54 protein-coding genes and 2 other annotated features (1 of these 56 running past the window's edge) are annotated in these 57,671 nt (G+C 33.1%); of the genes, 44 read left to right on the top strand and 10 right to left on the bottom strand.

The annotated features are described in order from the left end of the window. The first annotated feature begins 454 nt into the window (after nt 1-454). The 6 genes from ACFCYN_RS14000 (at nt 455) to tlp (ending at nt 5,829) form a co-directional block, all read left to right on the top strand. On the top strand, nt 455-772 hold the full coding sequence (locus ACFCYN_RS14000; protein WP_375949926.1) for a hypothetical protein: 318 nt from the start codon (nt 455-457) through the stop codon (nt 770-772). A 389-nt stretch (nt 773-1,161) separates the two neighbouring features. Next, nucleotides 1,162-3,888: an aconitate hydratase AcnA gene (gene acnA, locus ACFCYN_RS14005; protein ID WP_375949928.1), complete on the top strand. Its 2,727-nt coding sequence runs from the start codon at nt 1,162-1,164 to the stop codon at nt 3,886-3,888. Between the two features lie 664 nt (nt 3,889-4,552). Continuing rightward, nucleotides 4,553-5,104 carry a TlpA family protein disulfide reductase gene (locus tag ACFCYN_RS14010; protein WP_098119747.1) on the top strand — a complete coding sequence of 184 codons (552 nt, stop codon included), beginning with the start codon at nt 4,553-4,555 and terminating at the stop codon, nt 5,102-5,104. A 71-nt stretch (nt 5,105-5,175) separates the two neighbouring features. Next, on the top strand, nt 5,176-5,313 hold the full coding sequence (locus ACFCYN_RS14015; protein ID WP_172444878.1) for an FbpB family small basic protein: 138 nt from the start codon (nt 5,176-5,178) through the stop codon (nt 5,311-5,313). 104 nt (nt 5,314-5,417) lie between these two features. Then, entirely contained in the window at nt 5,418-5,558 is a 141-nt protein-coding gene (locus tag ACFCYN_RS14020; RefSeq protein ID WP_069032371.1) for an acid-soluble spore protein N, read from the top strand. Nucleotides 5,559-5,601: 43 nt separating this feature from the next. Then, nucleotides 5,602-5,829, top strand: a complete 228-nt coding sequence (gene tlp, locus ACFCYN_RS14025) for a small acid-soluble spore protein Tlp (protein ID WP_375949931.1) — start codon at nt 5,602-5,604, stop codon at nt 5,827-5,829. Nucleotides 5,830-5,882: 53 nt separating this feature from the next. Here the strand turns inward: tlp and ACFCYN_RS14030 are convergent, their stop codons facing one another. The 3 genes from ACFCYN_RS14030 to ACFCYN_RS14040 all read right to left on the bottom strand — a co-directional run bounded on the left by ACFCYN_RS14030 (nt 5,883) and on the right by ACFCYN_RS14040 (nt 8,354). Next, the gene (locus tag ACFCYN_RS14030; RefSeq protein ID WP_172444876.1) at nt 5,883-7,166 is read right to left on the bottom strand and encodes a glycosyl hydrolase family 18 protein; all 1,284 of its coding nucleotides are present in this window, start codon (nt 7,164-7,166) and stop codon (nt 5,883-5,885) included. Nucleotides 7,167-7,321: 155 nt separating this feature from the next. After that, nucleotides 7,322-8,212 (bottom strand): prohibitin family protein, encoded by an 891-nt coding sequence (locus ACFCYN_RS14035; RefSeq protein ID WP_375949934.1) that lies wholly within the window; start codon nt 8,210-8,212, stop codon nt 7,322-7,324. Next, the gene (locus ACFCYN_RS14040) at nt 8,193-8,354 is read right to left on the bottom strand and encodes a hypothetical protein (RefSeq protein WP_172444874.1); all 162 of its coding nucleotides are present in this window, start codon (nt 8,352-8,354) and stop codon (nt 8,193-8,195) included. Before ACFCYN_RS14040 ends, ACFCYN_RS14035 begins: the two co-directional genes overlap by 20 nt. 141 nt (nt 8,355-8,495) lie before the next feature. On the opposite strand from ACFCYN_RS14040, the gene ACFCYN_RS14045 reads away from it, so the two are divergent. Beyond that, complete coding sequence (locus ACFCYN_RS14045) at nt 8,496-8,912, top strand: acyl-CoA thioesterase (protein WP_098119752.1); 417 nt, start codon at nt 8,496-8,498, stop codon at nt 8,910-8,912. 188 nt (nt 8,913-9,100) lie between these two features. Here ACFCYN_RS14045 and plsY read toward each other — a convergent pair whose 3' ends face one another. Then, complete coding sequence (plsY, locus tag ACFCYN_RS14050; protein ID WP_172444872.1) at nt 9,101-9,694, bottom strand: glycerol-3-phosphate 1-O-acyltransferase PlsY; 594 nt, start codon at nt 9,692-9,694, stop codon at nt 9,101-9,103. Nucleotides 9,695-9,935: 241 nt separating this feature from the next. Between plsY and ACFCYN_RS14055 the strand changes: the two genes are divergently transcribed. From ACFCYN_RS14055 to ACFCYN_RS14105, 11 genes are all read left to right on the top strand, one after another. After that, complete coding sequence (locus ACFCYN_RS14055; RefSeq protein ID WP_172444871.1) at nt 9,936-10,610, top strand: response regulator transcription factor; 675 nt, start codon at nt 9,936-9,938, stop codon at nt 10,608-10,610. A 3-nt stretch (nt 10,611-10,613) separates the two neighbouring features. After that, a complete protein-coding gene (locus ACFCYN_RS14060; RefSeq protein ID WP_375949937.1) occupies nt 10,614-12,416 on the top strand; it encodes a sensor histidine kinase in 1,803 nt (600 codons plus the stop codon). Nucleotides 12,417-12,491: 75 nt separating this feature from the next. Beyond that, the gene (locus ACFCYN_RS14065; protein ID WP_172444869.1) at nt 12,492-13,691 is read left to right on the top strand and encodes a S1C family serine protease; all 1,200 of its coding nucleotides are present in this window, start codon (nt 12,492-12,494) and stop codon (nt 13,689-13,691) included. Nucleotides 13,692-13,798: 107 nt separating this feature from the next. Further along, nucleotides 13,799-14,209, top strand: coding sequence for a CoA-binding protein (locus tag ACFCYN_RS14070; protein ID WP_098119757.1), 411 nt, complete (start codon nt 13,799-13,801; stop codon nt 14,207-14,209). 256 nt (nt 14,210-14,465) lie between these two features. Next, nucleotides 14,466-16,439: a DNA topoisomerase IV subunit B gene (gene parE / locus ACFCYN_RS14075; protein WP_375949940.1), complete on the top strand. Its 1,974-nt coding sequence runs from the start codon at nt 14,466-14,468 to the stop codon at nt 16,437-16,439. Next, nucleotides 16,439-18,871: a DNA topoisomerase IV subunit A gene (gene parC / locus ACFCYN_RS14080; protein WP_172444867.1), complete on the top strand. Its 2,433-nt coding sequence runs from the start codon at nt 16,439-16,441 to the stop codon at nt 18,869-18,871. The genes parE and parC overlap by 1 nt, the downstream gene beginning before the upstream one ends. Nucleotides 18,872-19,710: 839 nt before the next feature. Next, nucleotides 19,711-20,889 (top strand): branched-chain amino acid ABC transporter substrate-binding protein, encoded by a 1,179-nt coding sequence (locus ACFCYN_RS14085; protein ID WP_172444866.1) that lies wholly within the window; start codon nt 19,711-19,713, stop codon nt 20,887-20,889. Nucleotides 20,890-21,056: 167 nt separating this feature from the next. Continuing rightward, on the top strand, nt 21,057-22,040 hold the full coding sequence (locus ACFCYN_RS14090) for a branched-chain amino acid ABC transporter permease (protein ID WP_098119761.1): 984 nt from the start codon (nt 21,057-21,059) through the stop codon (nt 22,038-22,040). Between the two features lie 9 nt (nt 22,041-22,049). After that, entirely contained in the window at nt 22,050-23,324 is a 1,275-nt protein-coding gene (locus ACFCYN_RS14095; RefSeq protein ID WP_375949943.1) for a branched-chain amino acid ABC transporter permease, read from the top strand. Nucleotides 23,325-23,339: 15 nt separating this feature from the next. Beyond that, nucleotides 23,340-24,110 (top strand): ABC transporter ATP-binding protein, encoded by a 771-nt coding sequence (locus ACFCYN_RS14100; RefSeq protein ID WP_172444864.1) that lies wholly within the window; start codon nt 23,340-23,342, stop codon nt 24,108-24,110. Nucleotides 24,111-24,130: 20 nt separating this feature from the next. After that, nucleotides 24,131-24,838, top strand: a complete 708-nt coding sequence (locus tag ACFCYN_RS14105) for an ABC transporter ATP-binding protein (RefSeq protein WP_375949945.1) — start codon at nt 24,131-24,133, stop codon at nt 24,836-24,838. A 258-nt stretch (nt 24,839-25,096) separates the two neighbouring features. On the opposite strand, the gene ACFCYN_RS14110 is transcribed toward ACFCYN_RS14105, so the two are convergent. Next, a complete protein-coding gene (locus ACFCYN_RS14110) occupies nt 25,097-25,525 on the bottom strand; it encodes a hypothetical protein (protein WP_375949947.1) in 429 nt (142 codons plus the stop codon). A gap of 211 nt (nt 25,526-25,736) precedes the next feature. Next, nucleotides 25,737-25,916, top strand: a binding site (T-box leader). Between the two features lie 81 nt (nt 25,917-25,997). Between ACFCYN_RS14110 and ACFCYN_RS14115 the strand changes: the two genes are divergently transcribed. The 20 genes from ACFCYN_RS14115 (at nt 25,998) to ACFCYN_RS14210 (ending at nt 44,511) form a co-directional block, all read left to right on the top strand. Next, the gene (locus ACFCYN_RS14115) at nt 25,998-27,383 is read left to right on the top strand and encodes a glycine--tRNA ligase (protein WP_375949949.1); all 1,386 of its coding nucleotides are present in this window, start codon (nt 25,998-26,000) and stop codon (nt 27,381-27,383) included. A gap of 127 nt (nt 27,384-27,510) precedes the next feature. Further along, nucleotides 27,511-28,233, top strand: coding sequence for a Bax inhibitor-1/YccA family protein (locus ACFCYN_RS14120; RefSeq protein ID WP_098119767.1), 723 nt, complete (start codon nt 27,511-27,513; stop codon nt 28,231-28,233). A 95-nt stretch (nt 28,234-28,328) separates the two neighbouring features. Continuing rightward, nucleotides 28,329-28,523 carry an NETI motif-containing protein gene (locus ACFCYN_RS14125; protein ID WP_098119768.1) on the top strand — a complete coding sequence of 65 codons (195 nt, stop codon included), beginning with the start codon at nt 28,329-28,331 and terminating at the stop codon, nt 28,521-28,523. Nucleotides 28,524-28,588: 65 nt separating this feature from the next. Continuing rightward, complete coding sequence (locus ACFCYN_RS14130) at nt 28,589-28,831, top strand: DNA alkylation repair protein (RefSeq protein WP_098119769.1); 243 nt, start codon at nt 28,589-28,591, stop codon at nt 28,829-28,831. A gap of 307 nt (nt 28,832-29,138) precedes the next feature. After that, a complete protein-coding gene (locus ACFCYN_RS14135; RefSeq protein ID WP_375949952.1) occupies nt 29,139-29,621 on the top strand; it encodes a hypothetical protein in 483 nt (160 codons plus the stop codon). Between the two features lie 474 nt (nt 29,622-30,095). Continuing rightward, nucleotides 30,096-30,935, top strand: coding sequence for a TnsA endonuclease N-terminal domain-containing protein (locus ACFCYN_RS14140; RefSeq protein ID WP_375949954.1), 840 nt, complete (start codon nt 30,096-30,098; stop codon nt 30,933-30,935). After that, nucleotides 30,910-33,045: a DNA-binding protein gene (locus tag ACFCYN_RS14145; protein ID WP_375949956.1), complete on the top strand. Its 2,136-nt coding sequence runs from the start codon at nt 30,910-30,912 to the stop codon at nt 33,043-33,045. Before ACFCYN_RS14140 ends, ACFCYN_RS14145 begins: the two co-directional genes overlap by 26 nt. Further along, a complete protein-coding gene (locus ACFCYN_RS14150; RefSeq protein WP_375949958.1) occupies nt 33,035-34,672 on the top strand; it encodes an ATP-binding protein in 1,638 nt (545 codons plus the stop codon). The genes ACFCYN_RS14145 and ACFCYN_RS14150 overlap by 11 nt, the downstream gene beginning before the upstream one ends. 10 nt (nt 34,673-34,682) lie before the next feature. Beyond that, entirely contained in the window at nt 34,683-36,338 is a 1,656-nt protein-coding gene (locus ACFCYN_RS14155) for a TnsD family Tn7-like transposition protein (RefSeq protein ID WP_375949960.1), read from the top strand. A gap of 139 nt (nt 36,339-36,477) precedes the next feature. Beyond that, nucleotides 36,478-36,654 carry a hypothetical protein gene (locus tag ACFCYN_RS14160; protein WP_375949961.1) on the top strand — a complete coding sequence of 59 codons (177 nt, stop codon included), beginning with the start codon at nt 36,478-36,480 and terminating at the stop codon, nt 36,652-36,654. 201 nt (nt 36,655-36,855) lie between these two features. After that, entirely contained in the window at nt 36,856-37,236 is a 381-nt protein-coding gene (locus ACFCYN_RS14165; RefSeq protein WP_375949963.1) for a hypothetical protein, read from the top strand. A 934-nt stretch (nt 37,237-38,170) separates the two neighbouring features. After that, on the top strand, nt 38,171-38,689 hold the full coding sequence (locus ACFCYN_RS14170) for a hypothetical protein (protein ID WP_375949965.1): 519 nt from the start codon (nt 38,171-38,173) through the stop codon (nt 38,687-38,689). Between the two features lie 719 nt (nt 38,690-39,408). Further along, a complete protein-coding gene (locus ACFCYN_RS14175) occupies nt 39,409-40,734 on the top strand; it encodes a TnsD family Tn7-like transposition protein (protein ID WP_375949967.1) in 1,326 nt (441 codons plus the stop codon). Nucleotides 40,735-40,865: 131 nt separating this feature from the next. Next, nucleotides 40,866-41,099, top strand: a complete 234-nt coding sequence (locus ACFCYN_RS14180) for a hypothetical protein (RefSeq protein ID WP_375949968.1) — start codon at nt 40,866-40,868, stop codon at nt 41,097-41,099. 577 nt (nt 41,100-41,676) lie between these two features. Beyond that, nucleotides 41,677-41,913 carry a DUF4083 family protein gene (locus tag ACFCYN_RS14185; protein WP_375949969.1) on the top strand — a complete coding sequence of 79 codons (237 nt, stop codon included), beginning with the start codon at nt 41,677-41,679 and terminating at the stop codon, nt 41,911-41,913. Nucleotides 41,914-41,962: 49 nt separating this feature from the next. After that, nucleotides 41,963-42,157 (top strand): hypothetical protein, encoded by a 195-nt coding sequence (locus ACFCYN_RS14190; RefSeq protein WP_375949971.1) that lies wholly within the window; start codon nt 41,963-41,965, stop codon nt 42,155-42,157. A gap of 194 nt (nt 42,158-42,351) precedes the next feature. After that, a complete protein-coding gene (locus ACFCYN_RS14195) occupies nt 42,352-42,516 on the top strand; it encodes a hypothetical protein (protein WP_375949973.1) in 165 nt (54 codons plus the stop codon). Between the two features lie 45 nt (nt 42,517-42,561). Further along, nucleotides 42,562-43,053 carry a hypothetical protein gene (locus ACFCYN_RS14200; RefSeq protein ID WP_375949975.1) on the top strand — a complete coding sequence of 164 codons (492 nt, stop codon included), beginning with the start codon at nt 42,562-42,564 and terminating at the stop codon, nt 43,051-43,053. A gap of 552 nt (nt 43,054-43,605) precedes the next feature. Continuing rightward, complete coding sequence (locus ACFCYN_RS14205; protein WP_375949976.1) at nt 43,606-43,803, top strand: hypothetical protein; 198 nt, start codon at nt 43,606-43,608, stop codon at nt 43,801-43,803. 258 nt (nt 43,804-44,061) lie between these two features. Then, nucleotides 44,062-44,511, top strand: coding sequence for a hypothetical protein (locus ACFCYN_RS14210; RefSeq protein ID WP_375949978.1), 450 nt, complete (start codon nt 44,062-44,064; stop codon nt 44,509-44,511). Between the two features lie 172 nt (nt 44,512-44,683). Here the strand turns inward: ACFCYN_RS14210 and ACFCYN_RS14215 are convergent, their stop codons facing one another. After that, nucleotides 44,684-44,899 carry a hypothetical protein gene (locus ACFCYN_RS14215; RefSeq protein ID WP_375949980.1) on the bottom strand — a complete coding sequence of 72 codons (216 nt, stop codon included), beginning with the start codon at nt 44,897-44,899 and terminating at the stop codon, nt 44,684-44,686. 359 nt (nt 44,900-45,258) lie between these two features. Between ACFCYN_RS14215 and ACFCYN_RS14220 the strand changes: the two genes are divergently transcribed. The 3 genes from ACFCYN_RS14220 (at nt 45,259) to ACFCYN_RS14230 (ending at nt 47,095) form a co-directional block, all read left to right on the top strand. Beyond that, complete coding sequence (locus ACFCYN_RS14220; protein ID WP_375949982.1) at nt 45,259-45,951, top strand: hypothetical protein; 693 nt, start codon at nt 45,259-45,261, stop codon at nt 45,949-45,951. Between the two features lie 286 nt (nt 45,952-46,237). Beyond that, nucleotides 46,238-46,558 carry a hypothetical protein gene (locus tag ACFCYN_RS14225; RefSeq protein WP_375949984.1) on the top strand — a complete coding sequence of 107 codons (321 nt, stop codon included), beginning with the start codon at nt 46,238-46,240 and terminating at the stop codon, nt 46,556-46,558. Nucleotides 46,559-46,906: 348 nt separating this feature from the next. Then, complete coding sequence (locus tag ACFCYN_RS14230; RefSeq protein ID WP_375949986.1) at nt 46,907-47,095, top strand: hypothetical protein; 189 nt, start codon at nt 46,907-46,909, stop codon at nt 47,093-47,095. Nucleotides 47,096-47,725: 630 nt separating this feature from the next. Here ACFCYN_RS14230 and ACFCYN_RS14235 read toward each other — a convergent pair. The 3 genes from ACFCYN_RS14235 to corA all read right to left on the bottom strand — a co-directional run bounded on the left by ACFCYN_RS14235 (nt 47,726) and on the right by corA (nt 51,047). After that, nucleotides 47,726-48,889, bottom strand: coding sequence for a hypothetical protein (locus tag ACFCYN_RS14235; RefSeq protein ID WP_375949988.1), 1,164 nt, complete (start codon nt 48,887-48,889; stop codon nt 47,726-47,728). A gap of 707 nt (nt 48,890-49,596) precedes the next feature. After that, on the bottom strand, nt 49,597-49,803 hold the full coding sequence (locus ACFCYN_RS14240; RefSeq protein ID WP_172444858.1) for an HU family DNA-binding protein: 207 nt from the start codon (nt 49,801-49,803) through the stop codon (nt 49,597-49,599). Nucleotides 49,804-50,105: 302 nt separating this feature from the next. Then, entirely contained in the window at nt 50,106-51,047 is a 942-nt protein-coding gene (corA, locus tag ACFCYN_RS14245; RefSeq protein WP_375949990.1) for a magnesium/cobalt transporter CorA, read from the bottom strand. 334 nt (nt 51,048-51,381) lie between these two features. Further along, nucleotides 51,382-51,624 (top strand) — a binding site (T-box leader). Nucleotides 51,625-51,678: 54 nt separating this feature from the next. Here corA and ileS point away from each other — a divergent pair. Next, the gene (gene ileS, locus ACFCYN_RS14250; RefSeq protein ID WP_375949992.1) at nt 51,679-54,759 is read left to right on the top strand and encodes an isoleucine--tRNA ligase; all 3,081 of its coding nucleotides are present in this window, start codon (nt 51,679-51,681) and stop codon (nt 54,757-54,759) included. 367 nt (nt 54,760-55,126) lie between these two features. On the opposite strand, the gene ACFCYN_RS14255 is transcribed toward ileS, so the two are convergent. Continuing rightward, entirely contained in the window at nt 55,127-56,332 is a 1,206-nt protein-coding gene (locus tag ACFCYN_RS14255; protein WP_375949994.1) for a cytochrome P450, read from the bottom strand. A gap of 246 nt (nt 56,333-56,578) precedes the next feature. On the opposite strand from ACFCYN_RS14255, the gene ACFCYN_RS14260 reads away from it, so the two are divergent. Together ACFCYN_RS14260 and ACFCYN_RS14265 are read left to right on the top strand one after the other, a co-directional pair. Next, complete coding sequence (locus tag ACFCYN_RS14260; protein ID WP_375949996.1) at nt 56,579-57,130, top strand: GNAT family N-acetyltransferase; 552 nt, start codon at nt 56,579-56,581, stop codon at nt 57,128-57,130. A gap of 66 nt (nt 57,131-57,196) precedes the next feature. Next, nucleotides 57,197-57,671: the 5' portion of an HAD family hydrolase gene (locus ACFCYN_RS14265; RefSeq protein ID WP_375949998.1), read on the top strand. The gene runs 182 nt beyond the window's last position; only the first 475 of its 657 coding nucleotides appear in the window; the start codon lies at nt 57,197-57,199; the stop codon falls past the right edge of the window.

Below are 57,671 nucleotides of genomic sequence, written 5' to 3' on the forward strand. Positions count from 1 at the left end.
GTAAAATAGGTGCACACCCAAGTGAGCACCTATGAATGCATTTGTCGTATTAAATCATTTCCATCTATTTATGAAAAAGAAATCTTCAATTGGGTTAACAGATGTTAAAACGCCATTCTGAGATTAAGATATTGCAATGAAGATTTTAGATCCATTAAGGTTAGAAAAAATCAATGAAGCAACCACAGGACCTATTGAAGTAAAGCAACCAAACAAGAAAGCATTAAGGAAAAGTAAAGAGAAAAAGTCTATTGTTTGGGGTGTCTTAAAATGAATAAGTGTTGTAATTCAGTATTTAAGAAGGTTAAGAAATTGCGGACATATTAAACAATCAAAGAAACAAAATCCTGCAATATACTTCTCAAAAGAAAATCCAATCAATGAAACTTCCCCAAAGATCCCACATTATCTGGAAATATTCAATGTATTTAACACTTTAAAGAATTATATTAACGTGTATGATGTAGAAGTGAAATTAGGTTCTAAAAGTACAGTTGAACCAGATGCATTTATGATCTTTAACAATACTCCATTTTTTGTTGAAGTCCAGCTCACACATTACAGTAAATCAATTATGAATGAAAAATTAAAACGATATGAAGCTTATTTTCATTCATACGAATGGGTTTCGTTACAATGGCAACCCGAACAACCATTTTTTCCATATATAGTCATTTTTTCAGAACATCATTATGAAATCGATACTTTTCTTCAAGTAATTTTATTTAAATCTGCTAACGATTTAATGATAAATAGTGCATTAGGAGGATAAAAAATTCTTTTTAATTTATTGGGAGTATTTAGAGTGAAATATCGAGATGTTGTTATAATAAATATATAAATATAAAGACTCCTATAGAGATTTAGGAGTCTTTATATTGGTTCACACATTTCGAAGTCTCACACCAACAGAAACCACATTTTGTTCACGAACTTTTAAAAACTCAATTAAAATCTATGAATTAAATGATGATACAATTGAGTAAAAGATTATTAAATGAACTATTTGATTTATAGGGTCATAAGTAATACTTATTACAAATGATAAGTTACTTCTTATTTACTTATGATATACATTGTAATAATATATTATTGTAAGGTATTGAAAAGTTTGGATATAAAATATATTCAGACATTTTTTGCTTAATAGGGGGAAGAACAATGGGGAAAAATGACGTTTTCCAATCTCGTTCGACATTTACTGCGAACGATAAAACTTATCATTATTATCGCTTAAAAGCAATTGAGGAAGCTGGAGTAGCTAAAATCGGTAAATTACCTTATTCGATTAAAGTGTTACTAGAGTCAGTTCTTCGTCAAGTAGATGGAAGAGTAATTACAAAAGATCATGTTGAAAATTTAGCAAAATGGGGAACAAGCGAGCTACAAGATGTAGATGTTCCATTTAAACCTTCTCGTGTTATTTTACAAGACTTCACTGGTGTTCCAGCTGTAGTTGACTTAGCTTCATTACGTAAGGCAATGGCAGATATGGGGGGAGACCCTGAAGTAATCAATCCTGAAATTCCTGTAGATTTAGTAATTGACCACTCAGTAATGGTTGATAAAGCTGGTACTATAGATGCATTAGATTTCAATATGGATTTAGAATTTTCTCGTAACGAAGAGCGTTACCAATTTTTAAGTTGGGCTCAAAAAGCATTTAATAACTATCGTGCAGTACCACCAGCAACTGGTATCGTACACCAAGTTAACTTAGAATACTTAGCTAACGTAGTTCAAGCAGTTGCTAATGCAGATGGTGAAGTAATAGCATTCCCAGATACTTTAGTAGGTACTGACTCACATACTACAATGATCAATGGTATCGGTGTATTAGGTTGGGGTGTAGGTGGTATTGAGGCTGAAGCAGGAATGCTTGGTCAACCATCATATTTCCCAGTTCCAGAAGTAATCGGTGTTAAATTAACTGGATCTTTACCAAGTGGAACTACTGCAACTGACGTAGCGTTAAAAGTTACTGAAGTTTTACGTAAAAAAGGTGTAGTAAATAAATTCGTTGAGTTCTTTGGACCAGGTTTACAAAGCATGCCTCTAGCAGACCGTGCAACAATCGCAAACATGGCTCCTGAGTACGGTGCAACGTGTGGATTCTTCCCAGTTGATGCTGAAGCACTTAACTACTTACGTTTAACAGGTCGTAGCGAAGAGCAAATTCAATTAGTAGAAGCATACTGCAAAGCTAATGATTTATTCTATACTGCAGATCTAGAAGATCCTACATTCACTGATTTAGTTGAAATCAATCTTTCAGAAATTGAATCAAATCTTTCTGGTCCAAAACGCCCACAAGATTTAATTCCATTATCAGAAATGAAAAATGCATTCCAAGCAGCAGTTTCTGCTCCAATGGGTAATGCAGGTTTCGGTTTAACTGATGAAGCATTAAATAAAGAAGTAAATGTTAAATTCGAAAACGGTACTGAAACAACTTTTAAAACTGGTGCAGTAGCAATTGCAGCAATTACAAGTTGTACAAATACTTCAAACCCATACGTAATGTTAGGTGCTGGTTTAGTAGCTAAAAAAGCTGTTGAAAAAGGTTTAACTGTGCCTGCTTATGTAAAAACTTCATTAGCTCCTGGTTCTAAAGTTGTTAGTGGATATTTACAAGAAGCTGGTTTAATTCCTTTCTTAAACCAATTAGGATTTAACATTGTTGGTTACGGATGTACTACATGTATCGGTAACTCTGGTCCATTAGCACCTGAAATGGAAGAAGCAATTGCTGAAAATGATATGTTAGTAACATCTGTACTTTCTGGTAACCGTAACTTTGAAGGACGTATTCATCCTCAAGTTAAAGGTAACTACTTAGCATCACCACCATTAGTAGTTGCTTACGCGTTAGCTGGTAATGTAAATATCGACTTCTCTGTTGAACCAATCGGTCAAGACAAAGATGGAAACGATGTATTCTTAAAAGACATTTGGCCAACATCTGCTGAAGTACAAGAAGTTGTTGCTGCTACAGTTACTCCTGAATTATTCAAGAAAGAATATGAAAGAGTATTTGAAGATAATAAACGTTGGAACGAAATTCAAACTACTGATGATTCATTATATAAATGGGATAGCGAATCAACTTATATCGCTAATCCGCCATTCTTTGAAGGTTTATCAAAAGAGCCAGGCGTAGTTAAACCATTAGCTGGTTTAAAAATCGTTGGTAAATTCGGAGATTCAGTAACAACTGACCACATTTCACCAGCTGGTTCAATTGGTAAAACAACTCCTGCAGGACTTTACTTACAAAGTAAAGATGTTAAACCTGTAGACTTTAACTCATATGGTTCTCGTCGTGGTAACCATGATGTAATGATGCGTGGTACATTCGCTAACATCCGTATCCGTAACCAAATCGCACCAGGTACAGAAGGTGGATACACTACTTACTGGCCAACTGGCGAAGTTATGTCAATTTATGATGCAGCAATGCGTTATAAAGAAGACGGTACTGGATTAATGATTTTAGCTGGAAATGACTACGGTATGGGAAGTTCTCGTGACTGGGCTGCTAAAGGAACAAATCTTTTAGGCATCAAAACAGTTCTTGCTGAAAGCTTCGAACGTATTCACAGAAGTAACCTAGTATTAATGGGAGTATTACCACTTCAATTTAAAGCTGGTGAAAATGCTGAAACATTTGGATTAACAGGTAAAGAAATCTTTGCTGTTACTGTAGATGAAAATGTTAAACCACGTGATCTTGTAAAAGTAACTGCAACTAAAGAAGACGGAACAACTGTTGAATTTGATGTAGTTGCTCGTTTTGACAGCGAAGTTGAAATTGACTACTACCGTCACGGTGGTATCTTACAAATGGTATTACGTGATAAATTAAATAACTCTAAAGTAACTCATTAATTTGATAAAAAAAAACACGGTCCTTATTGGATCGTGTTTTTTTGTTGCTTGAAAATATTATGGGATCGCTTTTAAAGTTGGGCATCGCAGTTAAAATCCGGGAGTCGCAAATAAAAATGGTGAATCGCAATTAAAAAGGGCAGTCGCAAATAAAAATGGATAAACGCAATTAAAAAGGGGCAATCGCAAATAAAAATGAAGAATCCCAAATATACTAACCCGATTTTATGATTTTTAAGAGAAATCTGAAAGAAATTAGATGAATTTCATCAAATTTCATTGAAAAGTGGTGTTCATTCTTCTTGTTTTATAAAAAAATATCGCTTTTTCACCATTAATTTAAGAATCGTAATTAAAATTCGGGAATGTATTTGCTATTACAATCCTAATATAGCTGCAAATCAATGGAATCGCGGTCGCACTATTATCATTACAAATTCCTCTAAATAATTAATAAAAATTACGAATTAATAAACCATTCATGTAAAAAATATAAAATGAGATAAAAAGTGGGATTTATTTCGAAATAATTTTTGAAAAAAAGTATTAAAATTAAAAGTCATTCTGTAGTACGTAAAAAAAACGCTTTGAAGATATTCGGGCTTGTTCCACTTTTGTATTTATTATGGTTAAATAGAGATAGTTAATTAAAAGGGTGATTTGTATGAGAAAAGTAATTCCTTTGTTAGTGCTTTTAGTTGCGTTAGGCTATTCATTTTTTCAATTATACGAGAAAAAAGAAGCAGAGAGTAAGGTTACTAGTAATAATGATGCGTATATTGCTTCGATTCAAAAATTGGGTGTTCAAGTTGGTCAGCAAGCACCTGATATTCAATTGATGACGTTGGATGAGAAGAAGGTTAATTTATCTTCGTTCAAAGGTAAAAAAGTTATCTTGAATTTCTGGGCTACTTGGTGTCCTCCTTGCCAAGATGAAATTCCGGCATTAGAGAAGTTTCATCAAGCACATAAAGATATTGAAATGATTGGTGTTGCAGATTATATTGGTGAGAAAAAGGATTTGAATTTTATTAAGAATTTTGTTAGTAAAAATAGTATGAATTATAATATCTTAATTGATGAAAATGGAGATAATTTTCGGAAATATGGTGTGATTTCAATTCCTACTACATATTTTATTAATGCGAATGGCGAGATTGTTTTTAAGCAAATTGGACCAGTTACTGAGAAACAATTAAATACATTTTTAAAATAAGAAAAAATTTACTAAAATGTAAGAAAACTCTTTTTTTTGTCAATACTAACAAAAAAGATGAGGTGATTGTAATGAGAAAGAAGAGACATAAATCGTTTCAAGAATTAATTAATGAAAATAAAAATTCTCTATTAAATGATGAAGAAGCTTTAAATAAAATATATGATCGCTTAGAAGAACGTTTAGAAAGAAAAGCTAAAGCAGAATAGACAAGAGTAAGAAGGAATTTATCCTTCTTTTTTGTTTTTTAAAATCGATTTTTTTTACATATTTAAAGTAACAAAACTCATACTATCGCTAGGGGGGCGATAAAATGGGAAATCCTAAAAAACATCCTAAAGATTTTGTACCAAATCATGTTGGTACTCAAAACAAAGCAGCTGGCGGAAATAAGGGTAAACAAATGCAATATAAAGATCCTACTGGCAAACAACCAATCGTTGATAACGGGTAATATTCAAAGCCCAAACCACAATTTTGAATTGGAGTGATTAATGATGGAATACAAATCAAAGCCAGATAATCGCAGTGATAATGCTGATAAAATTCAAGATATGATTAATAATACGAAGGAAAACATTAAAGAAGCAGAGACTTCAATGCAGATTGGAAATGAACAGCAAAAACAAAATGCATTAGAAAAAAATCAACGTCGTGAGGAATCGCTTTCAGCGTTAGAAAGTGAACTAAGGGACGAGCAGTCATTTAATAATACGAATGACTGAATAAAAAAGAAGCTAGGTATTCTGAGATTGACTCATAAATACCTAGCTTTCTTTTATGCTCTTTTTACGACATTAAAGTTAGCTTCTAGAAGCTCCCAATTTTGGATAAACGGTAAACCTAACTTCCAATAGGAAATACCGCGGATATTTTCTTCTTTTATTAAGTTGAATTTCGCCTGAATCGATCTCGCATCTTCAAACCAGACTTCATGTTTTTGCCCGTTGGATTCTGTGTAACGGAAATATGGTGCTTTTGCTTTATTATCAAAAAGAATTTCGTTTGTCATTTGAATTGCTAAATTTGTAGCTGCTTCTGCGCTTAAGGCTTTTGCCATTGTACCTTGTTTAAAAGGAACTTTCCAGTCAAAGCCGTATAAGTTTTGCCCCATCATAATTTTAGGTACTGGGATAACAGTTTTTGCGTAATTGATTACTTTACGAACTTGGTCGATAGGAGATACGGCCATTGGTGGACCACCTTGCCAACCCCAGTCATAAGTCATGATAACGACAAAGTCTACAACTTTCCCAATATTTGCATAATCATGTGCTTCGTAAAATCTTCCTTTTTGATTTGAGCTTGTTTTAGGTATTAATGTAGCACTTAATATGAATCCTTGAGGGAGTCTAGATTTTAATTTATTTAAAAAGTTAATATAAGGAACTCGATCTTTAGAAGCAACGTCTTCAAAGTCTACATTTACCTCTCTAAAGCCGTATTTATTTGCTGTGCTAATGATTGTGTTAATTAAACGATCTTGAACGGCTGTACTTTGTAAAATATCAGTTGCAAGTGATGTGGAGAATTGGCCATTTTCAAGATTTGATACAACCATCATATAGATATTACGGTTTTCCTTAGCGATTTGCGGAATATTTCCTAGTGGTGGCTCTGTTAAAGAACCATCCCTTTTTGCATCAAAGCTAAAATGTGCTAAATAGGTTAAAAACTTTCCTTCCCTGCGTGCAGCATCTTCTAGGGCAGGCTTAATAGGGTTTGAAGTAGGTTGTAAGTAGCCAATTGATTCGACGTTTCTTTTTTTTCGTGCTGGCAAATGTAGCTTTTGACCAACATTTAAAGATGCATATGGACTAATCCCACTATAGGTAGCAATTTGACTCGCTGAAACTCCATACGTTAAACCAAGATCATATAAATTATCTCCAGGTTGAACAATATATTCGTTTCCTGTAGTTGGTACAACAAGCGCTTGACCTTTTATTATTTTATAAGGAGCTACTAGAGCATTTGCATTTATGAGAGATTGTCTTTCAACTCCATAAAAATCTGCAATACTCATGACTGTTTCTCCGCTTTTAACTACATGAATTTGCATTTTTTGTCTATCTCCTTTCATCAAACGTAGATATTCGTCTCTATTAAATATATGCCAAAGAGTTTGGATTAGAAGAGAATAGGTGGAAAAGCAAATCAATTTCATTTTAAAAAGAAATAAACCTAGCCATTGACTAGGTTTTGAAAATATAATCATTATTTTGATTCGTTATTACTATTTGGATCAATAGGGAATTGAATGATATTAGCATCGCTTCCTGAAACAGTAGGTAGTTTACCATCCCATTTTTCTGCTTTTTTATATTCAATTAATTCTTTCGTTAATGAGTGCTGAATGACTTGGTTTGCTTTTGCTTGACCTTGAGCACGAATTAGTTGTGAATCAGCGTCAGCCTGAGCTTCTACTTTCTTCTTCTCAGCTTCAATTCGAGATGTTTCAAGTTCAATTTTTTTACGATCATTTTCTTGGGCTGCTTGGACTCTTGCATCAATTGCATCTTGTGTTTTTACATCAGGTTTTGGTGTTCCTAAAGTTAAATTTTCAACAAAAAATCCAAGTACTTTTACATCATCTTTATAAATTGTCTCAATATCTGCAGAGGCGTTACTAGATTTCTCTCCATATAATTGTAAAACTGTGTATTTCGAAACTGCAATTCGGGCTGCATCTTGTAATCGTTTCTTTAAATATGAATCTTCTATTTCTTCTATAGCAACTGGACCAAACTCATTAAACATTGAGACAACTTTTGAAGGATCAATTTTATATGTGTAAGATAAGTCCATTTCAATTCTTTTTCCGTCTGAAGTAGCTAGGGCAACATCTTTATATTCTACTGTTCGTAAGCGGACTGGATATTCGGTGACTTTATCAAACAAACCAACAAAATTCCAACCTTGTGAAAGTGTATTTTTTTGTATTCCTCCATTTGGTGAATAAACAACCCCTACATAACCTGGTGTTATTTTCTCAATAAATAAAGTAGGAATTGTAACAATTAAAATAAGTGCGATACCAGCAATGATCCCACCAATAATTTTACGATTCATAAATGATTTTTTAGTTTCACTTGGACGAATTTCCATTTTGCTTTTCCTCCTTCTCCTTCAACATATTTTTTACTTTTACTGTTTTGTCACCGATTTTTTCAAAGGTCGGTGAGAGAAGTAGCCATAAACCGAATAATAAAAGAAGGATGATGATAATTGACCCTAATATGACCTTCAATAAAATCTGCCTCCCAATTTTAGAATATTAGAAAATGATTAATTAATTATAAGAAAATTATAACATTTAGTGTATGTTAAAAAATAGAACAATTATTAATTTTTTGGTAAAGTAATCTGTAGAAGAAGATGAGGTGAAATTATGTTTATATCAGAGAAATTAGTTGAAGTAAGATATGCAGAAACAGATGCAATGGGTGTAGTTTACCATGCAAATTATTTAGTTTGGTTCGAGATTGGACGAACTCAATTAATCAAAGACTTAGGCTTTAATTACGCAGAAATGGAATCACAAGGAGTGATTTCACCTGTTATTGATTTGAATGTATCGTATAAGAAAAGTCTACGATATGGACAGACTGCTAAAGTTAAAACAAAAGTAAAATCGCTCACACCACTTAAAGTTATATATGAATACGAAATAATAAACGAAGAAGGAGATCTATGTTGTGTTGGGAATTCGACACATGTCCTTGTTCATAAAGAAACATTTAGACCGATTAAATTTAAAAGAATGTTCCCTGATTGGTATGAAGCTTATGAGAAAGCATTAGAGTAGGGTTAAAAGTAAATAACGGTAATAGAGCAATGGTGTTAGTTCAAAAAAGGTAAAATGGCAATGGTTAGGTAATGAAACGGATTCAGAAGTGCTTATGGTAAAGGGTAAATAAAAAAGATTAGAGATGAAAGGTGTTTAGACCTTAATTTCTCTAATCTTTGAGTTTTTCTTAAGCTTGTGATGAGCTTTTAGAATTTAACTTTTGGTTCAGTTTTATTTTTGATTCTTTTAATATTTGCGCGATGTCTATATACGACAAAGATTGTTAATACGATTAGGATATAAGTTAGTATGTAATCATCGCCTTTTTTAAATTCAATGATGAATGATAAAACTGTGGCAATTACTGCTGTTAACATTGACGATAATGATACGTATTTTGATATTTTTAAACTAATCCCGAAGATTATAATTATGGCAACAAAAAGGAGTGGGGATGCGTATAATAAAATCCCAGCTGAAGTTGCTACTGCTTTTCCACCTCTGAAACCGGCAAAAATCGGATACATATGTCCAATTACAGCGACTAGTCCAATGATTAGAGGGTTAATTCCATGATAATGGAATATTACAGGTAATGAAGCTGCTAGTGTTCCTTTTAAAATATCTCCAAGTGTTACAATAATACCGGCTTTTTTACCTAATGTGCGGAATGTATTTGTTGCACCTAAATTTCCACTACCGTGTTGACGAATATCTACTCCGTAAAATATTTTTCCAACTACTAAACCGAATGGTACAGATCCGATTAAATAGGCTAGTACTATAATGACCAAGCTCATGTTCTAGCTCCTTTTCAAACTAATATAAAATAGTGCAGTATCGTATCATTTTATCACAATTTTAAGCGGAATTATAGATAAATAAAATAGAATATGACTTAAATAGCAGGATTAAGAGAAAGAAAAGGGAAGTAAGGTTATGTAAATCAAAGAAGAAACGCTTATGGCTAGAATCTGTCAATTTTAACACCATAATCCCTAAATCTGTCTTTATTATTTTACTTAATGGAAGGAAAAAATTATGAATCCGACAGTTTTATTAATTGAAGATGAAAAAAGATTAAGAGAAATTGTAAAAGACTTTTTTGAAAACGATCAGTTTATCGTCATCGAAGCAGGTGATGGAGAAGAAGGAATTAAGAAGTTTAATGAGAACCAAGTGGATTTAATTATTTTAGATTTAATGCTACCTAAATTAGATGGGTGGAAAGTTTGTAAGTTAATTAGAGAGCAATCTAATATACCTATTATTATGATTACTGCCCGCTCAGAAGAAGAGGATCAATTATTAGGATTTGAATTAGGTACTGATGAATATGTGACAAAGCCGTTTAGTCCTAAAATACTTGTTGCAAAAGCAAAAAGTGTGCTTAGACGAACAACTGATCTAAAAGAAGACGATAAAGATACGAAAATGATTTGTGGAATTACAATTAACACTTCGTCAAGGACAGCCTCTATTAATAATGAAGCCTTGTTGCTTACGAATAAAGAATTCGAGTTATTGTGTTACTTAATTGATAATAAAGGCATTGTTTTAACAAGGGATCAACTACTGAATAATATCTGGGGTTTTGATTACTTTGGAGATGGTAGAACAGTTGATACGCATATAAAAAAACTGAGACATAAATTGGGAGATAAATCAAAGCATATAGCTACAGTTATAAGAGTGGGCTATAAGTTTGAGGAGTAGATGATGAAAAAGAGTATTGTTCGTAAGCTTTTTTTATCCATAACTTTGTTGTTAATCATTTTTTTAATCATTGTTTTTGTAGGTCAGTCAGTCTTTATGCAATCCTTTTATACGAATAAAAAAGTAAATATTGTTTCAGAAGAATTGACTAAATTTGCAATGGCGTATAAAGCAGGAAAGTATAACAATACCCAGTTTCAGCAGGAATTAACTAAGCTTTATTCAAAATATAACACAACTTTAGCGGTATTGGATAAAAGAGGTGTTCTTAAAGCCGAGAATAATTTTGATTTAACGGTACGTACAGACGCAGGAAAAAAAGTATATGTGCCTTTAAATAATCTACTGTATTCTGATCAAATAGATAGTATTTTAAGATTAAATATTAAAGAGAATTCAAGAATTACAATTCGGGGTTTTGTTCAAGACGATTATTTTATTCCGCTTTATATAAAAACGAATATGGGGGTGTGGGAGGAGGAAAATCAACCTACTAATCCAATACAATTATCAACTAAAAACAGCATCCAGGAGATGGTGAATGTTGAAATTAAAGGAAAAGTAGTTACTTTACATCTACCTATTGCAAATCAATATACCTATTCTGCTCAAATGAATTCATTGATGGGCGCAATTACTGATTGGACCAAGAGTGATGAGGATTTTTCCGGCTACACAGAAAACGATTATCCATTAATTTATCGCTATTTTGATAAGGCAAATGGATTAGAAAACAAAGTGTTTATTTATCCAATCAATACAAATAAGGGGTCTAAGGAAGTTATTTTTGCGATTACATCCCTTCAGCCAGTAGATGAAGCAATGTATGTTTTAAAAGATTTTTATATTTATGCTTTTATTGTTGCTTTATTATTGATTGTGATCATTTCTTTTTACTATTCTAAACTGATTACAAAGCCTTTAATAAAAATGAGCGCTGTTACAAATCAATTAGCAAAGCTGAACTTTAACGAGAAAATTGATATTGAATCAGAAGATGAAATTGGACAATTATCAAAATCGATTAATTCATTATCAGAAAATTTGGCTAGCACAATCGAAAATTTACAACAAGCAAATCATAAATTAATGCAGGATATTGAAAAAGAGAAACAGTTAGAAGAAATACGAAAAGAGTTTATAAGTGGTGTCTCACATGAGTTAAAAACTCCTTTAAGTATTGTACAAAGTTATGCAGAAGGTTTAAAAGATGGATTAAATATTGAAAAAAATGGTTATTATGCAGATGTAATCCTTGAAGAAGTTGATCGCATGAACGGTCTTGTAGTAGATATGTTAGAGCTTTCTAAGCTTCAATCAGGTACATACACACTTAAAAGTGAACCTTTCTTAATTGTGGATTGCATAGAAAATGTAATTATTCGACTGTTTGAAAATAGTTCGAATGATAATCCATATAAATTTAATTATAATCTTGATGAAGAAACGCTAGTAATTGGTGAAAAAAGAAAAATAGAACAAGTAATCATTAATATTCTTTCAAATGCAATCCATTATGGTAACCCGGGAAGTATCATAAAAATAAATTTAATAAATGAAGGGGAATATGTGAAAATTTCAATATTTAATGAAGGTAATCATATTCCGGCTGATAAGATTGATAAAATTTGGGATCGCTTCTATCGAATTGATGAATCTAGAAATAGAGAAAATGGTGGGACAGGGTTAGGTTTAGCAATCGTAAAAACAATTCTTGATTTACATCATTCAACTATTAAAGCTCATAATAAAGAAGATGGTGTTGAATTTACTTTTAATTTAAAAATTTATTCAAATTATGTTTAAAAGTTCACAGCAAATACACACGGGTGGGTTAAATTAATATCAATTAAAGATACTTACATATTGGAGGAAAGAATTATGGGATACTATGATGAAACAGATTTAAACAATGAAAATCCAAACAATCATAAAAGGCAAACGAGAAGTAGACGAGGTGGTTATCCGCTTGTAACGGGATTTATCGGAGCTATTATCGGTGCTGTGACGATCTCAATTGTTTCACCCGATGTTTTTAACTTAACAAATAAACCTGCAAATTTATCAAATGATACAAATACAGTACCAACACAAGTTATTAATGTCTCGCGTGAAGACTTAACAACTACAATTCAAAATGCACGCAAATTCGTTGTTGGTGTAAACAATTATCAATCTTCAAATCCATTCTCAATGGAAACTGAAGAAGCTGGATCTGGTTCAGGTGTTGTTTATAAAAGAGTTGGAAATAAAGCATTAGTTGCTACAAATAATCACGTTGTAGCTGGTGCTAAACAGTTAAAAGTTAAAATGGCAGATGGGCAGTTAATTGATGCCAAACTTGTTGGTACAGATGAATTATTAGATTTAGCTGTAGTAGCAATTGATGCAAAATACGTAACAAATATCGCTAAATTAGGCGACTCAGAAAAAATTAATGTTGGCGAAACAGCCATTGCAATAGGTAATCCATTAGGATTTTTAGAAAGTACTGTAACAGAAGGTATTGTAAGTAGTAAAGCACGTGAAATTCCACAAGATATTGATGGAGATGGAGTTGCTGATTATCAAACACAAGTAATCCAAACTGATGCAGCAATTAATCCTGGGAATAGTGGTGGTGCTTTAATTAATGCTAAAGGTGAAGTAATCGGTATAAATTCAAGTAAAATAGCAGAACAAGCTGTTGAAGGTATTGGATTTGCGATTCCGATTAATATTGCTAAACCAGCGCTAGATCAAATTGAAAAATTTGGTGAAGTAACTAGACCAGTTATGGGTGTTGGCTTAAAATCACTTGATGAAATTCCTCAATACAATATCGAAGAAACATTAAAATTACCGAAATCAGTTACTAAAGGAGCAGTTGTTACACATGTTGATCCAAACACACCTGCTGCAAAAGCTGGTATGAAACAATTAGATGTAATCGTTGCACTTGATGACAAACCAGTAACAGATGTAATCACAGTAAGAGAATACTTATATTCTCACAAAAAAGTAGGAGATCAATTGAAGATTACTTACTACCGAGATGGTAAGTTGAAAAGTTCAACTTTAACATTAGCTTCTAGTCAATGATTGACAGATAAATGATTTTAGAAATATGATAAAAGAAGATTAAATAAGCGAAAAGTTGTTCTTTTCGCTTATTTATGTAAATTGTCAAATTGAAAGGGTGATTCGTTTTGAGTAAATACCCATCAAGAGAAGAAATTGGACAGATTCTAAAATCAAGTAAAGTAATTGCAGTAGTTGGCTTATCAAAAGATCCATCAAAGACGTCCTATATGGTGAGTAAAGCAATGCAAGATGCTGGATATAAAATTATTCCAGTTAACCCTACTGTTGATACTGTGTTAGGAGAAAAAGCGGTATCAAGTTTAACAGAAATCAAAGAAAAAGTTGACATTGTAAACGTATTTAGAAGACCTGAACACCTGTTACCTGTTGCACAAGAGTTTTTGAAAATTGATTGTGATGTTTTCTTTGCACAACTTGGCATTGAAAATGAAGAAGCATATCAATTGTTAAAAGAGAATGGTAAAACTGTCATAATGGATCGTTGTATAAAAGTAGAACATGCAATGACCAGATAGTCCGTTAAAAAAACTCACTGTAAAAGCAGTGAGTTTTTTTAACGGAAGGCATGGAGCAGGTATAGAAAGATTAAAGAAATTTTATAACTTCTTCTCCCGTTTTTTCACCATGCTCTATAAATTTTTTTCGTGTTCGACTTGTAAGTTAGGAAAAAAACCATTAACATGAACGATTAGAAGAAACATTTTATTTATATTATGATATAATGGAACAGATGTTCTTATATAGGTTTTTAGTTAGAAAGGAGAAATGGTGTTGGCAAAGAATGATACAACATATAATGAAGATGCGATACAGGTACTAGAAGGTTTAGAAGCTGTACGTAAACGACCTGGAATGTATATTGGCAGCACTGATAGTAGAGGTCTGCACCATTTAGTTTATGAAATCGTAGATAATTCTGTAGATGAAGCATTAGCTGGGCACGGTACTCAAATAGATGTGATTATTCATAAGGATCATAGCTTAAGTGTTAGAGACCATGGGCGTGGGATGCCAACTGGTATGCACAAAATGGGGAAACCGACTCCTGAAATTATTTTAACTGTTCTACACGCAGGCGGTAAATTCGGACAAGGTGGCTACAAAACTAGTGGTGGCCTACATGGGGTAGGTGCATCAGTAGTTAATGCGTTATCAGAATGGTTAACAGTAGAAATTCACCGTGAAGGAACAATTTTTAAACAGCGTTTTGAAGATGGTGGGAAACCTGCCACTTCACTAGAAATCGTTGGTAAGACGAAAAGAACTGGTACGACGATTCATTTTAAACCGGATCCAACAATTTTTAGTACGACAAATTTTAACTTTGATACTTTATGTGAAAGACTGAGAGAGTCTGCCTTTTTATTAAAAGGCTTAAAAATAACAATTAAAGATGAACGCCATAATACTTTCGAAGAGTTTTATTATGAAAACGGTATCGAAGCGTTTGTAGCGTATTTAAATGAAGAAAAGGAAGCACTGCATCCAGTTGTATTCTTTGAAGGACTGCAACATAAAATTGAAGTTGAATTTTCGTTCCAATTTAATGACGGATATTCAGAAACGATGCTTTCTTTCGTAAATAATGTTCGTACAAAAGACGGTGGTACTCATGAAGTTGGTGCGAAAACAGCTTTAACGAGAGCATTTAATGAATATGCAAGAAAAGTTAATCTATTAAAAGAAAAAGATAAAAATTTAGATGGAGCGGATATCAGAGAAGGATTAGCTGCTATTGTATCTGTACGAATTCCTGAAGAAATCCTTCAATTTGAAGGACAAACAAAAGGTAAATTAGGTACAAGTGAAGCAAGGTCAGCTGTTGATTCAGTGGTGTCTGATCAACTAGCATATTTTCTCGAAGAAAATCCAGATATAGCGACTTCGTTAGTTAAAAAATCTATAAAAGCGTATCAAGCTAGAGAAGCAGCAAGAAAAGCGCGTGAAGAAGCAAGAAGTGGTAAAAAGAGAAAGCGTTCAGAAACATCATTAAGTGGTAAGCTTACTCCTGCTCAGTCACGTAATCCACAGAAGAATGAATTATACTTAGTTGAGGGTGATTCAGCAGGTGGAAGTGCAAAACAAGGACGAGATCGCCGCTTCCAAGCAATTTTGCCTTTACGTGGTAAAGTAATCAATACTGAAAAAGCGAAATTAGCGGACATCATGAAAAATGAAGAGATTAATACAATTATTCATGCAATTGGAGCAGGAGTAGGTAGTGATTTTGAAATTGAAGATGTTAATTATGACAAAATTGTCATTATGACCGATGCTGATACAGATGGAGCGCATATACAAGTACTTTTATTAACATTCTTTTACCGTTATATGAAGCCATTAGTAGAAGCTGGTAAAGTTTATATTGCCTTACCTCCTTTGTTCAAAGTAAGTAGAGGTACTGGAAAAAAAGAAGTAATCGAGTATGCTTGGTCTGAAGTAGACCTACAAGATGCCATCAAAAAAGTTGGTAAAGGATATATGATTCAACGATACAAAGGACTTGGTGAGATGAATGCTGACCAACTTTGGGATACAACAATGGATCCAGAAACTAGAACACTTATTCGAGTGAAAATTGATGATGCTGCAAGAGCCGATCGTCGTGTAACAACACTAATGGGTGATAAAGTAGAACCTAGACGTAAGTGGATTGAATCAAATGTAGTATTTGATTTAGATGAAGAGGATAAAATTTTAGACAATGAACAAGTTGAAGTAGATTCAGAAGGGAGCAATGTCTGATGCAATCATCGGAAAAATTATATAATATCCCTTTAGAAGACATATTAGGTGACCGTTTTGGTCGTTATAGTAAATATATTATTCAAGAGAGGGCATTACCTGATGCCCGTGACGGATTAAAGCCTGTACAAAGACGTATATTATATTCAATGCATGTTGAAGGTAACTTACAAGACAAACCATACCGTAAATCGGCTAAAACAGTCGGTAATGTTATTGGTAATTATCATCCGCATGGTGATACTTCTGTTTATGATGCGATGGTGCGACTTAGTCAAGATTGGAAATTAAGAAATGTATTAGTTCAAATGCATGGAAATAACGGTAGTATTGATGGAGACCCACCAGCTGCTATGCGTTATACCGAAGCTAGATTATCAGCAATAGCAAGTGAATTGTTAAGAGATATTGATAAAGAAACAGTAGATTTTGTTCCTAACTTTGATGACACTAGTATGGAACCAGTTGTTTTACCATCTATGTTTCCAAATTTACTAGTTAACGGTAGTACAGGAATATCAGCAGGTTACGCAACTGAAATACCTTCGCACCATCTTGGCGAAGTAATCGATGCGACAATTATGCGTATTGAGAATAAAAACTGTTCAGTAGATGATTTAATGACCGTAATCCACGGACCTGATTTTGCTACTGGAGGGATTATTCAAGGTGTAGATGGGATTAAAAAAGCATATGAAACTGGAAAAGGTAAAATCATCATTCGCAGCCGTGTTCACACTGAAGATATTCGTGGTGGAAAACAAGCACTAATCATTACAGAAATTCCTTCAGAAGTTAATAAAGCGAATTTAGTAAAGAAAATGGATGAAGTTCGTCTTGATCGTAAAGTAGATGGAATTACTGAAGTGCGTGATGAAACAGATCGTACTGGTCTACGCATTGTTATCGAATTAAAGAAAGATGCAAATAATGAAGCAATTTTAAATTATTTATATAAAAATACTGAACTTCAAATACCTTATAACTTTAATATGGTTGCGATTTATAATCGAACACCTAAACAAATGTCTTTACCTGCTATTCTTGATGCTTATATAGAGCATCAAAAAGAAGTAATTACAAACCGTTCAAAGTTTGATTTGAAAAAAGCGAAAGCTCGTCAACATGTTGTTGAAGGTTTAATGAAGGCACTATCAATTTTAGATGAAGTGATTTCAACAATCCGTTCTGCAAATGACAAACGTGATGCAAAAGACAAGTTAATCGCTCAATTCGAATTTACTGAACTACAAGCTGAAGCAATTGTTATGTTACAGTTATATCGTTTAACAAATACAGATATTACTGCATTACAAGAAGAAGCTGACGAGTTGGATAAGAAAATTAAACAACTTGAAGCAATTCTTAACAGTGAAACAAAGCTACTATCCGTTATAAAAACAGATTTGAAAAAAATCAAATTAAAATATGCAGATGACAGACGTTCTACAATTCAAGGAGCGATTGAAGAAATTAAAATTGCTAGAGAAGATATAATTGCTCAAGAAGATGTCATTGTGACAGTAACTAGCGAAGGATACGTTAAACGAACAAGCCCAAGATCTTTTTCTGCCTCAAATGGAAAAGATTACGGTATGAAAGAAGGCGACCGTTTAATATATCAAGTGGAAAGTACAACAACAGATACGCTGATTCTATTTACTTCAAAAGGTAATTATTTATACTTACCAATTCATGAAATGCAAGATATCAGATGGAAAGATATGGGGCAACACGTTGCGAACATTATTCCAATTGAACGCGACGAATCAATACTTTCTGCAACAGTTGTGAATAATTTTGAAGAAAATAAAGAGTTTATTCTTTTTGTAACAAAAAATGGAATTGTAAAACGTACAAGCATTCAACAGTTAAAAGTTCAACGCTACTCGAAACCACTAGTCGGAATGTCGATTAAATCCGATGATGCATTAATTTTTGCAGGAGTTACCTCGGAAACAAGCCGAGTATTATTGGCGACTAGCGCTGGATACACATTGATATTTAATGTAGAAGAAATAAGTATTCAAGGCTTAAGAGCTGGCGGAGTTAAAGGAATTAACTTAAAAGAAAATGATATTGTTGTATCAGCAGACATTATAAGTGAAGAAGTGAAAGAAATATTCTGTGCAACACATCGAGCAGCCATTAAAAAAATGAAACTCGATACAATTCCTCAAAGTTCAAGAGGTACACGAGGCGTTAAAGTATTAAGAGACTTAAAAAACAATCCTCATTTATTAATTGGCGTATACGCAGTTAATCAAAATGATATGTTTGCATTGCTAAGTAAGTCTGGACAATTTGAAACGATAGACCCAACTGATCTAAGAAATAGTGATCAGTATAGCAATGGATCATTCATTATGGATACAGATGATTCTGGTGATATAAAGACCATTATTCGATACAAAAAAGAAGAAAATAATTAGAGAAGAAGAGGATGTCCTAAAAGTGTTACTTAGGGACATCCTTTTTTTATTTGTAGACTCTATTTAAAAGAAGAGTAGTTGACATAAGGTCGAACTGCTAATAAAAATGTGACAAGTGCAATATGGTTTTGGTAACTGCAAATTAAGGTCCGGGTGCAAATAAAACAGTTGAATGTACAAATAAGGATTCGGGAACTGCAAATAAACATGAGGAATGTGCAAATAAAATTAGTGAAACTGTAATTAAATTGACTAGCATCACAAATATGATAAGAAATTTCCTATACCGGTAAGGGTATTCTACATTACAAATGCTTCAAATGCAGATGCACAAAATATAAATTTAATAAATTTGCTCTAATTCTTACTAAACCGACTAAAAAAGTGAAGAAATCTATTAACTATCTATAAAGTTGATCGGAAAATCTACTCTAAGTGAAAACCCCAACAAAAAATACCCCATTGCTGTTTCTAGAGAGTTTTTGACTAGCAATCTGCCTTAATTTATAGATAGTGATCGCTTATTTGTCAATTTTAATGACTATAAATTACTTCTTTTTTGTCGAATTTGTCGAAAAATAGATAATGATTTTAGAAAAACAATTTTTTCTTAGTAAACTAGCAAAACACATTAAAATCTTACAATTTTACGTTATGAAAATAAGAAAAAATCAATTTTAATGAAATTTTAATGGTAATAATTGTCTAAAAAAACAGTTAATCGACAGAATTGTCGAAATATTTTGAATCAAAAGAACTTGTCTAACGAAAAAATATAGCTTACTATTTTCTTAAGAATTTTAAATTTTCAAAAAATAGGTTATTAAGGGGGCGTACATATGGTTTTTAAGAAGGGTTTTGCAATTTTAGCTTCAGTTTCGTTAACGGCTGGTATTTTAGCAGGTTGTGGGAATAGTTCAAAGGATGGGAATCAGGTTATTAAAATTGCGACAAATACCCCATTATCTGGGAATAACGCAATTTTAGGGGAGTCCATTAAGCTTGGAGCTCAACTTGCTTTAGAGGATCAAAAAGCAGCTTTCAAAAAATTGGGCTTTGATTTAAAGATTGTTCCTTATGATGATCAAGGAGATCCAAAGAAAGGTGTAGCGAATGCAGAGCAGTTAGCTTCAGACAATCAAATCCTTGGTGTTGTTGGACACTTAAACTCAGGTGTAGCAATTCCATCTTCTCTAAAGTATGAGAAAGACCATATCGTAATGGTTTCTCCTTCAAATACTGCAAATGAAGTAACTGACCGTGGATTAGGAGTAGTTAACCGAATTTGTGCTCGTGATGATTTCCAAGGTCCTGCTGGTGCAAATTTTGCTGTGAAGACATTAAAAGCTAAAAATATTTTCATCATTCAAGATAAAACGCCATATGGAACAGGTTTAGCAAATGAATTTAAAGCTGCTGCTCAAAAATTAGGCGCGAAAATTTTAGGTGAAGAGGGTATCTCAGTTGGTGATAAAGATTTTAACGGTGTATTAAATAATGTGATTGCGAAAAAGCCTGATTTAGTATTCTTCGGTGGACTTTATGCTGAAGGAGGAATTTTATTAAAACAAGCTCGTGATAAAGGATTAAACATCCCATTCATGGGTGGCGATGGAATGGACTCTTCAGGTTTAGTTGATATTGCTGGAGATGCAGTTAAAAACTTCTATTATACTTCAGTAGCTGGTGACACGTTAAAAACAGATAAAGGGAAAGCATTTGCAGATGCTTATAAATCTAAATTTAATAAAAATATTGAATCTTTCTCATCATACGGATATGATTCTGCTGGTGTATTATTGGAAGGATTAAAAAATGCAATCAACGATAATAAAGGAAAAACTCCATCTCGCGAACAAGTTGAAAAGGCCGTACGTGCGATCCAAGATTATGATGGTGTAGTAACCAAGGTTGGTTTTGACGATAAAGGGGACAACAAATACGCGAAAGTATTTATCTATACGTTTAAAGAAGCTAAATATCCTGGTACTCAAGAAGGCGAAGTAACTAAACCATAATTAGTAACATAGCCTACTAATACGAGGGAAGCAAAGTGGTGAAAAAAAAGAAAAGAGTATCACGTTTTACGGGATACTCTTTTCTTCTCAATAAGATGAGAAAATTGTAAGATTTTGGAAGTTAATAAGAATTAAACTACATTATTTATATATAGGAGGTCTCATACATGAATGAAGTAATCCAAACACTACCTCAAGTACTAATAGACGGTCTTGTTTTAGGAGCAGTGTACGCAACCGTTGCACTCGGTTATACGATGGTTTATGGGATATTAGAACTAATTAATTTTGCACATGGTGAAATATTCATGGCGGGTGCGTTTATTGGTACTGCGGTATTAATTACTTTTACTGGATTAGGTTTATTAAGTAGTTTACCTGCAATTATCGTATTAGCAATCGTTTTAATTATTGCATCTGTAGCAACTGGATTTCTAGGCATGGGGATCGAGAGAGTAGCGTATCGCCCATTACGAAAAGCACCAAAGTTAATTACATTAATTACAGCAATTGGTGTTTCATTTTTACTTCAAGATATCGTCCGTTTTATTGCTGAATTAAAAGAAGGAAATTACATTATTACTGGCCCATCATTATTTTCAGGACAACACCAAATTAAAACTAGTTCAATCTTTTCTTCATTTGGGAATGCACAAATTAAATCAGCATCAATCATTATTTTAGTTGTTGCAGTAGTAATGATGATTTCATTAGATTACTTCATCAATAAAACAAAATGGGGTACAGCAATGCGTGCAGTTGCTCAAGATCGTGAAACTGCATCATTAATGTCTGTAAACGTAAACAAAGTCATCTCGTTAACATTCTTTTTAGGTTCTGGATTGGGTGGTGCAACTGGTGTGTTATTCGCATTACAGTACAACACAATTGATCCGTACATCGGTTTTATTTTAGGTCTAAAAGCATTTACAGCAGCAGTATTAGGAGGAATTGGAAATATCCGTGGTGCAATGTTTGGTGGTTTATTAATCGGTGTAATCGAAGTATTTGCAGCAACAAATTTATCAACTTTGACACATGGCATTTTCCCATCAGAATATAAAGATGTATTTGCGTTTGGAATTTTAATTCTAGTTCTAATATTCAAGCCAGAAGGTTTATTAGGTAAACCTGTAGCTGAGAAAGTGTAGGTGAATTAGATGAAGAGCTTATTAGAAGGGTTAAAACAATCAAATAAACTACAAGGAATTTTCTTAGGAGCGTATATCGTTGTTACATCATTAGGATTATACTTTTTGCAAGAATCCGTAACAGCATTTCTATTAATCCTGTTCTCACTTTATTTATTATATAAGACTAATTTTCCAGTCAAATTAAAGTGGAGCATTGGAATACTAGTTTTAACTGTGATTATGCCATATGTTGCATCACAAGGGACAGCATTTGAATCATATATGGGTGTAGCCACTTTAGTTGGAATTTATGTTGCAATGGCACTTGGATTAAATATAGTAGTTGGTTTAGCAGGTTTATTAGATTTAGGATTCGTTGCATTCTTTGCAATCGGTTCATATACTTATGCAATTTTTTCTACCAAACAAGTAACGAATTTCTTACATTTTGATTTTCTTCCTTTTTCAGGAAATTCATTTTGGGTGTTCATTCTAATCGGCGGAATTATTGCAGCAATCGCGGGTGTATTATTAGGTATTCCTGTACTTCGAGTAAAAGGTGATTACTTAGCGATTGTAACACTTGGTTTTGGAGAAATTATTCGTATTGTATTTAATAACTTAGATCGACCAATAAATATTACTGGAGGAGCACAAGGTATTTCATCTATTCCAGCACCTACAATTTTTGGATTTGAGATTAGTAATTCAGGACAATTTTATTATGTCGTACTAGTTGTCTTAGCAATCGTTATTTTAGCTGTTACTAGATTACAAGATTCTAAGCTTGGGCGTTCTTGGAAAGCAGTACGTGAAAATGAAATCGCAGCACAAGCGTCTGGTATCCACTTAGTACGAACGAAATTAATTGCGTTTGCAATTGGAGCATCTTTCTCAGGAATGATGGGTGTAGTATTCTCTGCAAAGCAAATGTTCATTGACCCTACAAGCTTTACATTACTTGAATCAATTACGATCCTAGTAATGGTAATTCTGGGCGGAATGGGTAGCGTTCCAGGCGTAATTCTTGGAGCAGCACTTGTTACAATTTTAAATCTACAAGTTTTAACAGAAGTTACAAATTATTTAAACCAATTAACATTAGATGGAGTAATTAACCTACCACCAGCTCTATCACCTTCTAAAATGCAACGTATGATTTTTGGACTGATTTTAGTACTTGTAGCAATCTTTAGGCCTAAAGGATTATTACCTGCCAAAAATAAGATTGTTCCAAAAGAGGATGTAGTAGATCTAGATCAAAAAGTAGTCGAAGAAAATCAACGCTCAGTTTCATTTTAGGAAGGAGGTTATCAAATGTTAAAAACAACGAATTTAACGAAAAACTTTGGTGGTTTAACTGCTGTTAATAATGTAAATATTGATATAAAAGAGGGTTCAATAACAGCTGTAATCGGGCCAAATGGGGCTGGAAAAACAACATTTTTCAATATGATTACAGGTGTATATACTCCAACAAGTGGTGAAGTTTTGCTGGGTAATGAGAGTTTAGTAGGATTAAAACCACATAAAGTAAATAAAAAAGGTATAGCTCGTACATTCCAAAATATTCGTTTGTTTAATAGTATGACTGCTTTAGAAAATGTTATGGTCGGGATGCATCAGCATTTAAAATATGGTGTTTTTTCAACACTATTCCATTTACCTAGCTTTAAAAAAGCAGAGAAATCGGCGATGAAAGAAGCGTATAAATGGTTAGAATACGTTGGATTGGCTGATGTTTATAATGAGGAAGCATCAAGTTTATCATACGGTGCACAAAGACGACTTGAAATTGCTCGTGCATTGGCATCTCAACCAAGAATCTTACTTTTAGATGAACCGGCTGCAGGGATGAATCCGAAAGAAACGAAAGAATTGACTGATTTAATTTATCAAATGAGGGATGATCTAAACTTAACAATCGTATTAATTGAGCATGATATGAAGCTTGTAATGGAAATTTCGGAATATCTATTTGTACTTGATCACGGAGAAAAAATTGCAGAGGGTAAACCTCTTGAAATTCGAAATAATCAAAAAGTAATTGAAGCTTATTTAGGAAAAAGTGCAGTGACTACTGCATAGTGAAAGGAGTAAAGAAAAAAATGACGCTATTACAATTAAAAGATATTAACTCTTTTTACGGTGGTATACAAGCACTGAAAAATATTAACATAGAAGTAAATGAAGGTGAAATTGTAACATTAATAGGAAGTAACGGTGCTGGAAAATCTACTACTCTAAAAACAATTTGTGGGCAAGTTAAACCAAAATCAGGCAATCTGATTTATAAAGGTGAAGAAATTGTAAAGCTACAATCTCATGAAATCGCTTTAAAGGGGATTGCACATGTACCAGAAGGAAGAAGAATCTTTTCTAAACTAACTGTAAAAGAAAATTTAGAAATGGGTGCCTTCTCAGTTAAAGACAAAAAACTAATCGCAGCCCGCATGGAAATGGTATTTGACTACTTCCCAAGACTCAAAGAACGCCTAAGTCAAAAAGGTGGTACGATGAGTGGTGGAGAACAACAAATGCTTGCAATCGGTAGGGGACTTATGATGGGACCATCATTACTAATGCTTGATGAACCTTCAATGGGCCTTGCACCTATTATCGTTGAACAAATATTTGAAATCATTGAGCAACTAAACAAACAAGGAATGACCATTTTACTTGTTGAACAAAATGCTTACCAAGCTTTACAAATCGCACATCGTGGTTACGTAATACAAACAGGTGAAATTCAAATGGTTGGTGAAGGTAAGGCATTAATGAATGATGAAGAAGTGAAAAAAGCTTATTTAGCTTGATAATAAGGTAAAATTGAAGGAAAAGGGCTATCTCAGGTAAACTGATAAAGATAGCTCTTTTTTTGTTTGAAAAAGAACCAATCATTTGTTGATAAGTTTGAGTAATTAGCGGTTTAAACTAAATTTTGAAAAAGCCGTCATTTACGGTCATTATTAAACCCCAGCACATCTTTGCAATTTTTCGTACTTACAGAAAAATAAAAAAGAGGATGTCCTAAACATATCATGGTTAGGATATCCTCTTCTTACTATTAAATATTATTTGTTCGAAATAAATTCCGAAATTTTTAATTGATCTTCATTTGAAGCATTGTTAATTGAAGATTGAAGTGATTCCTCTAGTAAACTACGATTCTTGTAAAAATCTTCATGTTTACTATTATAATAGTACTTCACTGCTTCTAAATCTGAGAAAAACTCTTTTCCAAGTTTTAGAAGAAATGTTACTGGAAGTCCTTCGATCACTACATTACTTACATTTTCAGAAATTTCATTTACCGTACTGTTTGAAGTTGAAATCATTTCTTCGTTTAATTCTTTAACTAATAACTGTTCGAACCCTTTTATTTTGGTATTTCTTTTGTTCACGATTCGTTTTTTGTTCGTCTTTAATAAACGAATGGAATGATGTTTATCAAGCAATACTGCTGAACGTTTCTTTTTCTTTAGAAAAATGCTGCTACTCAAAACTAGCACTCCCTTCTGGTAGTATAGGTATATAAATAAAACAACTTTTCTATCATACCAATTATTGTTCATACTGTAAAGGTTTTATCTTTACATGAATATTCCTAGAAATATTCAAAAAATTCGACGTATTTTTTAATACTAAATTGATCATAATAATATTTGACTTACTAGTTGTCACTTTGTTAAAATAACAACATATTATTTATTACATATAACGTTGACGGAAAGAAGTAACTAAAGATTATTTTGCTTAGCGAATTGAGGATAGTGGGAGCTCAATCAAAACCTTTAGCGAAAGGCATTCCTGAGTTAATTCTTAAAGTGGACAATTTTTTTAATTGTCAACTAGGGTGGAACCGCGGGTGCATATACAGCTCTCGTCCCTAGGCTGAAAATGCCTAAGGATGAGAGCTTTTTTATTTCATTCTTACATTTTCAAAAAAACAATTGAAAATTGGAGGCAAATGAAATGTCAGAAAAATCGATGGATGTCGTAGTAAGTCACGCTAAACACAGAGGATTTGTATTCCCAGGTTCTGAAATTTATGGTGGTTTAGCAAATACGTGGGATTATGGTCCACTTGGTGTAGAATTAAAAAATAACGTAAAAAAAGCTTGGTGGAAAAAATTCGTTCAGCAAAGTCCATATAACGTTGGATTAGATGCTGCAATTTTAATGAATCCACGTACATGGGAAGCTTCAGGTCATATTGGAAACTTTAATGATCCAATGATTGACTGTAAAAATTGTAAAGCTCGTCATCGTGCTGATAAATTAATTGAAAATGCACTTGATGAAAAAGGAATGGAAATTATCGTTGATGGTCTTCCATTTTCAGAAATGGCGAAGTTAATTGTAGAACATAAAATCGCATGTCCTGATTGCGGTAGCCATGACTTTACAGATATTCGTCAATTTAACTTAATGTTTAAAACATTCCAAGGTGTTACTGAATCTAGCACAAATGAAATTTTCTTACGTCCTGAAACAGCTCAAGGTATTTTCGTAAACTTTAAAAATGTTCAACGTACTATGAGAAAGAAAGTTCCATTTGGTATTGCTCAAATTGGTAAAAGCTTCCGTAATGAAATCACTCCAGGAAATTTCACGTTCCGTACTCGTGAATTTGAACAAATGGAGCTTGAATTCTTCTGTAAGCCTGGTGAAGAGCTAGAGTGGTATAACTATTGGAAAGAAACTGCTAATAAATGGCTTTTAGCTTTAGGTATGAACGAAGAAAACCTTCGTTTACGTGAACATAGTGCAGATGAATTATCACACTATAGTAATGCGACAACTGACTTTGAATATAAATTCCCATTTGGTTGGGGCGAACTATGGGGCATCGCGTCTCGTACAGATTATGATTTAAAACAACATATGGAATATTCAACTGAAGATTTCACTTATCATGATGCAATCACAAATGAAAAATACGTTCCATATTGTATCGAACCATCATTAGGTGCTGACCGTGTAACATTAGCATTCTTAATTGATGCTTATGATGAAGAAGCATTAGAAGATGGTACTTCTCGTACAGTAATGCGTCTACATCCTGCATTAGCACCTTATAAAGCAGCGATTTTACCATTATCTAAAAAATTATCTGAAAATGCACAAGAAGTATTTGCTGCATTAGCAGAAGACTTTAATGTTGACTTCGATGAAACGGGTTCAATTGGAAAACGCTATAGACGTCAAGATGAAATCGGTACTCCTTTCTGTATCACGTACGATTTCGAATCAATTGAGGATGGAAAAGTAACAGTTCGTGACCGTGACACAATGGAACAAACTCGTGTTGCAATTAGTGAACTACAATCATTCTTAGCAAATAAGGTTAAATTTTAATTTAATTATTGAAAATCTGATGTCCTTTTGGGCATCTTTTTTCATATATTTTACTAAAGCTTGTTTAAAGTTTAAGAAATTTACTAAAAATGGTAAAATAAAGGTATAAAATAAAGGAGGACTTTAAATGAGGAGTTCAAATCCTATCTTAAATTCTGAACGTTTATCAAAATCAAGATATTCAGCACAAGCAATGACACTAGGTGGTACAATTAGTAAAACAATCATTGCATTAGTATTATTAATCGCAACAGCTGGATACTCTTTTTATTTAACTTCTACAGGTACACTTAATTCGAAAGTGTTTATTGGATGTTTAATCGTTGGACTAATACTTGGATTCGTAACATCTTTTTCACCAAGAATTGCTCCAATTACTACACCAATCTACGCAGCAGTTGAAGGAATATTAATTGGAAATATCTCAGCAGTCTATGAAGCAACCTACGGAATGATAGTATTACAAGCAGTCTTATTAACGATTGCAATCATTGCTGGAACGTTGATCTGTTACGCTACTGGACTTGTAAAAGTAACACATCGCTTTAGATCAATTGTATTTGGTCTAACGATTGGTGTTCTATTATTTTATTTAATGACAATGGTTCTACAGCTTTTCCATGTTCCGATTCCATATATCCAACAATCTGGACCAATTGGAATATTTGTAAGTTTAGCTATTCTTGTGATTGCTTCACTTAATTTATTCTTAGATTTTGATTTAATTACGAGTAGCGTTAAACAAGGTGCACCAAAAGAATTTGAATGGTACTGTGCATTTGGTTTATTAGTCACTGTAATTTGGGTTTATATTGAAGCTCTTCGATTTATTTCAAGGCTTCGCGATTAATTGTAGTCATATTAAACCTTACTCTCAAATGAAAGTAAGGTTTTTTACTATATTAAAAGTCTGATGTTTAAAATGATAAGAAAGTAGGGAATTAAATGAGTAAGAAAAAATTTGAAGTATTTGAAAACGAAACAATTAATGATTGTATAGAAAGAATGCAAAAAGAAGGGTATACACCGGTTAAAAGAATGGAAGTTCCAATCTTTTCAGAGCAAATGGTAAACGGAAAAGTAGAAATCGAACCAACCGGAAGAAGAATCGTATTTGAAGGAAAATTAAGTGCAAATTAAAATGCATAAAAAAAGTAAATTATTGGAAAAGTAACTTTATATGAATAAAATATGAGGTGAAAAATATGCATAAATTAGCATGTCCACGCTGTAAAACAAACAAAAGTAGATTTTATTTAATTGAACAAAATCCAAAAGCTGTTAAATTAAATGCTCAAAGCGGAGATATCGAACAAGAAGAATATATTTCAGGTGGATTAGATCCATTTTTTGTTCCATATAAAGGACCTGAGTATTTAGTTCAATGTGGAGCATGTGGTTTAATTGAGCAAAGTGTAATGTTTGAAAAAACTGCTGATTCACTGTAGTTAAATTGTTGTAAAATGACAAAACTTAGTGTGAATTTACAATATTTAATGTGAAAGTACAATATTTAAGATGAATTTACAACAATTAAAGTGAATTTACAATAGTTAATGTGAAAAAGATGTTTCTGTAAAATTTGTATAGTTATTCAAATATATGAATAACTATACAAAGTGTTTTCTTTAAAAAAAGACATTGATAAAATCAATGTCTTTTTTTAAACATATATTCTAATTATTTGTTGATCGCAATCTCCATATGAAAGATAACCGAGTATGATTTAAATTAATATCGAATAGAGGGTTCAGTATGGATTTTATAAGTGAACTTCAAAATTATGTAAAAAGTATAATGAATGACAAAGATTCAAAAAAAGAGCTAATCAAGATATTTAAGAAAAATACCTTGGTGAAACTAAATTATAATATAGCAAGTTCAAAAGCGAAACAAAAGCTAGAAAACTTTATTTCAGGTGCCGGGATAAGCCAAGCTTATTTAGGGATATTAATGATATCGATAAATGAATTCAAGAAATATCCTATTATCAGTATGATTCCATTTGAGAACCAAAAAAAAGCCATTTCTTGGAAAGTTACGATGGACATGGTTATAAAAGGGATAATATCGCCATTCAGTTACCCTTTTATAATCAAAGATAAAAAGACAATTGATTGCATCCGGGACACTTTTTCGACTGTAATTGAACTAAATAAAGCTAAAGACGAATCAACATTTCAATCAAATTTAATCGAATTTAACTCACTTTTTAAAAGAATTATGAAGAACCCTTAGGTAAAAAAGTTCAAAACATTATATTTAAATAAATTGAGTGATTGAAGTGCTAAAAATATAAAGAAAAGATTATCAAAAAGATGATAGTCTTTTTTTTATGGTCAATTCAGTGATCGTATTTGAAACTATTCAAAGCACTAGGTATGCCGAAAAGATATGGAAATTTTCTTCCTACTTAACAGTTGTATATTGATAAAAATTGGAAGAAAATTTCACTTCTTTAATAAATCAAAAATGTATATCCTAGCCCAAATTAACATCATTATGTATCCAAAGCATTGATAATTCAATAAGTTTTGTATACAAAAGTGTATCCGAAAATGTAAACGGTGCTTGTCCCTATAATAGGTAATATGACGTTGACGAATCTTTTTTTTTATTGCTAAATACTAACAGTGTCCAATTTGACAATTATTACATATGACGAACGAGAACGTATGTTCTATAATGTAGAGTGAAGTATTTTGAAATGAGGTGGAGAGGATCGCTAGTAAATATCGTTATACAAAAGCAAAGCATAATCGTTTTATAAAAGAAGGAAGAGGTCAAGGAGAAGGAAAAGAATATAGCCCATGGATCGATACGAATGACGTTCCTTCTGTTGGACGGGTTCATCGAGTTTTAGGGTATAAAACTGGAAGAACACATGCATTTTTTTCGGATTTAGAAGAGAAGTATTTTTATCTATGTGAATGGTCTAAAAATATAAAGGATATCCGAGAACAATTTCCTTTGAATCTTGAGGATACCATTCGGATTTGCGAAGAATTAAATATTGACCATCCATTCGATCCGAAAACAGATGTTTATATCCCTTTTACAACTGATTTTCTGTTAACAGTTGTTGAAAATGGGAAAGAACGGTTCTTGGGGCGAACTATTAAGCCTGTGATGGATTTAAATAACTTACGAACTATTGAAAAATTTGAAGTCGAACGAATATATTATTCAGAAAAAGGGATTGATTGGGGCATTGTAACTGAGAAAGAACTCCCAGAACAGCTTGTAGCAAATATTGAAATGTTATATACATTCTATACTGTCGACAAAAATAAAGAATTTTTACCTATTTTCGTTGATGATTTATTAACTATACACGGGAGTCCAAGTGTCATTCACTTTTGTAAGACATTTGATAAAAGCTATCAGCTTGAAAATGGAACTGGTTTAGGATTATTTAAATGTTTAGTAGCTAGACGCGTGATTGAACAACATGATTTTCAAGTAAAGTTAGATTTTACACAGCCGATTACTGAGTTTATTGCAAATGAAGAGGAGGCAGGCTCAATTGTACAATCATTTTGTGGTAAATGAAGTATATGAAGATTTAGTCAATGATACATGCTGGCGAATTTTATGGATCGATTCCGATTATGAACAAGCCTATATTATCAACTTAAATAGCAAAGGAATGCCTAAGTCGGAATTCATCATTGAACTCTCAAGGCGAGTAGAAGAAAATGAATGGAAAAAAAATGTAGATACCAATTTGAGATTAATGCTACTAGAAGATTGCACACCTAGTGAACGGTTAGCATATGAAGAGGCTTGGGGGTTGATTAAAGATTTAGCAACAAATGAACCAAGGATTTATGGTAAAAAACGGGGGCAATTAATTAAAGAAGTAGCAAATACAAGAAAGGTAGATTTTCAAAGAATTTATCGACTTTTAAAAAAATATTGGCGTGAAGGAAAAACGTCACTTGCATTGGTTCCGAATTATTCTGCGCGAGGTGGAAAATCCAAAACGAAAAATAGTCATCATGTAAAACTGGGTCGTCCGACGAAGTATGGTAGTGAGGGCTGTATTATCACAGATGAAATCAAACAATTCATTCGGAAAAGTATCAAAAAACACTATTTAACAAGTAAAAAAACAAATCTTAAGTTTGCTTATGAGATGATGCTCGAAGAATATTTTTACGAAAATAAATACGTAGTCGATGGCGTTGAAAAAGTTATTCTTAAATCTCCTGATCTCTATCCGACGATTCGACAATTCCGGTACTGGTATAAGCAGTTATTTGATAGTGAAGATGTTCTTAAAAAACGGCTTGGAGAGAAAGCATTTCAACGGAATCATCGTGTGAAAATTGGAAAAACAACGAATGACGTATACGGACCAGGTCATCGTTTTCAAGTGGATTCAACCAGGGGTAATGTTTATCTTGTCTCAAGTTTTAACCGTTCAAAAGGTGTTGGACGCCCTGTTGTTTATTTTATGATTGACGTATTTAGTAAATTGATTACAGGTTTTTACGCTGAGATCGAATCAGCTTCTTGGCGAACGGCTAGTTTTGTCATTCGGAATGCTGCATCTGATAAAGTAGCGTATTGTGAAAAGTTAGGCGTTACTATTCCAGAATCGATGTGGCCTTCGCAACATTTGCCACAAAAAATTCTTGCCGACCGTGGAGAATTTCTTTCAAAAAATGCACTAGGATTAATCGAAAACATGGGTGTCAGTGTCGAAAATACAGCGAGCTACCGAGCAGATATGAAGGGTGATGTTGAGCAGTTATTTCACCGAATGGACGAGTACTATAAACCATTTTTGCCAGGTTATATTCAGACAGACTTCGGTGAACGAGGCGCAAAAGACTATCGTTTGGGTGCAAAATTGACCATTGAGGAATATCGGAAGATCATACTTCAGTTTGTACTCTATCACAATAATCATAGTCTAGAGACTTATTTATTAGACGCTGAAATGATGAGTAATGGAGTAGAACCAATACCTAGCAAACTATGGGAATGGGGTATTCAACACCGATCCGGGAAGCTTCGGACATTCCCTGAGGATTTTGTTCGACTCATGACATCCCCCCGTAAAGAGGGGAGTGTCACAAAAGATGGGATTCGATACCGTAAATATCATTACTCGTGTGAGAAAGCTATCATAGAGAATTGGTTTTTCCATGCAGGTGAAAAAGGTGCATGGAAAGTGAAGATTAGTATTAATCCTGATAATGTAGGGGTTATTTATATCCATTATGATGGTGAATTACTTGAATGTATGTTACTAGAACAATATCAATCTTTTAACGGAATGTCTTATGAAGAAGTCGATCAAATGGAGGATGAGTATAAGGTGTTAAAGAAAGAATTAGCTCACTCGAATCAACAGTTAAAAAGCGACGGTTATCAAACGATGAAAAGTATTGTGAATGGTGCGACGACTGAAACGAATGCTGCGCAAGCAGAAGCTGGGTATATAACGAAAAAAGAAAAGATTGGTAGTATCCGAGAAAATCGAGCAGAAGAAAAAGAACAACATCGATTATTGAATCAACAAATCGAACCGAAACAGAACGTGCACCTTTCAGAAAAAGATGAAGAAGAAGATTTACCAGAATACCCATCGATTGAACATCTTCGAAAAAAAAGAGGACTTCACGGAAGGAGACGATTAGGTGGAAATTGATCAAATTAATGAAGAAAAATACATCTTATTGCCTAGCGGTATAAAAGCGATAAAAGCGAATTATCGAACCGACGAAAAAATATCAAAATATCGTGATAATCCATTAATTACAGCATTACCAAAAATTATGAGCGAATACGACGCGTTTGAATTTATGAGCCACTATCCATCAATTGAACAGAATCTCTCAGAGTTTCATGATAATGAGCGGTTTCATTCACTGACGTCCGTCAAATCATTTTTTCATGTGGGAAAATTACATTTGAATCTTGAAATGACGTTTTCACGTTTTTTACGAGACAGCTACGTCGGGCGGAATCCACTCGATAAAGATCATGCGACAAATTTTCACATCCTTCATAGTCAATTGAACGCGGGTGAAGAGTTGTACTTACCGCCAAATTCGTTAAGCGAGGCAACCAGTTTTAGTTTAATTGGATATTCGGGCATGGGAAAATCAACGGCGATTGAACGAATTTTACAGTATTATCCGCAACTGATTATACATCCCGCACCAGTTGGTACGACACAAATCGTCTGGTTAAAACTCGATTGCCCTCATGATGGGAGTATGAAAACGCTATGTGTCAGTTTTTTTGATCAAATTGATCAATTACTAGGTACGACTTTTTTAAAGCAATACAAACGTACATCTGTGTCTACAATGGTAACTGGAATTGCCAAAATTGCAAAAACGTATTGTATTGGTGCGATTATTATTGATGAATTACAACATTTAATCAGACCCAATAAAACGAGTGAAATGCTCATGAACTTCCTCGTTACATTAGTGAACGTTGTCGGTGTTGGCGTGATGGTGATTGGTACGATGAAAGCGAAACAAGTCCTTCAACTCGATTTTCGAATTGCCCGAAGAAGTATAGGGAAGGTTTGGAAACCATTACCATTTAGTGAAGAGTGGCTCACATTTACAAATGAGTTATGGGACTATCAATGGACAAAAGAGTTTATCCCGCATGACAACGAACTAAGTGAAGTACTATACGATTGTTCTCAGGGAATTACGGACTTAGCCGTTAAAATTTTTACGGTTGCACAAGGGCGTGCGATTATCCATAAACGAAAAGGTATTAGTGAAAAATTAATGCGTCAAGTCGTCAATGAAGATCTGGCGATGATTAAGCCGATGTTAAAAGCGCTTCGTTCGGGTAATCCAAAGGCCATTATGAAGTATGAAGATTTGTATTCGATTGACTTAGAAGAACAACTGGAAGTGATGTCGACCTCGCTTGATAAAAACAGCTTAATCGAAGAACATCGACTAAGAGCAAAAGAAAAACGAATCAATCAAATTTCGCTTGAAGAAAAAGTCCTTACGGCGGTCATCGCTCTCGGGAAGAATGAGAAAAAAGCGAAAAAAGTGTTCGACCAGCTCATTAAACTGGACCCTCAAGCGGATGAAACAACCCTACTGGTTGGCGTATTACAGAAGATTGATGAAGAAGACGTGATCATTAAACGGACGAAAAAGGAGCAAGCAGAGAAAGAAGGGTTAAAAGTCCTCCTTCCCATTGCGGAACAAGCGAAAAAAGAGAAACGATTAACCTATGACCTGTTAAAAGAGGCAGGTTACATCAAAGACCCGTTACAAGAATTCATTCTGTAGGAGGCATCCAATGTTACCATTTTTCCCAAATCCGTATCCAGGCGAATTACTCGATAGTGTGCTAGCGAGATTTCACGCACGCTCTGGTAATTCACATAGTGGTCAAAGCATGAAACAATTGGTTGGAAATGAACAGATATTATTTAGTTATGATTTACCGTCCAGAATCGATACACTTGTTGACCGAATCAAGCATGTGAGTGCGCTTGATTCGGATATTTTTATACATGATCATACGTTGTTTCCCTATTATGCGTTTTATGGAACGAATGATCGAAAAAACAGGCTTCGAACATGCATGAAAAGTGATCGTGGAGAACAAATTCCGAGTCTTGCCGGAAAAGGCAGTAATAAACGGATTCAACTCGCTCATTATCAGTTCTGTCAAGCCTGTTTTGATAAAATGCTGGAACATGATGGGGAAACATACTGGTTACGTATTCATCAAACGCCAGGCGTGTTCGTTTGTCCTAAGCATGGTATTCCCCTTCGAGTTAGTGATGTTGAAGTACGGAGACGAAGCAGTATTCGATACAAACATCCGAATACAATGAAAACCAGCACAACGATCCAGTTAAAAAAGGAATATCTTCCCCTTTACCTCGAAGTAGCGAAACAGATTGAACGGTTGTATGAACAGTATCATGAAAAGAGAGAAGATTATTGGTATATAAAGGAATACCGTGCGCGAATGAATGCGCACGGTTATGTGAATATAAATCAGAATATTGAAATAAAACAGTTGATCAAAGCGATGGAAAAACGATATCCACATGACTTTCTCAAATGGTTCGAACTAGAAGAAATCGACAAATGGTTGCCACGTTTGTTATATGATGGAGCTGAAATTATTAATCCGCTGCCGCATCTTCTGTTGCATATCTTTTTTGAGGAAAAGAAAGGGAATGAGCGTGAAATCGAACAAAAACCATTTGGAAATGGACCGTGGCCATGTTTAAATCCCGCCGCAGATCATGTGCATGTCGCGACGATCAATGAAGTGGATATTACGATTGATTATGGTAGTAAACTACCGGTCGGTGTCTTTTGTTGCCTATGCGGGTATACATACCAGCGAATTGGTCCAGAGAAGACTGCACAAGAGCGCTATCGGTTCCAAAAAGTCGTTGAATATGGACAGATTTGGACAGATAAGCTTCTAAGGGCTTCTGAACTGTGTACGATGACTGAGTTAAAAGAACAATTCCAGACGAGTGACTATACTATACATACAATCTTAAATGCCCACAGCAAGCCTTTTCAAGTAAAAGCGAAAAAGAGGGATTATGCTCAAACGGATTATAGCTCCCCAGAATTGTTTGACCCGATTATGCTGGAAAACGTCAAACGCGAAGTGGAAAACTTATTTGCTCTGGAATCAAAACCAACTCAACTAACGATGGGCTATTTGGTGAAGCGAGTGAAAAAAGGGCAAATGTTGTATAAAAAACTAGATCAAATGCCATTAACAAAAACGTATCTGGCTGATAAAATTGAAACGAGAGAAGACCTTGAGCGCCGTTTAATTGATTGGGCGATAAAGCAATTGCAGCAACAACAACTAGTGATCAAAAAGACGCAAATTAAAAAAGTGTCCGGTATTTCGAAATGGAATGAGCCGGTCAAACAGTACTTAAATGACGCGATGAATAGACTGAATCGTTGAAATAGTGTGTGCACTGTAAAACGGGTAACTTTATTCAACATAATGGCAGTTTAGTTGCATAAGGTTTGTTCAGATTTTAATGAAAAAAGGCTAAATTCCCCCAAGTTACAAATACCCGTTATCTAGAAGGAGAATAAAAATGTATAATTTTGGTTTAATAACTACGTTAATCGACTTAGCAATTTTCATTTTAATAGGATTTGTACTATTTAAAATCGTAAAAAAAATAATATTATTTATAAGGAATAATTCATCTAGTTCAAAAGGTAAAATGAACGAATTAGAACAGAGAATAAGCAATTTAGAAAAGAAATAATGAAAAATCAAATTCAACTAACTGATGCATTAGTTGAACAACATGATCGGCTGTGATGGTCGATTTTTTTATGGAGCTAAATGGCAGTTTAATTGCATAAGGTTTGTTCAGATTTTAATGAAAAAAGGTGAAATTCCCCCAAATTACAAAAGTCGTTAAGCTGATATAATTAACTTAAAAATTTTTGAAGGTGGAATAAATATGAAAAAAATTATATGCATACTTCTTTGTATTAGTGTATTTTCATTACTATTTGGTTGTAATACGGATAAGAAGAGTTTTTCAGAAGTGTATCACGGAAATTTAAATGAAATTAATAAAATTGAAGTTACTAACGGTCAGAATGGAGAGAACAGAGTAATAACAGAACAGAAGGCAATTAAAAACTTTATTACTGATATTAAAGATATTAAAGTTTCCCAAAATAAAAACACTAATGAAAAGGGATGGTTATACAGTGTTACATTGTATAATCAAGACAAAAAGTTAATGAGTTTCACAACTAGTGAAATAGTAGGAAAGACAAAAAAAGATGATGCAAAATTGATTACTGCAATTGAAACATTATTGAATCAAAAATAAGTTTTATTCAACTAAAGCATGCATTAATTGAATAAGAAAAAGTAAAGATCACAAATTGTGATCTTTTTTCAATCTCTTATTCAACAAAATCGCAGTTATGCTGAATAAGAATAATTTTTGTAAAAAAGGCTAAATTCCCCCAAGTTACAAATACCCGTTATCTAGATATAATTAAATTTAAACAAACAAAAGGAGGGGGTTCTTTGTCCCGTAAAACCTGGTTACTTATTTTACTTTGTTGCTGTATTCTCTACGCCACATTACACGCAAGTCCTTCCCTTGCGATTCGAACGAAATTGTTTTTCACGTTTCACCCAAAGAGTGCGCTGAAGTCGAAGATTTCGCTACAAGCGAGAGAGAATAAAGGGTTTCAAACGTACTTACGTAACCACCATGCGAAGGCATATCAAATTAGCAATCCGCCAGCATCACTACAGCTGAATGATTTTATCGTTTATCAAAAAGGATTCATCTTCTCGGCGGAGTATCTAGATGACGAAATCGCTACGGTTATGGATTGGTAGGAAAAACAAAAAAAAGAAGTGTCATTTTGGCACTTGTTTTTTATCATTATGAGAATAGAAAATAAAAGGGTTATTAAGCAATAAATCTTATGCAACTACCATGGGAGTACGATATAAACTTCCATTCACTGTTGTGAATCTGAGGATTCATGGATGGCTAACGCATGCGTTAGTTGAACAACATGATCGGCTGTGATGGTCTTTTTTTTATGGAGCAAAATGGTAGTTTAACTACATGAGGATTGTCTTATTTTTATAAAAAAGGCAAAATTCCGCCAAGTTAAAAAGGAAGTGTACATAGTATAAGGAACTTTATGGGAGTTACTGAAAACATAGAAGCAGGCTGGATTCAATTTCTAATGAAAGTGACTAAATCATGAAGAATAAATTGTAAATGGAGTGAGATTTTGTTGAAAAAGCAAGTTGTGAGTTTACTGTTGAGTTGTTTAGTGGTCGTAAGTACAGCAGGTTGTAGTCAAACATCGGCAACCAATGGTCCAAAAGGTGTCACAAAGAAAATGGATGCTTTTATCTCAAATTATGTTGTAGATAAATACAAAGGTAATTTAAATAATCCGAGTGACAAAGGATTTGAGGTACACAAAATCTACGGATCGAAAAATAAGAATGATACAACAACAGTTTATCTTCAGTATTTTTATGAAGGATTTTCCTATTCTACAAAAGCAGAATTGGAAACTGGAAGTGTTGTGCCAGCATCAATTACTTTAAAAGAAAAAGGAGATTCATACAAAGTTGTTCGTTACGAAGAACCTGGTGATGGCGACATGCTCTATGATGATTTAAAAAGAATATTCCCGTCTAAGTATGTCAAACAAATCTCTCACGATCAAAGTATTGCAGCGGGTTTGCAAGATGAAATGGATAAAAAAGTCAAGCAATGGGAAAAAGAGAAAAAGAAAGTATAACAATTCCAAAAAGACACTAAGCAACTAACGCAAGCTTTAGTTGCATAACATGATCGACAATTTGTCGGTCTTTTTTTTTGAACATAATGGTAATTTAGTTCAATAATTCAACAAATACGTTCTAAAATTATCAATGAAAAAAAACATTTGAATTTGTCGAAAAATTTTTATGCGTTGATTGATTTTTTAACTTAAAAATTTGTATCAATATTCATTATAATAGGTTTATCCAAACGTAAAGACTTTGTATTCATTGTCCTACTTTAATTTGAAAGGGTTGGCTATATGACTGGATTATTTATTCAACTGTCCATTTTTGGTGCAATTATGGGTTTATTTTTATTACTCTTCAAGATTTTTCGAAGATATCAAAAAATTATTGCTCTAACTATTATTTTGGGTACTCTACTGATTTTTTTCTATGTAGAACATGGTAGCTACGATAGTAAATTTTGGTCAATTGTTTTAATTTGTGCGATACCTATTTCTTCACTTATTAGAAACATAATAAAAACTAAAACGTTGTAATCAATCATTACATATGATTATACGCAATCTTTGTTGCACGAAAGCATGCATTTGTTAAAAAACATGATCGACTGTATAGTCGATTTTTTTGTTGTTAGGTTCCTGCTTTATTTTTTTACCAAATTTTGATGATTGGCATCGCATTGGTAGACCTTTAAAATAGAACGTGTGTTCTATAAGAGGTGAAAAAGGTGATCAATCAATTTCCAACCATCTATCCAGACGAATTATTTTACAGCGTGATCGCGCGGTATCATGTTCGAACGGGGGATATGAGGCAAAAAGAGTCGCTCAACGACTTATTTAACGAAGTTTCAATATCGAAGCGGCCATATGTGGAGTTCCCATGTGGGTTAGAAAGTCTTCATTCGAAAGTGAGTCTGTATACCAATGCAACGGTAGACGAATGGATTCAAAAACATACGCTAGTTCCCTATTATGCCAGTTTTACAGGCGAGTCGAATCGGGGGCAATTAACGGAGTTAGTCCGAAAAGGTGAACGGAATGGACTGGTTTTTAATAGCTCCGGTGCGATGAAGTATACAATCCCTCCACCAACCTATTTACGCTACTGTCCGATCTGTTTAAACGAAGATGAAGCGACAGTCGGAGAAACGTACTGGAGACGGTCACATCAGTTGCCGGGCGTTACGGTTTGTGTAAAGCACGCTTATCCCTTACATGATAGCCAAGTTCTGTACGGACATCGATCGCATGAACCATACGTTGCTGCGACGTTTGATGTGTGTGATGGTGGTCCTAGTTTTATTCCATCGACAGCGAAAAGTGAATGGCTAGTGACTCGAATCGCGCAGGAAAGTGTAAAGTTACTAGCCAACCATCAGGGAATGGAGTTGACTAGGATTCATTCTTTCTATGAAAATGCATTACGCGAAAAAGGCTGTGTAGGCGTCAAAGGACGGTTTGATCATCAGGCACTATATCACTCGTTCCGCGCTTTCTTTGAACCGAATCTCTTACATGTCTTGCACCATGACCGGACATTTCAAAGTTGGCGCATGATCATGCCCCATTCAACGAATCGACCTGCACATCCTTTATCGCACATCTTGCTATTACTCTATTGTCATAAAACGGTCGATGACTTGATGAAGTGGAAAACCAAAGCGTATGAACCATTCGGAGAAGGACCGTTTCCTTGTTTGAATCGAGCTGCGTCGCATTACAGAAAAAACGTCATCCAATCCGTCAATGTGATTCGGAACAAAGTTCGAGGCTTGCCACAAGGCATCTTTTCCTGTCATTGCGGCTTTCAATATACGCGCTTGGGTCCGGATCCGCTAAAACAACAAATATTTGTGACGCATTCGGTTCGCAAGTATGGATCCTTATGGTACAATACGATTCAACAAATGGTGGACGGTGGTTATCCAATTTACCGGATCGCCCAGTTATTGAATGTGTCGAGAAGTCTGGTTCGAGAACATTATGCAAAAAAGTGTTATTGTGAGATAAAAAGGCAAGAAGGTATGTTGCTTTTCAGGCCAGTATTCTAAGCAAATTAATGTTTTTTTATCGGATTGCAAAAATTCGACTATAAAATAAAAGTGTAGTTGGATCGATAGGATGAAAAGCGGTACAATGCGTATTAGGTGAAAAGAGTGACACATAAAAAGGAGATGGAAAAATGAACGTAACTATTAGAAAAGTTTCAGAAGAACAAACGATAATTGAGGTTCAAACTCGTAATGGGATTAAAGAATTACCAATAACTAAAACTGAATTTGGCTATTCATATCCAGACTTTGCTGAGTGGGATATATCAGATAAAAATTACTATGATTTAGAAGAATTGGTGGATAACTTAGGTGATAAGTTAATGGGTAAAAGTTCATCATTAAATATTTCATATGGTGATTGATGTTGCACTCTACGGATATATGGTCTAAGAACCCTTCATTGTTATTTAGGGTTCTTTTTTTAATACCAAATATCTACACTTTTCTTTAACAGAGCCTTTGTGAAAAAAAAGATAAGAAGTATGAAGTCCAGAACTTATTAATTCTGGGCTCGCTGTTCGCTGATCCTTGTTCAACTTATAGGTAGTTTAGTTAAACAATTGTTTATTCATGAAATAATTAGATCAAAAACTCTACAATGAATGAATTGATTAGTTAAAAAAGAACAATGTTTTCCCAAGTTAAAAACATTTAAAATTCCAATGTTTTATGCTATATTTTCATATTTTTTCGAGAAATTCTTTGCTATAAAGCCAAAAATTAAGGAATAAATAGACTATATTTTCCCAATTTACAGCAAATTATACCTAACCTAATATTTAATGTGTCGTCACAATATGATATTTCAATTTACACCATAATTCGTATTTCAATTGAAACATGAAATGCGGCAAATTCTTTTATCTTAAAAATCTTTTGATCGAAACAGCAAATCAAGGACGCACCTAATCACAAAGTAATGTAAATAGGAGAATAACTATGAATTATTTATCAGGAAATGTTTCCCATACAATCACAGACACAAAAGACATCAACGATTCCATAGCTACTTATATCCCTATCATTTATTGGATCATAATAATTGGAAGTATCGTTGCACTCGTATTGTTTTTTTTAAGAAGAAACAGAAATCAATCCCACAATAGACAATCATTACAAAATATAGAATCTAAATTAGACAAATTAATTGAACTGCTTGAAAAGAATTCTAATTAAATCGATATAACTTAAGCATCCTTAAGAATTGAAATGAGGTATACAACTTATGACATATAGAGAACGTTTATTCAAAAATAGAGTGAAGCCTATTGTCATTATGCTGATGATATTGACAATACCAATTGTTTTATTTGCCATTTTATCTTTTTCATCTTACCCTGCCAATTTTTTTTATGAAGGTATCGGTCAAAGCTTTTTATCCGTTTTTATGTTTTTAATGGGCATAGAGCAATATATTTAAAAAAAGAAAGGTTTGTCAATCGCCTTCTTTGTTATAACGTTATTTTTAATTCTGGTTGCCGCACAAACCTTTTACGTTTCACATCTACACAAATAATTCTTATTTATGTTAATCAATCGCTTAGTTTATGTAGGATTTCAAAAAACAAGTATCTAGTTAAAGACATAACCTTGGATTTTTTAGGAGGATAAACAATGAGACATTTTAGTTTGATAAACACGCTAACCGACTTAGTAATCATCATCATAGTAGGGTTTATACTATTTAAAATCATAAAGAAAATCATCTTATTATTCACGAATAGTTCTTCTGTTTCAAAAAACAAACTAACGAATTCGAAAAAAGAATTAGCAATTTAGAAAAGAAATAACAACTTTCATTGATAAAAAGTAGAGGTGGGTAAATTGTCGGTTTTGAAAAAAACAGTCGTTGTTTTAGCGATCGTTGTATTTGTCATGTTGATTGGATTGAAACCAGTACTAAAACGAAACCCTCCTTTAGAAAGTGCTACGTTGGGTTGGACTCAAGATAAACACGCGGTCGTGATGGCCATAGGTAATAAAGGGTGGCGAAAAATAAAACTTACTGATGTGTTAGTGAACAACAATGAACAACCATTAAATGTAAAAATCCAAGTAAGCAATCCAACCGAACCATTCATTATTTCGGATTCGTTCAAAGATCGTAAGAAATCTATCATCAAAGATATTGATGATGTTGAGATTAAACCTCATACATCACTTACAAATAGCCTCAAAAAAGTAAACAATGGTACATCTACAAAAAAAGATAGAACCTATGGATTGAGCATTGTCCAAAACAAATCAATCCATCAAGTGATCATTAAATATCGTTATTTGAGTATCCCCTTCGTGAAAGAAATTGCCGTTAAATAAAAAAACGCATTAACAATGTAACTAACCGATTCATGAGGTAAATAAGATGGATCGGTTGGATAGTCGATTTTTTTGGATTTAAACAGCAGACAAATTGAATAGGTATTTGTAGTAGTAATTCTCCGAGAATGTTAAATCATTTGAAATTATATATGTAAAGGATGTTTGATTTGCTAATTACATCAAATGAAATTGTATTGGGTTTGATCATAGTAGTGGTGGGATTCATAACCATCACTCTTAAGTTTAAGAGACGTGTGCTATTTGTATTACTTTCAGTCCTTGTATTCGTTCCACTTAACCTCTTATTCGACTATTCGCATTTCGCCATTTGGCTAAAAATACTCTGTTTCTCTAGTCTATATGTACCCTATTCATTTTGGTTAAGAACTAAATTATTGAAGTCGAAATAACGGAATTAGACTATAAATTCCTTTGCAAGTATCAAACAGTTAGTTGATGATTGTTATTTAAAACAATGATGATTTAAAATCACATCTCATATTATACAACTAGAAGATAGTTTAATTTATCAAAAAGGAGAGTCTGTCATTGAAAACATTAACAGATGAATTAGCAGACGAATGGGCAAGTATTCTATTTATCATCATATTTTTTCTTATGACTGAGTCAAAATGGGAAAAACATGAAATTAACTGGTGGTTTTGGTTGGGTCTCATCTCCATCATCGTTTTTATGACTAGAACAATTATCAAGATTACAAAATCATATAAACATAAAGGCATTTAAAAACAGTTTGTTCAACTAGAGGTTACTTTAGTTGAAGAATGTGAACGGCTGACTGGTCGGATTTTTTTATTGAGCTAATGTCAGTTTAGTTGCATAAAAAAATTAGAATTGACATATTTTTTCAAAACTAAAAATCACATCAATTTGTCATACAATAATAATAAGTACTTTAATTAAAAACAGATTTGGATGATTGGAGGCGATTTTGGTTAGGCACATGTTTTATAAGTTAAATAAGAATAAAAGGGGCGATAAAAAATGTTTAATAAATTGTTAATTGCATTATTATCAACGATTACTTTTTCATTTTTGTTTACTTGTTTCCGGTATCAGCATAATGACGGTTTTGGCTTTTTAGGTTTATTTCTTTCGGTAGCACTTTATTCAAGCGTGATCTATATAATCGCGGGAACTCCATTATCGATTGGCGTTGACAAATGGCATTCGGAATATAAGTATCCCTCAAAAATTTTGTCATATTTGGCGAAAGTTGGAATGTATTCAATTGCAGGTATGGGTGTTATGTTTATCCTTTTCGCTCTCGAAAGTCAAAGTTTAAACCTAGGTATTTTCGATGATATTCGTGTATTTTTGAAAGTAATGCTTTTTGGTACTATCGTTTCGAATGTATTTTATCACGTTGAATTATTATTCAATTTAATTTTAAAAAAGAAACATAAAAATACTTCAAAACCCTTATTGAACTAACGCATGCGTTAGCCATCCATGAATCCTCAGATTCACAACAGTGAATGGAAGTTTATATCGTACTCCCATGGTAGTTGCATAAGAATCAAAAAAGGATCTTCATTGGAAGATCCTTTTTTATTACCTAAACATATTTATGTAAAATAAATTTGTATCAATTTTCAAGTGAGATTTATCCTTTATAATATTTAACTAATTCCACCTTTACATCTTTTATTTCATCACTAATCACGACATGACCACTTCTACCAATATTTGGTGAATCTTTTTTTAGAATTACTCTATCCATTTTGGTATTTACACCTGGTTCACCAACCATTATTTGCATATCCATTTCAATCCAACTTTCATAGATATCCATTCCCTTAGTGGATTTAAGCTTTTCCATAAAATAAACATCATGTACTTTCTTGGGGTTTACTGCCAATTGTTTTCCATACTGATCGCTAACTATCTTATCTAATTTTGGTTCAATTAATCGATCACATGAACCTTATGTCGTCTCTTCGAGAGATGTCTGTGATGGTCAACCTAGTTTTGTACCAGCATGTCTTGCTCCATGACCGGACATTTCAAAGTTGGCGCATGATCAAAAGTGAAGGGAACTGTTTAACTGTTCCGACAAATAGAGGATTTGCTTTTGAGCGATAAATTTTCCTATTCCTTAAAGGAATATCGTAAAGTATGTTGAAATATTAAAATTAGATTAAAAACGATTTTAGAATTTCGATATAAAGGGGTCTGCAAATGATGAAGAATTTTTGGAACAGGAAAGCCATGCTCACATTAGTCATGCTAATCCCAACCATTATCGTTGTATGGATGGGATGTAAGACTGTCTATTTTGGTTTAAATGGCGATCCAAAGAAAATAGCAAAAACGGAAGAACGATTGAAAGAAAAGATGGAAGCTAAATACAATATCCATATCGTTAAAAGTGAAGGAGATTATTCGAATAAAGATGGGTATGGAGCATCCTTTACGACAGACAAAGGAATCTCTTTTGGAGCATCAAAACGAAAAAATAGGATAATCGATACATATATGGAAGAGGTATGGCGAAAGAAAGGTATTGAAAAGTGGGGTTATGCTTCGAAACATCTGACAAATGTCGAAAAAATTGATTTAAACGTCGGATACCGTGACGGAGAAATAAAAGAAGTTAATCAGCTGAAAAATAAGATCGGTGATGTAAAGAATCAGCTTTGGTTAACGCTTTATGTCGATTTAAAGGAGAACTATAAAAAAAATCAAGCGACAGAGATTGAAAATGGCATACTTCATTATTATCAAGCATTACAAAAAGATCAGGCTGAGGGTGTTGAGTTAATCGTGCGACTTAAAAACGATACTGGTTCATATATGATCACGAGAGATGAAAAAGGTGAACTACCAAAGATAAGTGATGTTAGAGGTATTTCAAGCACTTTTAATAATTAAGAATAACACTTGTCAATTATGAGCTAGAACAGTGATATAAGCCAGTTTGTTCTACTTTCCGGTTAATCACAAAAAGGATGACTATTAATCGTTCATCCTTTTTTGTTCAAAATTGGGGGGCTTTTTTATATGTCGCTTGTAAAGCTTTGACTAGTTTTGTTCAGTGATTACGGAACCTATTAGGAAAAGTATCGTTTCCTTGTTTCATGCCGAACAAACAACGAAGCGTGCTAAAAGGAATTTCACACGCGGTTGCGGTTTCAACTATACGTGCTTGGGAGGGGATTTGCCAAAACAAAGGTTATTTGAAGCGCATTCGGTTCGCAAGTATGGATCCTTATGGTACAAGTCGATTCAACAAATGGTGGTCGGTGGTTATCCAATTTACCGGATCGCTCAATTACTGAATGTTTCCAGAAGTCTTGTTCTTGACCATTACAAAAAAAAAGTGAGAAGAAAGGCTAAACTAATCCTACAAATATCGGATTACTTTTCTTTTCTTATCCCTTTAAATAAGGAGGAAAGTAAAATGGATACAATGTTGGAAATTTACCGAAAGCTTAAATATAAAGAAGATGTAGGACTTTCTTTGATATTAAGAAGATAGTAGATCGTATACATCTACCAGAAAATCTAATTGCTAATTCTCCTGTTATGCAAAAGTGGGCATTAGAACATTCGCGCTTTTTAAATAAAAAATAAAGTGACTTTACGAATGTTAGATAATTGCCGATTCTGATAATTACCCAAATAATAAGTGTGTGGTCTTCTTTAAAATATCCGGGAATGTAAAAAAGCGTTGCCGATTAAACGGCAAACGATTCTTCTTCCCTAGGCACCGATTGCGATCACCTAGTTTATAACTAGATTTCGAGTAATCTTCGGACGTTCCTGTAATAAATTGTTAAAAAAATACAATGAAAAGATAAAAAGGATTGAAACAGGAGGAATTTGAGTGATAAGGAAAGAAAATATAATTTGCCATGGACGTGTGACGCTCGATCATGCGACAATTACGGAAGATCAACGAATCCGATTAAAAGGTGCGACGGAAGGGAATAGCCTCTCTTCAAAATCGTTCTTGCCCGGTACAAATGATGAAAATGTACAACAAACGCCGCCAGTTTCTTCAAATCAAAAATGATTGAAAAGTAAAAAGGATTAGTCACTGAAACTGCCCATCCTTTTTTAATGCATTCGGTATTGTATGTTTATGCATTATGACCTTTTGCATAAAAAGTATGTTCAATAATTATTGTCACTAATTTTGATTATTCTGAAAATTAACCTTAAAAATAAGTTCATTAACTTTTGTCATTTTGGAAAGTACTGTCAACGTAGGAATGCGAGTTTATTGGGTTTTTAGGTTCATTAACTTTTGTCCCTGTACAATTGTTGTAAAATGACAAAACTTAAGTATCCTGAAGAAATTTCCTGCTTTTTAATAAAAATGCATAAGATTTAATCAGACTATTTAAGAAAAATGCCCTTGAAAAATTAAGCAATGATATAAAAGCTTCGCAAGTGAAGAAGAGGCTAGTAGATTTTACTTTTAATGTCGGCATGAGACAAGATTATTTAGATGTTTTAATGACATCAATCAATGAGTAAAAGTAGACTTCAGCTTTAAAGTAAAAAAACGCAAGAATACTGTTAAATCAGCATTCTTGCGTTTCTAATTTGATGATTTTTAATCAAATAGGGCTTTTGAGACAGAACTCATTTCGTCATTTTTTTGGCTTAAACAATTGTGGATCGATAATAACGAAATAATCTAATCAACTATTTCAAAATCTCCTTCACCAAAAATTTTGCCATCTATTTTTATTCTTACTGAATACAGTCCTTTCTCCCACTTACGCATATCATTATAGCCCCATCCATCAGTATACCAGGCATTGTCCCATCCTCTTTCGAAATTGATGCTAGATTTCCCTCTAGCAATTACGGTATTATCAGATTTTAGATAGTCAAATTCAAAATCAATCCTTCTTCTCTTTGAAATCGTAGTCATAGAAAATTGTATTTCCCAGAATATAAAAGAAGCAGTTTCCCTTGGAAATTCCCTTTTGTAAATGCGATTCTTTTTTTCTACACCATCGATATTAGTATTGTAAAAGCGTAGTGAATTAAATGTAAGCGTTGGAAAGTTTACTACGTTTGTGTTTATTATTTCAAATTCTCTTTCACCACAGATTTTACCATTAAGAAAAATTCCCATTCTATATTTTCCACTTGCCCATCTTCCTTTTTTGCCAGATCCCCAATTTAATTCGAATTTTGAAGTATTTGAACCCTCTATTAATATTTTTTCGTGTTCTTCTTTTGCCAATACTTCACCATCTGAATAATAGATCAACTGCTCAATAATGACTCGCTTGTCTATTTCTAATGTTGGGTATGAGAAGTCAATTTCACAAGTAATTCCACCTGTATCTAGTTGTGGGAATTGCGTTATATATTCCCTATTTTCTTTTTCAGTCAGATTAATAATACTAGATTGAAATAATCGTATGGGAGTCATGTCCACTTTGTCTAAAAAATTTTCTTTAGGTTCTACTATTGAAAATGATTTTACTGCAATTTTTTTCTCATCTAAAAACATGACAACTTTATACTCACCATGTTTCCATCGATAAAATTTGTCTAATCCATTACGAAACGAAATGGTAACGGTACTTATCCCTTCTTTTAACTCTACTTTTAAATTCTTTTTATCAATGACCGTTCCATCTTGGAAGTGGTATTCATATTTTAAATTAACAAAACGAGTTTGATCTCTAATAGGGTACGTAAGTATAACATCTGCATAAATAAATCTAGTTTCATCAATTAAAAATTGTGATCGATACTGTTTATTTTTATTTGGTTTTGTAAATCCACCCTCATAAAATAGTAGTGAATTAATATTTATTCCCGGTTTTACTAGTCTTAACATTACTGTTCACACCCATCTAGAAAATGAAAAAAGTCTTTACTATAAAAATATCATTAACTGACAAATTTGAATACAGCATTTACGATTTAATCAAATCTAAAAATACAAGCGGTAGTTGCGTAAGATGAAAAAATGGGAAAGGAGTACCCAATCCGTTGGTTATTGTTTTTTTATATTAATTTGACACTTTTTATTGAAGTTCTTATGGAAACTGTAAAGTGGAGCATGCTTGAAGAACAGCTTATATTTCCAAGTAAAAGTAGAACTTTTTATAAAAATAGTGGGTTTAAGGGTAAAGTGGTAATACTTCAGGTAGATTTTCTTTTTGGATTACTACGCAGATGCCAAGGGGATTAGGGAAGTCTTTAATATTGGTAGTTACTAAATAATCAGCAGGATACATGGTGCAACAAAATTCGTATCTAAAGTAAACTTTGGATTTATCATTTTAGAATTACTCCTATTCGTCGACTAGTTCAAATTCTGCATCTTGTACGTCATCAAATTTGTTGTTTAAGATTTCATCAACTATCTTATTTCGAGCTTCGCGTTGCGTTTTGAAAAAATCAAATGCATCATGAGAGATTTGAAACTTTCCTCTTGATCTAGCGATTTGTTAACCTGGAAGAATCTTTTTATGAATCCAATCCCGAACAGTTTCCGGTGTGATACCAAAATAGTTTGCGACTGTTTTTGTATCGACAAATTCACTTTCGTTCATAATCTGGTTCGATTGAATCTTCCGGTAATAGAAAGACAATTTTTCCGTCTAATTCAGCAGTTTCTTTAATGGAATAAATAATTTTTTGAATAATTTCCTTTCCTTCGCCTTTAGATAACAAAGGATACGTTGCACTAATTTGTGCAATTAAGTCATCTTTTGTGAAAAATACGTTTGACTGATTCGCTGGCATTGAAAACACCTCCTATTTTTACTATAGCTTGTTTATTACAAGTTCAACAAGATTTGCAAGATTGATTTCGTAATACAAATTTCGCGGTTCAAAGTAAGAGTAAAAAAAGGAAATATAACCGTTTGGTTGGAAAATCGTATTCTTTGAAATCTAGTTTACATTTAGATACAAAAAAAGATGAGCGCTGTTTAATACAGAGTTCATCTTTTTTATGTTGGATAACCTTTTTCTAGAGTGTGTGGATAGCTTAAAACAAGCTTTTCGATCCCCTTTATGACCTTCTAAATAACCTCAAACAAATCTTAGAACCAATCTTTTTTCTTGAACCACATCACTAAGCCAATCACGATAATTAGCATGATTGCCCAACAGTAATAATAACCATACTTTAACTGAAGTTCAGGGATGTGAATAAAATTCATCCCGTAAACACCTACGATGAATGTTAATGGCATGAAAACAATCGAGACAGATGTTAACATTTTCATCGTTTTATTCATTTTGTGTGAGTTAGTGGAAATATAACTTTCTCTGATGTCATTTGCCATTTCTCTGTTATCTGAAATGTCATCTAATAATTTCACTAAGTGATCGTAGACAATACGTAATTTCTTTGTCGTTTCTTTATCAATTTCAACATGTGTTGAATTTAAAATACGGTAAATTAAATCCTTTGTTGGTTTAACAGTTTTTCTGACTTTAGATAATTTACTTACTTGTGTTTTGATTCCATCGATCATATTAAGGTCGGAATTTGTTCCTAATTCATCAATGTCTTCAATGTCATCCTCGATTTTTTGGACAATTGGAAAGAATTTATCTGCTATTTCATCGCAAATGTGGTATAGAATTTGTTCTGGCTTCAGTCCTTTTATACTCTTTAATCCTTTTACTTTGTTCCACACAATTTGTAATACACTTGTCGCATCCCAACAAAATGAAACGATGTACTTGTGAGACAAAAAGAGATCAATTTCAGTTTGTTCCATGTTCTCGTTTAATGATTGTAGAACGATAAAACGATAGCCTTCATAATAGTCCATTTTCGGTCTTTCTTTATAGCTTACACAATGTTTAATTGCTATTTCATCGAAGTGGAATTTGGTTCGCAATAAGTCAATTTCTTCTGTTTTAGGATTTTCAAAATCGACCCAAACCCAATCAATTCGTTCGGAATTTAATTCTTCAATCGATACATCAAATGCAATTGTTCCGTCTTTAAATACAGCCATTGTTTTGATCATATCTCGCACTCCCTATTTCTCGTTAACTTTCTCCAAAATCAGTTTAACACAATATTTCTGTTTCGTTTTGAAAAAAATTATGAAGAAGTTTTCACGAAATAAACACTACAGCAATGTTTGAAATCAAAAAATTAGAAACAGAATAGAATAATTAAAAACGGATAAGATTGAACGTTATTTTAGCATTTTTAGCGTTCTCACATTAAAAAAGTATAAGAAAAGTTATAACAATAAACTAAAATAACCGAATTTGAATAAACTAAAAAATAAATTTAAGAAAACTTTGACTTTTTATTTGACGATGGATATAATAAATTACAATAAAAGCACACAAATTAATTCAATGACGAGATAAGTAATTTTCGTAACTGTTCTAAAGAGAGCTGGGGTAGCTGAAAACCGGTGAATAGTACTTAAATGAAGATCCTCTCCGAGAAGTCAAACTGAAATTAAAGTAGGTTTGAACGGGTGTCTACCGTTAAAAGGAACGCGTATGATTGTACGTGACTGAGTGCTATTGAAGAACGGACTTTTTCAATAGAATTAGGGTGGTATCGCGGTTAAACCCGTCCCTTACTATAGGGGCGGGTTTTTTGTGTGCTTTAAAAAAATAAGAGAGGCGATATCAAATATGAAAGAATCAGTTCAAAATCGTGAAAAAAGAGTCAGTGAATATTGGTCAAAAAATAACACATTTTTAAACTCAATTGAACAAAGAGAAGATCATCAATCATTTGTTTTTTATGAAGGCCCCCCAACTGCAAATGGCTTGCCACATGTTGGTCATGCTTTAGGTCGTACAATTAAAGATGTTGTAGCTAGATATAAAACAATGGCTGGTTACCAAGTTATTCGCAAAGCCGGATGGGATACTCATGGATTACCTGTTGAACTTGGCGTTGAAAAGATGCTTGGAATTTCAGGGAAAGCAGAAATTGAACAATATGGAGTAGAAGCCTTTCTTGCTAAATGTAAAGAAAGTGTATTTACTTATGAGAAACAATGGCGTGAATTTACTGAGCAATTAGGTTACTGGGTAGATATGGATGATCCTTACGTAACATTAGATAACTCATATATTGAAAGTGTTTGGAATATTCTTGGGACAATACACGAAAAAGGATTATTAGTAAAAGGGCATCGTGTTTCACCTTATTGCCCTAGCTGTCAAACTTCCCTTAGCTCACATGAAGTAGCACAAGGCTATAAAGACGTGAAGGATTTATCTGCTACGGTTAAATTCAAATTGCTAAACGAGGAAAATGTCTCTTTTCTAGGTTGGACGACAACTCCTTGGACACTTCCTGCTAATGTAGCATTAGCTGTTAATCCACAAATGGAATATGTCCGTGCCAAAAAAGGAGAAGAAGTATTTATACTTGCTAAAGCTTTAGTAGAAAAGGTATTAAAAACTGATTATATTATCTTATCTGAGTTCGTAGGAGCGGACTTAATCGGGATTGAATACTTAGCACCATTTAATTTTGTACGTGTTGAAGTCGGTCACAAAGTCATTAAAGCAGATTTTGTCACTGAAAATAGCGGTACTGGAATTGTTCATATCGCACCTGCATATGGAGAAGACGACTATAAAGTTGCTCAAGAAAATGGATTATCATTTGTAAATGTTGTGAATGAAAAAGGTCAATATACTGAAGAAGTGACCAATTTTAAAGGAAGATTTGTTAAAGAATGTGATGTAGACATCGTAAGATATTTAGCCGAAAATGAACTTTTATTTAGTAAAGAAAAATATGAGCATAGCTATCCTCATTGCTGGCGATGTGATTCTCCATTACTTTATTATGCAAATGAAAGTTGGTTTATCAAAACTACAGCATTAAAAGATCAATTTATTAAAAATAACGAAGAAGTAACATGGCATCCAGATCATATTAAACATGGCAGATTTGGTAATTTTTTAGAACAAATGGTAGATTGGAACATTAGTCGTAAACGATATTGGGGTACTCCATTAAATGTTTGGGAATGCGATTCGTGTAATTATCAATTAGCACCAAAAAGTATAAATGAATTATGTAGCTATTCGGAAAAAGAAATTTCGGATTCAATTGAATTGCATAAACCTTATGTTGATGAAGTCAGTCTAAAATGTCCAAAATGCAGTGGTAAGATGAAAAGAACACCTGAAGTCATTGATGTTTGGTTCGATAGCGGATCAATGCCATTTGCTCAGTATCATTATCCATTTGAAAATCATGATAAATTTGCAAAACAATTCCCTGCTGATGTTGTAATTGAAGGGATCGATCAAACAAGAGGTTGGTTTTATAGTTTATTAGCAGTCTCTACTTTATTTACTGGTAAAGTACCATATAAACGAGTTTTATCACTAGGCCATGTATTAGATGAAAATGGACAAAAAATGTCTAAGAGTAAAGGAAATGCACTAGATCCAGTTGAGTTAATTCAAAAATTTGGAGCAGATTCTTTAAGATGGGCTCTATTAGTAGACAGTGCCCCTTGGAACCCTAAACGTTTTTCTGAAAGAGCTGTCCAAGAGGCAAAGTCAAAACTAGTAGATACGTTCGATAATGTAAATAGTTTTTACAATTTATATGCAAATTTAGATGGATTTGTAGCGAGTAAACAATATGAGTATGAAACAAATGCGTTAGATAAATGGATTATTTCACGTTTGCACAGCACAATTAAAAATGTAAATCACAATTTAGATGGATATCAATTTACAAATGCTGCCAGAGACATTGCTAAATTAGTAGATGAAATTAGTAATTGGTATGTAAGAAGATCACGAGAACGCTTTTGGTCAAATGGAATGAATAAAGAAAAGGCGGCTGCTTACTATACACTGTTTGAAGTTTTAACGAAAGTAAGTCAATTATTGGCTCCATTTACGCCTTTCTTAGCTGAAGATGTTTATTTTAATTTAACAAATGAAAGTGTTCACTTATCTGATTTCCCAATTTCCAATGAAGCACTAATTGATCCTCAGCTTGAAAGAGAAATGGATGCCGTTTTAAAAGTCGTAGAACTTGGAAGAAGCATTCGTAATACAAATTCATTAAAAATTAAACAGCCTTTATCAAGTTTAACTGTAGTAAGTAACAATGAAGAAATCGAGTGGGATTTATATAAAGAGATTGTATTAGATGAGCTAAATGTAAAATCATTCTTACAAGTAAACAACGAAAACGAGTTTTCAACTTTAAAATTGAAATTAGATTTTAAAAAATCTGGTTCAAAATTTGGAAAGAACTCTAATTTAATCAATAAATCACTGCAAAAATTAACAAATGAAGAAGCGAAAAATGTGGTCGATATCGGAAGTGTTGATTTATTACTTGATTCTGGTGAAACGGTAAAAGTCGATACAGAGGATATTTTAATCGAAAAAAGTGCTAAAGAAGGATACGCATCTGCAACGAATGGCGAATTTTCTGTTACGCTTGATACATTTTTAACCGAAAATCTTGTTCAAGAAGGTACCGTAAGAGAATTCATTCGAGCAATTCAAGAATATCGAAAAGAATTAAATTTACCAATTAATATGCGAGTAGATATTGGAATAAAAGGCGATACAGAATTTATTAAGATCATTGAAAAGTTCAAAGGAATGCTTGAGGAAAACTTATTAATGAAGAATCTAGTAGTTAAGAATCAAGTAAATGGAAAAGAAATTCAAGTTGGTGACAATCAAGCTGAAATTGAATTATTTGCATCAAATTAACTTGATTTTTAGATGGTTTTAATAAGGTGAAAATTGAGATGTAAAGATAAATAAACCCCACAAAGTATGAAATTTACTTGTGGGGTTTTTTATTGTAAAGTAGTTAGCTCCATTCAAAATCATAGGAAGGATGTTTATCAGATTGCACCGTCATGTCGAATGGATTTGGCAAAAAATGCATGAAAAATGACGCACTAAAGTACTTTACGGACATAGAAAATTGGTTTATGAACAGAACAAAGTACTTTGTGCACGGAAAAGATTAGTTTATAAACAAAACACAATACTTTACGCACAAAAAAGATTGTTTTATGAACAAAACTCAATGATTTACTCACAAAATGAAAAAATAAGGAAATCTAGTGTTTCATTGAATCGTCGCTTCAAATTTCAAGCTTTCAAATCCACGAAAAGCAACATTTGCCCGTCGAGTTGGCTCCTCTATGAGAACAGGATTAAGTAAATGTTTTGTCAGTTTTTCAAATGCTATTTGTCCTTCTAATCTAGCAAGCGGGGCACCTAAACAAAAGTGTGGGCCCGAGGAAAAGGATAAATGTTTTATATTCTTTCGAGTAATATCAAATGTTTCTGGATTTGTTGTGACTTTCGGATCGTAATTGGCTCCTCCTAAGGAAATCATAAAATAATCGCCTTTTTTAATCGAATTTCCAGCGAACTCAAAGTCTTCTCTAGCCCATCTAGACGTAAAAATAACAGGTGATTCATATCTTAATATCTCTTCAACTGCTGCAGGAATAAGCGATAAGTCATTTTTTAATAATTCAAATTGCTTTGGATGTTTTAATAATAAATAATATCCATTTGTAATTAAGTTGACCGTCGTTTCATGGCCAGCAATTAATAAAAGCAGGCAGCTTGCAATCATTTCATCTTCGCTTAATTTATCACCGGATTCTTCGGCAACTATTAAATTACTGATTAAATCTTCTTTTGGTACAGTTCTTCTTTCAGTTATAAGATTTCTAAAATAATTAGACGCATCAACAATATGTTTCGTAACTAATTCTAAGTCTTCTATAGTCGTATTAAAATCAATGAATTTAATAAATGCATTAGACCAATCACGAAATAAGTCCCGATCTTCTTTAGGAACACCTAATAAATCGGTTATGACAAATACAGGTAATAAATATGAAAAGTCACCTATTAGTTCATGGGTAGATTTTCCCTTCATATTTTCAATTAAATAATCTGCAATTTCATTTACTGTAGCCCGTAAATTTTCAACCATCCTTGGAGAAAAGGCTTTGTTCACAAGATTTCTCAATCTTGTATGATCAGGTGCATCTCGAAAAAGCATCATTTTCCGATTTAAAGTAACTGCAGGCATAATACTTTCTGGTAATTTCTCAGGTCGGGTCACTTTCGTTTCTTCTTTAATAAAGCGAAGGTCTTTTAAAATTAGTTCGGCTTCTTTAAAACCCGTCACTAACCAACCCGTCCTCTGAAAAAGCTCTGTGTAAAGTACAGGACTTATTTTTCTAGCGTTACTAAAATACGAGTATGGGTCTTTGTAAAAATGCATTGGATTAATTTTTAATTGATTGTTCATTTTATTTTCTCCCTTTTGAAAATGAGTCTATTTATTTCTATTACTGTGAAAAAGGATTATTCCCAATTTCTGGATAGTACAAAAAAAGAATACTTTTGTTTAGAAAAGATTTCATGAGGAATACGTATAGTAGTCGAAGTTGTAAAACGAATGTATAGTAAGAATAAAAGATTAGGTTATGGTAAAATAAGGTACTTCAAATTATCGATATTAATTTGATTTACTCACAAAGAAAGGGGTAAATTTATGGAATTTCCGATTTTAGAAACAAAACGATTATTTTTAGTACAAATTACACAAAAAAATGTGGATGAGATTTATTCAATCTTTTCAAATAAAGAGGTAATTAAATACTTTGGTATGGATCCCTTTACTGAAAAGGATCAAGCGGTTAAAATGATCGATTCATTTCAAACTAGATTTGAAAACCAACAAGGAATGCGTTGGGGGATCGTTGAAAAAGAATCAAAAAAACTAATCGGAACAATTGGATTAAATAATTTAGTTTTACATGCTAGAAGAACTGAAATTGGATATGATTTATTACCAACTTTTTGGAGAAAAGGATATATGTCTGAAGCAATAAAAGAAATTACAGCTTTTTGCTTTGATAAACTAGGACTTTATCGAATTGGAGCGAATATATTTCCGGATAATACAGGTTCATCAGCTTTAATTGAAAAGTTAGGCTTTCAAAAAGAAGGATTATTAAGAGGCTATTTAGTGCAAAGTGATCAGTCTCATGATTTAAACGTATTTTCTCTGATTAAACCTGATTGGGAAAATGAAAAGGGATAATAAAAATAGAATAAACTATAAAAATTATAAATTAGTAATCTTATCTAATTAAAAAGGAGAAATGGAATGATTAAAGCAGTAATATTTGATTTTGATGGATTAATAGTCGATACAGAGTCGGTTTGGTATGAAGCATATAAAGAAGTTTTAAATCGGTATGAAGTAGAGTTAACCCTTCAAAAGTTTTCGGAGGTAGTAGGAACGAGTGATGAAATTTTATTTGAATATATCAATTCAAATTTAAAAGAACCAATTGAAAAAGAAAACATCGAACAAATGGCTAAGGAACTAGTTGATGAAAAACTACTAGAACCAGTTCTAAGAGAAAGTGTAGAGGACTATTTAATTTCAGCCAAAAACGCGGGATTACAAATTGCTTTGGCTTCTAGCTCTTCAAGAGAATGGGTCCAAAGCTTCTTGGAAAAATTAAATATTTATAAATACTTTTCAGTTATTAAGACGAAAGACGATGTGGCGAAAGTGAAACCAGATCCTGAATTATATTTAAAAGCAATTGAGGAAATAGGAGTTGATGTAACTG

It is taken from the genome of Gottfriedia sp. NPDC056225 (genome assembly GCF_042267765.1).
Taxonomy (GTDB): domain Bacteria; phylum Bacillota; class Bacilli; order Bacillales; family Bacillaceae_G; genus Gottfriedia.

Bases quoted from the DNA above. Each gene is read 5' to 3' on its own strand.
- ACFCYN_RS14190 (WP_375949971.1), top strand. From the start codon at position 41,963: ATGACATATAGAGAACGTTTATTCAAAAATAGAGTGAAGCCTATTGTC.
- ACFCYN_RS14120 (WP_098119767.1), top strand. From the start codon at position 27,511: ATGAGGAGTTCAAATCCTATCTTAAATTCTGAACGTTTATCAAAATCA.
- ACFCYN_RS14125 (WP_098119768.1), top strand. From the start codon at position 28,329: ATGAGTAAGAAAAAATTTGAAGTATTTGAAAACGAAACAATTAATGAT.
- ACFCYN_RS14165 (WP_375949963.1), top strand. From the start codon at position 36,856: ATGAAAAAAATTATATGCATACTTCTTTGTATTAGTGTATTTTCATTA.
- ACFCYN_RS14060 (WP_375949937.1), top strand. From the start codon at position 10,614: ATGAAAAAGAGTATTGTTCGTAAGCTTTTTTTATCCATAACTTTGTTG.
- ACFCYN_RS14035 (WP_375949934.1), bottom strand. From the start codon at position 8,212: ATGGAAATTCGTCCAAGTGAAACTAAAAAATCATTTATGAATCGTAAA.
- ACFCYN_RS14095 (WP_375949943.1), top strand. From the start codon at position 22,050: ATGAAGAGCTTATTAGAAGGGTTAAAACAATCAAATAAACTACAAGGA.
- ACFCYN_RS14100 (WP_172444864.1), top strand. From the start codon at position 23,340: ATGTTAAAAACAACGAATTTAACGAAAAACTTTGGTGGTTTAACTGCT.
- ACFCYN_RS14090 (WP_098119761.1), top strand. From the start codon at position 21,057: ATGAATGAAGTAATCCAAACACTACCTCAAGTACTAATAGACGGTCTT.
- ACFCYN_RS14215 (WP_375949980.1), bottom strand. From the start codon at position 44,899: ATGGAAAAGCTTAAATCCACTAAGGGAATGGATATCTATGAAAGTTGG.
- ileS (WP_375949992.1), top strand. From the start codon at position 51,679: ATGAAAGAATCAGTTCAAAATCGTGAAAAAAGAGTCAGTGAATATTGG.
- ACFCYN_RS14210 (WP_375949978.1), top strand. From the start codon at position 44,062: ATGTTTAATAAATTGTTAATTGCATTATTATCAACGATTACTTTTTCA.
- ACFCYN_RS14220 (WP_375949982.1), top strand. From the start codon at position 45,259: ATGATGAAGAATTTTTGGAACAGGAAAGCCATGCTCACATTAGTCATG.
- ACFCYN_RS14020 (WP_069032371.1), top strand. From the start codon at position 5,418: ATGGGAAATCCTAAAAAACATCCTAAAGATTTTGTACCAAATCATGTT.
- ACFCYN_RS14055 (WP_172444871.1), top strand. From the start codon at position 9,936: ATGAATCCGACAGTTTTATTAATTGAAGATGAAAAAAGATTAAGAGAA.
- ACFCYN_RS14180 (WP_375949968.1), top strand. From the start codon at position 40,866: ATGAACGTAACTATTAGAAAAGTTTCAGAAGAACAAACGATAATTGAG.
- ACFCYN_RS14240 (WP_172444858.1), bottom strand. From the start codon at position 49,803: ATGCCAGCGAATCAGTCAAACGTATTTTTCACAAAAGATGACTTAATT.
- ACFCYN_RS14030 (WP_172444876.1), bottom strand. From the start codon at position 7,166: ATGCAAATTCATGTAGTTAAAAGCGGAGAAACAGTCATGAGTATTGCA.
- corA (WP_375949990.1), bottom strand. From the start codon at position 51,047: ATGATCAAAACAATGGCTGTATTTAAAGACGGAACAATTGCATTTGAT.
- ACFCYN_RS14105 (WP_375949945.1), top strand. From the start codon at position 24,131: ATGACGCTATTACAATTAAAAGATATTAACTCTTTTTACGGTGGTATA.
- ACFCYN_RS14045 (WP_098119752.1), top strand. From the start codon at position 8,496: ATGTTTATATCAGAGAAATTAGTTGAAGTAAGATATGCAGAAACAGAT.
- ACFCYN_RS14010 (WP_098119747.1), top strand. From the start codon at position 4,553: ATGAGAAAAGTAATTCCTTTGTTAGTGCTTTTAGTTGCGTTAGGCTAT.
- acnA (WP_375949928.1), top strand. From the start codon at position 1,162: ATGGGGAAAAATGACGTTTTCCAATCTCGTTCGACATTTACTGCGAAC.
- ACFCYN_RS14015 (WP_172444878.1), top strand. From the start codon at position 5,176: ATGAGAAAGAAGAGACATAAATCGTTTCAAGAATTAATTAATGAAAAT.
- ACFCYN_RS14235 (WP_375949988.1), bottom strand. From the start codon at position 48,889: ATGTTAAGACTAGTAAAACCGGGAATAAATATTAATTCACTACTATTT.
- parC (WP_172444867.1), top strand. From the start codon at position 16,439: ATGCAATCATCGGAAAAATTATATAATATCCCTTTAGAAGACATATTA.
- ACFCYN_RS14260 (WP_375949996.1), top strand. From the start codon at position 56,579: ATGGAATTTCCGATTTTAGAAACAAAACGATTATTTTTAGTACAAATT.
- ACFCYN_RS14115 (WP_375949949.1), top strand. From the start codon at position 25,998: ATGTCAGAAAAATCGATGGATGTCGTAGTAAGTCACGCTAAACACAGA.
- ACFCYN_RS14255 (WP_375949994.1), bottom strand. From the start codon at position 56,332: ATGAACAATCAATTAAAAATTAATCCAATGCATTTTTACAAAGACCCA.
- ACFCYN_RS14160 (WP_375949961.1), top strand. From the start codon at position 36,478: ATGTATAATTTTGGTTTAATAACTACGTTAATCGACTTAGCAATTTTC.
- ACFCYN_RS14195 (WP_375949973.1), top strand. From the start codon at position 42,352: ATGAGACATTTTAGTTTGATAAACACGCTAACCGACTTAGTAATCATC.
- ACFCYN_RS14185 (WP_375949969.1), top strand. From the start codon at position 41,677: ATGAATTATTTATCAGGAAATGTTTCCCATACAATCACAGACACAAAA.
- ACFCYN_RS14135 (WP_375949952.1), top strand. From the start codon at position 29,139: ATGGATTTTATAAGTGAACTTCAAAATTATGTAAAAAGTATAATGAAT.
- ACFCYN_RS14155 (WP_375949960.1), top strand. From the start codon at position 34,683: ATGTTACCATTTTTCCCAAATCCGTATCCAGGCGAATTACTCGATAGT.
- ACFCYN_RS14130 (WP_098119769.1), top strand. From the start codon at position 28,589: ATGCATAAATTAGCATGTCCACGCTGTAAAACAAACAAAAGTAGATTT.
- ACFCYN_RS14085 (WP_172444866.1), top strand. From the start codon at position 19,711: ATGGTTTTTAAGAAGGGTTTTGCAATTTTAGCTTCAGTTTCGTTAACG.
- tlp (WP_375949931.1), top strand. From the start codon at position 5,602: ATGGAATACAAATCAAAGCCAGATAATCGCAGTGATAATGCTGATAAA.
- ACFCYN_RS14065 (WP_172444869.1), top strand. From the start codon at position 12,492: ATGGGATACTATGATGAAACAGATTTAAACAATGAAAATCCAAACAAT.
- plsY (WP_172444872.1), bottom strand. From the start codon at position 9,694: ATGAGCTTGGTCATTATAGTACTAGCCTATTTAATCGGATCTGTACCA.